The following is a 56,917-nucleotide window of genomic DNA, read 5'->3' on the forward strand; positions in this document are numbered from 1 at the left end:
AGTTTGCGGATCTCGTAAAGCTCTTTCTCCTTGCAGTTCGCGATATCAACACCCTCGATGAAGACATGGCCCTCATTGGGCTTCAGCAACCCGATCAACGTCTTCAAGAACACCGACTTACCCGTGCCCGACGGACCCAACATCACCGAAATCTCACCAGCCGGAAGCGTCAGCGACACGTCCTTCCAGATCAACGAACTACCGAACTTCTTCGTCAACCCCTCAACCCTGACTTCAACACCCACGAGTTCTCCTCATCTCAGACCGGCTCGAGGCCGGCTACGAACCAGCCCGCGTCAGTGCGGTTCATGGTGACTTCGACCCGGCTGCCGGTCAGGACCGGTGTCGCATCCTTGCCGGAGGTTGTCGCCTGGGTCAGGAACATCAGCAGGACGACCGAACGATCAGTCCGACTCACGACCGATGCCGCCGCTACTGACGCCTCGGTGCTGACCTTGTTCTTACGCGCTCTGGGAGCCACGACATCGCGCAGCAGCACCGAGAACTCGCGCCCGAACGCGCCGGTCGTGTTGGCATCGGCCACGATCAGGTCCTGCTCCAACGAGGCGTGGTCGTAGGTCAGCATGGCCGGCACCCTCGCTTCGGCGCTGGCAAGCGCTGCCACGGCGGCCTCATCGTCGCCGCCGGCCCGATGTGCCGTGACGGCCAGCACGATATCGGCGACGAGGAACAAAGCCAGCACGACGGCGCCCGCGATCCAAGGCTTGATCCGCCGGTTCATGCCACGAACTCCAGTCCTGACACGAGCCACTGTCCCTTGCTCTTCGCGAGCTCGATCCGCATGCGGTACTGCCGTGGTTCGGCCTGCTTCATCTTGACGTTCTTGACCTGACTCGTCGCGGCGACCAGTACCTCGGCTCGACTGTCGGTCAGCGACACGACACCGGCCGACGCCACGGTGCCGGTAGAGGAAACCTTCGACTCCTTCAATGCGGAGCGAAAGGCCTGGGCCTGGTCACGCAGCTCGGTGCGGAAACCCGCCGTGGCACGCGCCGCCAGGGCGTCGATCTCCTGCGCCGACGTCTTGGCGCTGACTGTCGTCAGACCCAAGACCTGAGCGCTGGCCACGTCGACGACCTCGCGGCGATCAGCGGCCATACTGCCCGCATCACGCAAGGCGACGACGCGATCGACGGCGAACACCGCGGCCACGACCAGTCCGACTCCGATCAGCACGAGCCTCACCCGCGGTGAAGAGAACTTCATCTGCTGCCTCCTCCAGACGCCGCGACCTGATCGGTCCACAACCGTTTCCAACCGTCCGACTCGCCTTGGGGTACCAGGTCGTTGACCGCTGGGGAACCGCTGCCGGACTTCGCGCCCCGTCCGCCATGCGTGCGTGACACCTCGGCCGCGGCGGCCTGCAGCCCTTCGCCGTCCCGGCCCGGGAACGCCAACCCACAGCCGATCGGCGTCGCAGAACGCCGGCCAGGATCGTTGACGCACGGCAGGTTGCGGAGCCCGCGCACGCCTTCCTTGGCACCTGCCGGCATCTCGCAATGCGCGGCACCGTTGAATTCACGGTCCTCCGTCGCGGCGGGACTCCTGCGTTCCGACGGCGGGATGTAGCCCTTGATGCACGATGGCGGGTCGTTGACCGTGACTTTGAGATCGAGACGGACGTCTCCGGAAGCTTCCCGTCCGAGCAGGGTGCTTTGGAGCCGGGAAACCAGCGCGGGATAGATCACCAGCGTCTGTTCGACATTCGGCAGATAGGTGTTGACGACCTGCGAACTGGTGGTCAGATCGGCCAGCAGCAGCGGAAGCGTCGGACTGACGTCGTCGACGAGTTTCTGGATCGTACCGATCGACCGGCCGCTCGTCTTCAGCAGCGAGCGCAGCTGCGGATCCTTGTCCGACAGCTCGCCGGTCAGACTCTCGAGCGCGTCGGCGTATCCCAAGGTGCTCTGCGCGAGGTCGTTCTGGGTGTCCAGCAACGGATCCAGGGCCCCGACGAGCCCCTCGGTCTCCTTCAGATTCCGGCTGGCCTCGGCCACCAGCAAGGTCGTGTCGTCGATAACGCCCCCGAGATCGTCCGCGGCGCCGCCGAGTCCGGTCTCCACATGTCCCAGCAGATCTGACGTCGCCTCGGTCGGCACGGAGCCGAGCAGTCCGTCCAGGCTCTCGAGCACCGGCCCGATCTGCGGCATCTCCCGTGTCGCGGCGCGTGCGATGACGGCGTCCGCGGCCAATGGAGGTGCCGACCTCGACGTGGGCACGAGATCGACGTACTGCTCACCGATCGCCGATGTGCTGTGCAGCTCGGCGAGCGCATCAGCAGGGATGTCGACGCCCTTCGTGATGCGCAAGTGCACCTTCGCCCCGTCACCGACCAGCTCGATCTTGTCGACCTCACCGACGTCGACGCCTCGATACGTCACGATCGCACCCGGGTACAGGCCGCTGACGTCCTTGAAGTCGGCCGCGATCTCGTAGCCGCCGAAGCCGACCAGACGCGGCACATCGGCATAGCGGATCGACGTGAAGGTCAACGACACGACCGTGATCACGGCGAAGATCGCCAGCTGGATCCTCACGAGGCGCGTCATCGGCACAACCCCAGCAGCCCGAGCAGTCCGCAGGAAGAGCCCGGTTCGACTCCCTCGGACGTTCCCGGCGAGACACTCGCCGCAGGCGGGGCAGGTGTCGCGCCTGCGCCACCGGCCGGTGCACCCGAGCTGGGCTTGGGAGCGCCGGGCTTGGCCGGACCAACTGATGGCCCAGGTGCCAGCAATGAGCCGAGCGGGTCCAGTAGACCCGGTCCTTCCAAGCCGAGTTTGAGGAAGCTGTTCGCGAGGGCCTCCGGTGACAGATCGATCGTCGCGAACAGATTCGCGTAGTCGCCCTTGACCGCATCGCCGGTCGTCATGATCGGGAAGGGAATCGAGAGTCCGAGCTTGAGGGCATCGGGAACCTGGTCGGCGACCCCGTCCAATGCCCCGAGGATCGGTCTCAGCGCACCGAGATTGGCCAGCAGTGCTCGCTGATTGGCAGCCACGAGGGCACTTGCCGTCACACTTGTCTCCCCCAGCGCGGTGGCTGTCGCAACCAATTTGCGTCGTTTGTCGGTGAGCGTGTCGATCCCGGGCGCCAGGGTCTCCAGCGCGGTCGCGACGGTCTTCTTCTGTTCCGCAGCCTTGCCCGAGAGCCGGTTGAGCGCCTCTAGCGTCCCGACGAGTTCTGTCTTGTTGCTGTCGAGGGTTCCGAGCAGGGCATCGAGTCGCTTGATGACGTCACGGGTGTCGGGCACCCGCCCGTCGAGGGTCTCGTTGAGCTCGCCGGTGATGGTCGTGAGCTGCGACAATCCGCCGTTGTTGAGCAGGAGCGACGCCGACGCCAGCACCTGCTCGGTCGCCGGATAGGCACCCGTGTTGGCGACGCCGACCGTCGAGCCGTGCTTGAGCTGTCCCTTGGGCTTGGCCGGTTCATCCACTTGGACGTACTGCGCTCCGAGCAGAGTCTTCTGCCCGATCGAGAACGTGGAGTTCGCGGGCAGCTTGACCGACTTCAGCAGTCGCAAGGTCACCTGCGCCTGCCAATCGACAACCTTGATCTTGGCCACGGTGCCGATCACCACATTCTGCCTCTGGACCGTCGAGTTGGGCACGAGATTCTCGACCCGGTCGAACGTCACGGTCGTGGTGTATCCGTCCGATCCGACGCCCGCCTGGCCCGGCAGGGTGTTGTCATTGGGGTGCAATGAGCAGCCGCCGACCGTCGCCGACACGATCATGAACGCGACCAGCAGTGACCGCTTCATCGATTCGCTCCGGCCTTGGCTGCCTTGGCTGCCTTGGCTGCCTTGGCTGCCTTGTCGGCCGCTGACCCCGGAACCGCGCTCAGACCCAAGAGGTCCAGGAGCGGTCCGATGGCGTCCGCGCACTGACCAGCAGTTCCGCCGGCACCCAGCACCGCGCCGCACACGAGCTCGGAGACGCTGTCGAGGTTGCCCAGCGCGACCCGCCCTGTCAGAGCCTGGTCTTCGATCAGGTTGTACAGACCTGTCAGGGAGTGCGGTGCGATGTGCAGCAGTGAGGCCAAGGTGTTGGATTTGTCGGCCAGGGTTCCGGCCAGTTCGTTGACCGATGTCAGGCTCGTGTCGATCGTGGAGCGATTGTCCTCGGTGAATTCAGATACCTGACGCAGCGCGGAATCCAGGCCGGCGATAGTCGCGGTCAACTGGGTCCGATTCGTATCGAGAACCTCCGAGACGCTCGCCAGCGCTGTCGTGAAACCTCGGACGTCTGAGTCATTTCGCACAAGACTCTTGGTGAACGAGTCCAGGCTCGCGACCGTGCCGAACAGGTCTCCGCGACTCGACGAGAGACTGTCGGCGGCGCGCCGCATCGACGTCAGACTCGAACGCAGGTCCTTGGCCGCCGAACCGTCGAGATTCGCGTCGAGCGTCGTGATGACATCGGCCAGCGCACCCCTGCTCGACGTCGGTCCATTGGGCCCCAATGCGGTCGACAGCTCGGTCAGTTCCTTCTTGACCTGATCGAACGAGACGGGAATCGTCGTGTCCTCGACGTCGATGACGCCGCCGTCGGCGAGCTGTGGCCCCTTGACATAGGCCGGTGCGAGTTGGATGAACCTTCCGCTGACCAGGCTCGGCGAGACGATCGCGGCCCGTACCGATTCGGGCACCGGCTCGCCGTCGATCCGCATCTCCACCTTGACCCGATCGGCCTGCGGTTCGATCGACGTCACGGTGCCGACCTTGACGCCCAGGACTCTGACCTGGTCGCCCACGTACAGCCCCGTGGACGAGGTGAAGTACGCCGTGATGCGGGTTCCGCTCGTGGGCCGGAACAGCAGCAGTGCGGCCACCAGCGTCACCACAACGCCGATCACGATATATCTGCTCAAGGAACCAAGGGTCCGCGTCGCCGTGCTCATTTGAGGATTCCTGACAGGACGGGCACCAGTGAGGCCGGCGCCGTGAGATTTTGGATGTAGGCATCGAAGAAGGGGCCTGAAGAGATGGCTTCACCGAAGCCGATCGCGTAGTTGCGAACGCCCACCATGGCCTTTTCCAGGTTGACCTTGTTGTCGTTGAGGACATCGACCACAGTTGTCAGCTCCTCGAGTGCCGGCTTCAAGTGGGTCTTGTTCTCCGCGACCAGCAGCTTCAACTGCCGGGTGAGTTCGGTCGTGCTCGCCAGCAGACTGACGATGACGTCCTGACGGGAGTCGAGTTCCTCCAGCAGACCTCGACCCGATCCGAGGAGCTTGGTGATCTGCGCATCCCGATCGGCGAGCACCCCCGAGACGTCGGCGGCACTGCCCAGAAGGCTTGCCAGTGCCGCGTCGTTGTCGGCGATCGTGTCGGCGACCTGGTCGACGCCCGCGAGCGCCTTGCGTACGTCCTCGGGCGTGTCGGTGAAGGTCTCGGAGACCGTCGTCAGTGCGCCGGCGAGCTTCGCCCCGTCGATATCGCTGATCTCGGTCGTCAGGTCCGACAGAGCGCTGGTGATGTCGTATGGCGAGGAGGTGCGATCCACCGGGATCCGCGCGCCGTCCTTGAGCTGCCCCCGACCGTTGGGGACCAGCTCGACCGCCGCATGGCCCAGCAGCGTCGTGGTGACGATACGGGCATCGGTGGCCGTGCCGACCCGGACCGAACGATCCTTGACCCGCAGATCGACCATGACCTTGCCGCGATCCAGGTCGACCGCGTCGACAGTTCCCACATTCGCGCCAGAGACGATGACTTCGTCGTTGACCTTCAGCCCACCGACTTCTGCGAACTCGGCCCGGACGACATAGCCCTCCTTGACCAGCGGCAGCCGGTTGAACTGGGTCGCGAGCAGCACGACCAGCACGATCACGGCGGTGCCGACGATCCCTGCCAATTGGGGCGGCATGCCCTTGCCTCGGATTCTCATCGCTTGCACCTCGCCTGATCGCTGTTGATCCAGGGCGTCTGCAACGGGCTGGAGCCGTCGCTGAGCTTGACCCGCACGCCGCACAGGAAGAAATTGAAGAAGTTGCCGTACGAGCTGGTCTGTCCGATGGCCTGATAGTGCTCAGGCAGCTTCTTCAGAACCGTCTCCAGCGTGTCTGCCTGACTGTTGAGACCCTTCGCGGCGGCCGCCAGCGACTTCAGGTTGCCGGTGATGTCCGCTCGTGAACGGCTCAACAGCACCGAGGTGTCGTCAGCGAAGTCGGTGATGCGTCCGGCTGCGTCGAGCAACTCGGTGTCCTGTTTCTCCAAGCCCACGACGAGCGAGCTGAGCCCGTCGATGATGGCGCCGAGGTCGTCCTTGCGACCGTCGACGACTCCGAGCACGGTGTCGAGATTCTTGATGACCTGGGTGACGAGCTCTTCGCGCGCACCGATCGTGCCGGTCAGCGATGCGACGGTCGACAGCAGTGACTTCACGGCTCCGCTCTGGCCTTGCAGGACCTGGACAAGTTGATCCGACAGCTGGTTGACCTGCTCGGCGTTGAGTCCGACGAACAGCGGCTTGAAGCCGTTGAGCAAGGTGTCGAGGTCGAGGGCCGCGTCCGTCTGCGATGACGGAATCGTCGCTCCGACGGAAAGCTTGCGGTCATTCGACTCAGCACGATCGAGTTCGAGGAACCGGTCGCCGATCAGATTCCGGTACCGCACGGTCGCGGTTGTCGACCCACCGATCCGCACATTCTCGTCGACATCGAACGTGACGGTGACCGAGGCGTCCTGTTGGACGTCGATCTTGGACACTTTGCCGACGGCAACGCTGGCCACCCGAACCTGATTGCCCACCTTCAATCCCGAGACGTTGGCGAACTGGGCTTTGTACGTCGTCCGCGTTCCGGCATGGATGTCGCCGGTCAGCACGACCAGATATCCGGCCAGAACTGCTGAGACAGCAGCGAAGATCGCCAATTTGACGAGTTCGGATCGTTCTCGTTTGCGCACCGCACTCATCCGAGGTTCACCACCCCGGCCAGCAGGCCGAACAGCGTCGTGGCGAGATCTTCGGGCGCGGTCTTCGGCCCGCCCGCATAGGGATTCGCGCCGGTCACAAACGTTGGCATGGGCGCTGTGGCATCGGCCTTGGTGATCTGCGGCAGTCCATAGCACGCCGGCCCGCGGGTGTCGCCGACCAGCGGCAGATTCTCCGGGGCCGAATAGGCCCGGTCGCCCGGCTGCACTCGCGTCGTCGTCGTGATTCCCGGATTCGTACCTCCGACCGCAGCTTCGGCCTGCTTGTTGGTCTTGGCCAGGCCTGAGATCAGGCAGGGCAGTTCCGGCGAGTATCTGGCCAGCGTGCGGGTGACCGGATCGAGCAGAGCGATCGTCGAGGTGAGATCGGGAGTTATCTCGGTGAGAAGCTGATCCGACGTGCTCGACAGGGTCTGCGCGCGCTCCAGGAGATTGTCGAGATTCGAACGCTGCTCAGCCAGCGTTCGACTCGACACCGTGGTGTTGCGGGCGATCTCCAAGATCGCGGGCAGCGCCCGATCGTAGGTCGACACGACCGATCGGACCTGCTTGAGATCCTGGTCGAGATCGGGCAGCGAATCGTTGAATTCGGTCAGATAGTCGTCGACCTGTTCGACCGTCTCACCGAGCTTGTCGCCGCGGGTGTCGAGCGCGGTCGCCAATGCCGTGATGGCGTTGTTGACCTCGCTCGGACGGGCCGCCTCGAGCACCTCGACAAGGTGGGAGAAGGCTTCGTTGACCTCCACCGTGACGCGATCGGCGGTGATCACATCGCCCGCGGCCAGATGATGCGAAGTGTCATTGCCGAGTGAGGTCAGTTGGACGTACTTGGCGCCGAATGCCGTCGGCGGAACGATCTGGGCCGTCACGTCGGACGGCACATCCTTGACCTTGCCCTTGGCGATCAGAAGATCGAGCCTGGCTCCCTCCGGCGTGGAGACCACATCGGTGACCTTGCCGACCTCGACACCGCGGAACTTGACGACCGCGCCGCGCTCCATCGTCAGGCCGGCACGTTCGGAATTGACTGTGACCGGAACTGTCGAGGCGAATGAGCCGGTGAACATCAAGAACACCAGAACCCCGACCATGCCCAGTAGGGCGATGAACACCACACCGTAGGAGAACTCTTTGCGGAACATGCCGATCACCCCGTGATGTGGACCGACGGTCCACCCCAGAAAGCAAGCCCGAACGCCAGATCCACGAGCATGATGGCGACCAGGGTCGTTCGCACCGCCACGCCGACGGCCCTACCCACACCGGCGGGTCCGCCCGAAGCCCGGTACCCGTGATAGCAGCACACCGACGTGATGACCATGGCCATGATCAGGGTCTTGAGCATCGCCAAGAAGATGTCGCCGGGAATCAAGAACGTCTGGAAGTAGTGGTCGTACGTCCCCGTAGCCTGCCCGTAGCCCACCGTGACGACGAGCTTGGTGGCCAGGAACGTCATGAACACCGCGACGGCGAACAGCGGGATCACGGCCAGCAGGCCCGCGACGATACGCGTGGAGACCAGGTACGTGACCGACGGAACCGCCATGACCTCCAGCGCGTCGATCTCCTCACCGACTCGCATCGCGCCGAGCTGTGCGGTGAAGCCCGCACCGACGGTCGACGTCAACGCGATACCCGCGATGATCGGGGCGACTTCGCGGGTGTTGAAGTATGCGGAGAAGAATCCCGAGAGCGACGAGACGCCGATCTTGCCGAATGTCGTGTAGGCCTGCAATCCGACTTCGATTCCGGCGGCGGCGGTCAGGAATCCGACCACCAGAACTGTTCCGCCGATCAGCGCCAGCGCGCCAGACCCGAGGCTGACCTCGGCCAGCAGCCGGACGACTTCTTTGCGGTAGTCGACCATCGCCTTGGGGATGCGGCGATAGGCCGAGGCATGGAATGCCAGCTGCTCGCCCATTGTCGCCACCTGCTTGGCAGGTGCTGCCACGAAGCGGAGCACCGAGGTGCCGCTACCCGACTTGTCGCCACTCATCAGTTGGCACCCTTCAGATTGAGGAAGATCGTGGTGATGACGCTGTTGGCGGCGAACAGGAGCATGAAGGAGAACACGACGGTCTGATTGACCGCCTCCCCCACGCCCTTGGGTCCGCCTTTGGCATTGAGGCCCAGGTAGCAGGCCGTCAGACCCGCCAGAAGACCGAACACCGCAGCTTTGATCTCCGCGGAGATGAAGTCGGCAACGCCGACCACCAGCGTCATATCAGAGATGAACAGGCCGGGGGTGGCGCCTTGCAGCACGACCGAGAAGAAGTAGCCGCCGAGCAGCCCGACTGTCGACACGAGTCCGTTGAGGGCGATCGCGATGACCATCGACGCGACGACTCTCGGCACGACCAGACGCTCGATGGGGTTGATCCCCAACGTGACCATCGCGTCGATCTCTTCGCGGATCTTGCGCGATCCGAGATCGGCGCACACCGCGGTCGCTCCGGCACCGGCGACGACCAGGACGCTCACGATCGGCCCGATCTCACGCACCACCGCCACCGCCGCAGCAGCTCCCGACAAGTCGACGGCGCCGATCTGGATCAGCAGCTGGTTGACCTGGAAGATGATCACGACGCAGAACGGGATCGACATCATGACCGCCGGAGCGATCGACACCGTCGCGATGAACCAGGCCTGCGACACGAACTCGCGGAAGCGGAAACGCGTCGTGAGCATCGTGCGCAGCACCGTGAGGCAGAACAGGTAGAACTCACCCACTGCTGCCGTGCCCACCATCAGCGGATTGGCTTTGGCGGCCCGCTTGGCGATCTTGGCGGTCTCGGTGTTGAGCCCAGCCGGAAGCTGCGTCGAGGCGGTCATGACGACGGCCCAGACGTGTTGAAGTCATGTGCGCGCAGCACAACGTCCCCTCGCTCCGAGGCCTAATTGGGAGTGTGGCCTCGGTCACTGATCGCTGTAACTGTAATTACAGTTATAGCGCGAGTCAACCCCGAACCGCAGTCCGTCCTCAGGGACGGCCTGGCAGCTACAGCCCGGCGGTCCGTCGCTCGTCCGCCGTGCGCTGGACGCGCTGCTGGATCTCGCGAAGCACGAACTCCAGCGCGATCTCATTGCGGGAACTGTGGGCCTCGTACCCGATCACGGCATAGATCGCCGCATGCGCGAGCACCTCGGCCTCGGCCACATCGCCGACCAGTTGCGCGAGCGCTTCGGTGACCAGGGCCAGTGCCTCGTCGTCGACCCGCCGCTGGACATCGGCGACGTGCGGGCTGATCCCGGCCCACACCCGGATCGATGCCTCCGCAGAGTGCTGCAGGCTCAGGCCCACCTGCAGGAGATTCTCCACCCGTTCCGAGGGATCATCGGATGACCGTGCCGCGTCGGCCAAGCGCCCGGTGCGCTCCCGGTACCAGTTCTCGAGCAGTTGATCGGTGAATTCACTCCAGCTGGCAAACGAGAAATAGAACGATCCCGTCGACAGGTCGAGGTGCTGGCAGACCGCCTTGAGCTTCAGCGCACCGACGCCGTCTTGGGCCAGGATCTCCATCGCGGCATCGTAGAACCGCTGCTCAGCGTTGCTGGGGCGACGCACAACTGACCTCCGAATCCCGATGGCACTGACGAACCGATGCGCCCGCACTCTACGGCAGATGTCCCAGTTGCGCGCCGATACGTGGGTCAGACGCCGAATCCGTCGATCAGCTTGCGCCTCATGATCTTGCCCGTCGAGGTCAGCGGTAGCGCGTCGCCGGAGCGGCCGACCCCACCGACGTCCCGCAGATCCACGCTATCAGCGCGAACCTGGCCCAGGTGCGCAGCGAGGACGTCTTCGATGCCGCGCTCAACCTGATGCTCGATGCGATCGAGGTGCGAGGCACGATCGCGAACAATTCCTAGGTTCAGCGACCGAGGAGTGTCAGCGCGGCGGCGACGATCGAACCGGTGTCGATACCGTGCAGCGCGTAGGCATCGGCCAGGTCACTGGACTGACCGAAGTCACTGACGCCCAGGCACCGGATCCCGTCTCCGCGGGCGCCGGCCAAGAACGACAACGTGTGGGGATGGCCGTCCATGACCGTCACGAGTGGTGCTGCGGACGCATCTGGGAACAGCACGCTGATGATGTCGTCACCGCGTGCGGCCCCGACCGTCCCGCGCTGATTGAACGAGCGGAACACCAGATCAGGGCTCGTCAAGCAGACCACTCCGGCCGTGACACCCAACTCGTCCAGCGCCTCGGCCGCAGCGATGACCTCGGGCATCATCGCGCCGACGCCCACCAAAGTGACCTGCTCGGTGGCCGGATCGTGCTGTGTCAGGCGGTAACCGCCGGCTATAGCCTGCTGGCGCCGACGTTCCAGCAGCAGCTCGTCGTCGGGCAGTGCGGCAAGTCCCTGATCTATCGGTCGGGTCGAAAGCCGGAAGTACGACGACGTACCCCCCTCGATGCCGACCTTGCTCATCGCGGAGAGCATGCACCACTCCAGATCCTGGGCGAACGCGGGCTCCCAGGCGATGCACTGAGGCTGTTCGAGTCCGATCGACGGAGTCGTGATCGACTGGTGCGCACCACCTTCGGGAGCCAATGTCACACCGGACGGCGTTCCGATGATGATCGACTGACCACCCGAGTAGATCCCGTACGACCACGGCTCCAGCGCTCTGGGGATGAACGGGTCGTACAGCGTGGCGATCGGGATGAGTCGTTCTCCCCACCGCGACCAGGTGGCTCCCAGCTCACCCAGCAGGCAAACGAGGTTGACCTCGGCGATACCGAGCTCGATGTGCTGGCCGTTGGTGACCTCGGACCACTTGAGGACCCGCTCGGCATCGTCGGCGAACCAGTCGAGCCGGTCCTCGACGGACCAGACACCCGTCTTGTTGATCCATCCCCCGAGGTTGGTCGAGGATGCGACATCGGGACTGCAAGTCACGATTCGGCCGGCGATCTCGGGAGCAGCTCGCTTCAGATCCACGAGCAACCGACCGAGCGAAGCCTGGGTCGAAATCGGCGCCTTGTGCGAGCGTGCCAGTCGCACCGGGACGTTTCCGGTCGGCTGGGGCACGATCGGCGGGCGCGCCATGATCTCGCTGCGCGCCTCGCACAGTCCCGCAGCGGCCGATCCGACCGGGAACGTGGCCCACGGATCGTCGGGATCTGTGCCGCAGCCGCGGGCCAGCTCCAGCATCTGGTCGCCCGTCAAGAGCGCCGAATGATTGTTGGGATGCCCCTCCGTCGGCAGCCCCCGACCCTTGACGGTGTACGCGAAGATCACCGTGGGACGCGTCCGGTCGATGGCCCGGTAGGTGTCGAGCAGCAGTCCGATGTCATGCCCACCGAGATCCCGCACGGCATGCGCGAGCTCAGCCACCGTCAGAGACGCCAGCAGCGCGCGCAGCTCGGCGGTCCCGCGATCGCCGACGATACGATCGGCAATCTCCGTAGGATCCACACGCAGCAGCCGCTGGTACTCCTCATTCGGCATGTCCTCGAGGCGCTTGCGGAGCTCATCGCCGCCGGGTCGACCGAAGAGTTCCGCGATCGCGCGACCCCACTTGAGCGTGACGACCTGCCAACCGGCCGCCTCGAACATCCCCATCAAGCGATGTATCTGGACATCGGGCACGACCCGGTCCAGCGACTGCCTGTTGAGGTCGACGATCCACAACAGCTCACCGAGTTTGGCGACCGACGGATCGGCCACGGCCTCCCAGATCGCACCCTCGTCGAGTTCCGCGTCACCCAGCAGGCTCACGAAGCGGCCCGCGGCCGGTGCCGTGGCGAAATGCGAGCTGACGTACCTGTGCGATATCGCGGCCCACAGAGCAGCCGTCGCACCGATGCCTACCGATCCGGTCGAGAAGTCCACGGTGTCGGGATCTTTGAGCCGGCTCGGATACGACTGCAGTCCACCCTTGGAGCGCAACGTCGTCAGATACTTCTCGTCCAGATCGCCCAACAAGTAGTTGACCGCATGGAGAACGGGTGAGGCGTGCGGTTTGACCGAGACCCGGTCGAGCGATGTCAGCTCGGAGAACCACAGCGACACCATGATGTCGACCATCGACGCGCTCGACGCCTGATGACCACCGACCTTGACCCCCGACTCATTGGGCCGCCCCCGGTTGGCGGCATCGACGATCGATGCCGAGATCCACCGCACCCGTTCGGCGATGGTCCGGAGCACGTCGAGATCCTGAGCGGAGCCGGACGCGTGAATGGACGGGAGGGACTGGGTCATGATGATCCTTGAGGGCCGGCGTACACGGGGACGACGCACCACGCGGCCGATTCGGCAGTGGCGTGTGCATCGACACAACGAAGGACGGCCCGGATCAGGGCATTGCCTCTACTGGCGGGGATCACCCGCTCCGCACCCTGTCACGCGGGACTGCCCAGCGATATATCCATGCGGGATACGTGCGTCTTTGGACGGTTACCGGCAACAAAGCCCCCGATTTGCGACATAATCATGCTTAATAGAGCAAAGTTTGTTACATAGCGATGGGGGCGACGTGGATGCGGTAGACAGCAAGATCCTGACGATCCTCGAGACGAATGCACGGACCCCCGTCAGTGACATCGCACGACAGGTCAACTTGTCGGCGGCCCCGGTCGCCCGAAGGATCGACCGACTCGAACGCGACGGGATCATCCAGGGATACGTCGCCGTCGTCGACCGGCGACGAGCGGGCCAGCTCGAAGCATTCACCGAGATCAGATTGACCGGCGCAACCGACACCGCCGAGCTCAGCGATATCGTCCGCGACGTCCCGGAGGTACAGGGCTTCTACACCATCGCCGGCGATCCCGACGCCGTGGTCAGGATCCTGGTCACCGACGTCGACCATCTGCAACGCGTCGTCAACGCAATGCGACGTTCGGGCAAGATCACCGGGACCAAGACCCTGATCGTCATGAACTCCTGGGACCGCCGTGGTCCGGCTCTCAACGCGCAGTGACCGAGTTCAGGCTGGTTGCAGACCCGCGACCAGATTGAACGCCCCGGTCAGGACGTTGAGCGCCACCACGCCGACCACATCGGCGATGGCGCGATCGCTGTAGCCCAATCCCCGCAGTTCGTCGATCTGTTCGGCGCTGATCGCCGTCGGCTCGACGTAGACCTGCAGTCCGTAAGCCACCATGGGGGCGATGACCGGATCGCCCGACGTCCCCCGCCGCGCCAGGTCTATCTCGACATCGTCGAGGCCGAGGGCCCGGGCGGCGGAGACGTGGGAGTCGAGGCACGTCCGGCAGCCTTGTTCGACCTGGACCGCGATCGAGATCCGCTCGCTGATCGCGCGGTCCAGCTTGGCCCGCTTCATGGACTTGCTGAGCGCCAAGTACCCGCCCAGCACTGCCGGGGAGTTGGCCATGGCCCGAACCATGTCCCCCACCTGCCCGTGACGCTCGACCAACTCTCCGAGCAGGTCACGGGCAGCACCGACAGCAGTCTGCGGAGTCAACAGCGCGAACCGATTCATCAGGCGTCGCGATCCGACGTCAGCGGCTTGAAACCGCGCAGCCGCAAGCTGTTGCTGACCACGAAAACCGACGAGAAGGCCATTGCTGCTCCGGCCAACATCGGATTGAGCAGACCTGCGGCCGCAAGCGGCAGGGCGGCAACGTTGTAGGCGAAGGCCCAGAACAGATTGCCCTTGATCGTGCCCAATGTGCGCCGCGACAGCCGGATCGCGTCGGCCGCGACACGCAGGTCGCCACGCACGAGCGTCAGATCGCTGGCTTCGATCGCGACGTCGGTTCCGGTTCCCATCGCCAGGCCGAGATCGGCCTGGGCCAGTGCGGCCGCATCGTTGACGCCGTCGCCGACCATCGCCACGACGCGCCCTTCGGACTGCAGACGCTTGACGACGTCGACCTTGTCGGACGGCAGCACGTCGGCGATCACGTCATCCGGCGCGATGCCCACCTGGGCGGCCACCGTGCGGGCGACGATCGCATTGTCACCGGTCAGCAGGATCGGGCGCAGACCCAGATTGCGGAACTGGGCAATCGCCTCCTCAGAAGTCGGCTTGACCGCATCGGCCACGACGACCACGCCGCGAGCAGCGCCGTCCCAGCCGACCGCCACTGCGGTCCCACCCTTGCCCTGCGCCGAGGTCATCGCCTCTTCCAGCTCAGGAGGCAGGTGCTGGGACCAATCGGCGAGCAACTGCGGCCGTCCGACCAGGACAGCGTGCGTGTCGTCGACGTCGTTGATCATGCCCTGCACGCCGAGACCTTCGACGTTGGCGAAATCCTCGACCGTGGGAAGAGTGCCGACCCGCTCACGCGCACCGTTCGCAATCGCCTGGGCGATGGGGTGCTCGGAAGCGTCCTCCAAGGCGCCTGCCAGCCGGAGCACCTGATCGGCGTCCTCACCGGGAGCGACGAATACGTCTATCAGAGTCATCTGACCCGTCGTGACGGTTCCGGTCTTGTCGAGGACGATCGTGTCGACCTTGCGGGTGGATTCAAGCACCTCGGGGCCCTTGATCAGAATGCCCAACTGGGCGCCGCGGCCGGTGCCGACCATCAAAGCAGTCGGCGTGGCCAGACCCAGCGCGCACGGGCAAGCGATGATCAGCACGGCCACAGCCGCGGTGAAAGCTGTAGCGAGGCTGGCACCGCTGCCGATCCAGAAGCCGAGAGTGCCGATTGCCAGAGCGATCACGATCGGGACGAAGATTCCCGATACTCGATCGGCCAGTCGCTGTACCTGCGCCTTGCCGTTCTGGGCATCCTCGACCAGCCGAGCCATCTGGGCGAGCTGGGTGTCGCCGCCGACCCGAGTGGCGCGGATGACCAGACGTCCGCCGGCGTTGACCGTGGCGCCGACGACCGCATCGCCTGGACTGACTTCGACCGGCACCGACTCACCTGTGAGCATCGAGGCATCTACCGCGGAAGAGCCCTCCTCGATGATTCCGTCGGTCGCGATCTTCTCACCGGGACGGACGATGAACTTCATGTCCACCGTCAGCTGCTCAGTGGGAATGCGCTCCTCGAACGGACCGTCAGGACCGTCGCGAAGAACGGCGACCTCTTTGGCGCCCAGCTCCAGAAGCGCCCGCAAGGCAGCACCGGCGCGGCGCTTGGAGCGCGCTTCGAAGTAGCGACCGGCGAGGATGAAGGTCGTCACGCCCGCAGCGGCTTCGAGGTAGATATTTCCGGCGCCGTCAGTGCGCTCGACGCTCAGCTCGAACGGGTGCGTCATACCCGGCGTGCCCGCCGTGCCCCAGAAGAGCGCGTAGATCGACCAGCCCAGTGCGGCGATCGTTCCGACGGAGATCAGGGTGTCCATCGTGGACGTGCCGTGGCGCAGGTTGACCCACGCCGCCCGGTGGAACGGCCAGGCGCCCCAGACGACAACCGGTGCCGCGAGGGTCAGTGAAAGCCACTGCCAGAACTCGAACTGCAGCGCAGGGATCATCGCCATCGCGATGACCGGCACCGAGAGGAGGGCCGAGACCAGGAGCCGTTGGCGCAGCGATCGCGTGGGATCGTCGCCGTCAGGGTCTTCTTCCGCGACGTCCTCGCCCTTCGGCTGAGGCAACGCCGCACCGTAACCGGCCGACTCCACCGTCGCCACCAGGTCTGCGGGCAGCACTCCTTCCGCGAAGGTCACCTTGGCCTTCTCGGTCGAATAGTTGACCGTCGCGGTGACGCCGTCGAGCTTGTTGAGCTTGCGCTCGATGCGGTTGGCGCACGACGCGCAGGTCATACCGCTGATCTTGAGTTCGATGGCGTCGGTGACGGCGGGAGTGCTGGTGGTGCTCATCTGTTCCTCCTTCGAGGGTGTGACTGGGAGGGTGTTAGTGGGCGGTGTGGCCGTCGTCGGACTCACCGCTGTCCTGCGGCGGCGCCGCAGCAGCGGTTCCGGACGTACTCACCGCGAAGGCCGCGGTCCGCACGACTCCCTGGTGCTTGAAGTCCAGGTAGAGGTGGTACGTCCCGGAGCTCGGAACCGCGGCATAGAACACCACATCGGGTCCCGGCTTCGTCTTGCCGTCGCCGGGCGCGCCGTCTGGATGGACGTGGAGATAGGCCAGGTCTCCTGCGCGGAGGGCGACCAGGTGACCGTAGGCACCGAGGTAGGGCTCGAGATCGGTGATCGGCTTGCCGTCACGTTCGACCGCGAGCGTCAGCTTCGCGTCGGCGCCGGCCGACAGATCGCCGTCGAGCCGGACGGTGTAACCGTCGACTTCGGCAGTTCGGGTCTGAGCAGACGGTTCGGCGGGTTCGTACGATCCCGCGACCGCCAGATCGGCGCCCAAAGTGAGTGCTTCGGCTCCTGTCGTCTTGAAGTCGGCGAACAGACGCCATTGGCCGGCGGTCAGATCCAGCTTGGTGGTCCATGTGCCGTCAGGGGCCAGTTCGGGGTGGACGTGCTGGAAGCCGGAGAAATCGCGCCGCACCGCGATCAGGTGCAGCTTCTTCTCGTGCTCGACGTCGTACGCCGTGACCGCCTTGCCGTCTGGGCCGGCGATCGTGAACTTCACCGTCGCGTCGTCAGCTGGAGCCATCTCGGCCTGCGCGAGGCCCAGGGTGTACCCGCCCTGGGACACCATCAGGCCCCCTGGAACGTCCGCGGCCGGCGCCGCTGTCGGCTTCTCGGCGTCGGTCTTGTTGTCGGCGTGTGCACCGTGACCGGCCGGCTTCGGATCGGCATCGGGCCCGAAGGCACTACCTGCACCGACTGTCAGACCGAACACCGCTGCCAATCCTGCAGCGAAGCCGCCGACCTTGGTTGCGGTATTCATGCGAGTTGATACCCGGCCTCTTCGACCGCCGTCTTTACCGCGGTGTCATCGATCGGGGCCGCACTGGTGATCGTCACGGCACCGGTCTCGAGAACCACGTCGACCGATTCGACTCCAGGAATCTCCTGGACCTCCTCGGTGACCGAGGAGACGCAGTGGCCGCACGTCATACCGGTGACTGTGTAGGTGCTGGTCTGGCTCATGGTTCTCATTCCTTTTCGTATATCTGCTGATGTGCAGGGTCTGTGTCGTCAGGACCGGACGAGACGGGCGATCGCGTCGGAGGCTTCTTTGAGTTTGATCTCGGCTTCGTGCGGGTTCTCGCGAGCGGCGTTGACGACGCAATGGGCCATGTGCTCGTCGAGAAGACCCAATGCGACCGACTGGAGCGCCTTGGTCATCGCCGACACCTGGGTGAGGATGTCGATGCAGTACTGCTCTTCTTCGACCATCCGCTGGAGTCCGCGGGCCTGACCTTCGATGCGACGCAGCCGCTTGAGGTAGTCACCCTTGGTGTTGTTGGCGATATAGCTGTGCTGGTGTTCCGGCTGCTGGTCGACGGGGGGCTGGGTCTCGGTCATCGCGATGCCTTTCAGGCTCTCAATTGGACAATCAACCTTCATGGTACCCCCCGCCGGTATTGAGCTTCTTGTTCTTGTCGATCACCATACTATACCCCCCCATGGTATTCAAACCCGGGGACGGTTGATCTTCGATGATCAAGTAGATACCGTCAGGGGGTATCCGAGGAAGGACTCACATGAACCCCCGCAACAGCATGGCCGCCAACGCCACGTTGCATTGCCTCACGGGCTGTGCGATCGGTGAGATCCTCGGCCTGATGATCGGCACCGCTTTGGGCCTCAGCGCGATCGCGACCATCGCACTCGCGGTCGGGCTGGCGTTCTTGTTCGGCTATGCGCTGTCGACCCTCCCGTTGATCCAGGCTGGGCTGGGCTTCTTCGCCGCCCTCAGCATCGTCTTCGCCGCCGACACTCTCTCCATCGCCGTCATGGAGCTCGTGGACAACCTCGTCATGGCCGTCATTCCCGGCGCCATGGACGCCGGTCTGGTCAATCCGGTCTTCTGGCTCAGCATGATGCTCGCCCTGACCGTCGCGTTCATCGCCGCGTTCCCGGTCAACCGGTACCTCATCGACAAAGGCAAGGGACACGCCCTGACCCACCAGTTCATGCACGGAGACGAGCACACCGGGCATGACGGACACCAGCACCAGAGCCACGGAGGATCCTCGTGAACACCAAGACTCTCGCCGCCGCGCTGATCGGCTTCATGCTCGGCGGCCTCACGGTGTCGATCGCCGCCGAACTCGAAGACGACGACAAGCCGAAGCCCTCCCACAGCTCGATCTCCCGCCATGGCGGCGATCGCTAGGCCATGACGATGGAACGGATCGCACGTCTTGCGGGCAACCCCGCGGTTCGCCGCGCCGTCCGCTGCCTACTCGCATGCGCCGCTACCGCCGTACTGTCGGCGTCGAAGCCCGACGCGTGACTACACAGCCGAGAACGTGAACCTCATGGTGTTCACATACCGATCCCCCGGCCGCAGGACGGACAGACAGGCATCGACGTCACTCGGCAATCCCTGGGTCTCCAGCGCCAGACCCGCGAACGCGGAATAGGCCCGCGCTCCCGATTTCGCGGTGAGACCCTCGAGGATTCGACCCGCGTAGATGCACGCTCCCGCCTGATTCGACTCCAGCTCGAAACGCCGACCGGATCGCGGGTCGGTCAAGCGCGCCACGATTCGCGATCCGGAACCGTCCAAAGCCCACAGATGGTCGTACCCGCCCGTCCCCAGGTCCGACATACGTTCACCGATTCCGCGCGGGGTCAGGAAGTCGAGAGCCGTCCCCCGGACAGGCACGATCTCACCGGTAGGAATCAGTTCGTCGTCCATCGGCAGATACTGGCTGCCCAGCACTTGGAGCTCATGGCCCAGCATGTCGCCCGAATCGTGACCGGCCAGATTCCAGTACGAATGATTGATCATCGACACCGGCGTGGGTCGATCGCATGTCGCAGACATCTCGATCTCGAGAGTCGCATCGACGAGCCGATACGTCACTGCGGCATCGACCTGGCCCGGATATCCCTCCTCGCCGTCCGGAGAGACCCGGCTGAAGGTGACCGCCTCCTCCCCGGAGTGCACCGAGGCCGACCAGATGTGCTTGTCGAATCCCCGCACCCCTCCGTGAATGTGGTTGAGTCCCTCGTTGATCGTGACGTGATGCTCCTGTCCGTCGAGACAGAACCGACCACGCCGGATCCTGCCGGCGAATCGCCCAACCGTGACGCCCATGTATGCCGGGTCTCCCGAATTCCGAGCCACATCCGGCCGTCCGAGCACGACATCGGCGAGATTCCCGCTCCTGTCCGGCACATGCATCTGCAGCAGACTGGCTCCCAAGTCCGAGACGACTGCGGTGTGCCGGCCATTCGACAATGTGAAGAAGCTGACCATGCGCGGTCTACCGTGCCCCGATCACGGTCTGCTCCTGGATCCCGAGCCCGTCAATGCCCAACCGCATCACGTCGCCGGGACGAAGCCACACCTGCGGGTCCTGGCCCATCCCGACCCCGGGCGGCGTGCCGGTGTTGATGAGATCGCCCGGCTCGAGAACCATGAACTGGCTGAGGTGATGGACTATGACGTACGGGTCGAAGATCATCGTCGATGTGCTTCCGTCCTGGCGCCGCTCATCGTTGAGATCCAGCCACATACCCAGGTTGCGCACATCCTCGATCTCGTCGGGCGTCGCGAGCCACGGTCCTGCGGGGTTGAAGGTCTCGGCCGACTTGCCCTTCGACCACTGGCCACCGCGCTCGAGCTGGAACTCGCGCTCACTGACATCGTTGACGACCACGTAGCCGGCGATCGCATCCTTGGCGTCGTCGACCGTATCGAGGTACGACGTCCTGCGCCCGATCACGATGCCGAGCTCGATCTCCCAGTCCGTCTTGGTCGAATTGCGAGGAATGCGGACGTCGTCGAACGGTCCGACCAATGTATTGGGCGATTTGGTGAAGATGATCGGTTCATCGGGCACCGGCTGTCCGGTTTCGGCTGCATGATCGCTGTAGTTGAGACCGATGCAAAGGATCTGGTGCGGCCGGGCGATCGGCGCTCCGATGCGTTCTCCGGCGAACTGCTTGATCTGGCCCGAACGGGTGCGCTCAGCCACCACGGTTCGCAGCAGATCCATGCCGCCGGCGAAGAAGCTCTCGTTGTAGTCGTCGACGACGTCGGAGACATCGATGTAGCTGGATTCGTCCAGCCGGACCACGGGACGCTCAGAGCCGAAATCGCCGATACGCATCAGGAACATCTGATTCTCCTAGTACTGGTTGTCAAAGCGCGACGCCGTGCCGCGCAGAAGGGTCGAGGTCGCAGAGACCTCAGTTCAGGGGCATGTCCCCGCGCAGGCTCGCCTGAATCGACTCGACGATGGCGGCGTGATCATCGACCAACTTCGCCAACGGCGTCCGATAGGCCAGGGCGCTGACGCTGACCGCACCGGTCGGCATATCTGCCGAGGCCAGAAAAGCCGGAACTGCGAAGCAGTTGATACCCGGTTCGTTCTCCTGATCGTCGACCGCATATCCCTGCGTCCGGATACGCGTGAATTCCTCGTCCAATTCGTCCAGGGTCGTCATCGATGCGGGAGTTTGCCGCACCAGACTTCGTCCCTGCATCCAGCCCTCGATGGCCTGACGATCAGGCAATTGGAACGACAAGAGGAGTTTGCCAGCCGCAGTGCAGTGCGCCGGATTCCTTCCGCCCACGACCGAGGTGAGCCGGACGCTGCCGACGAGCGGATCCTCCTTGGCGCGATATACCACCGCGTCGCCGTCGAGCACCGTGTAGTGGATCGTCTCCCCGTACTGCTCACTCAGCGACTTCAGCGCACCGGAGATCCGGACGTGATCGGGACGACCTTCGTGATTCAGGAATGCGAGGCGGAGGAACTCGCTGCCCAACAGGTACCGGCCGTGACCGTCCTGGGCCGCGAAGCCCGCCCGGCGCAGCGCCACCAAAGCCCGGTGGACCGTCGGCTTCGGGCTGGCAACCGCCGAGGCGAGTTCTTCGAGCCGGACACCTTCGGGGTGTAACGCCAACTCCGACAACACCGCAAGGGTCCGGTCGGCTCCGACGAGTTTGCGGTCCTCACCACTTCCCCTGGAGTCATCAGCCGAGGTAGTATCCGTCATATTCCAAATAGTAGATCATCGTTTCAAGAAATGGAAGATGCTGTGTCTGCAGTCGCCTATCGCGGAACAACTCCCGCAACGCTTCGAGCTCTCGAAGGAACCGAAGGGCTCCGCACGGGCGCATCCGACCGGCTCGCCATGGCGCACGATGCATCGCACTATCTTCTGACGCCTGACGCCGTCGTCGATGCGAGCAGCGATCGCCATGTCGCCGCCATCATGCGTGCCTGCGGAAATGCTGGGATCTCGCTGACTTTCAGATCAGGGGGGACGAGCCTCAGCGGCCAGGCATCCACGTCCGGAGTCCTCGTCGACACTCGCTCCCAGTTCCGCAGGATCGAGGTCGCTCCAGACGGCATGAGCGTTCGGGTCCAACCCGGCGTCACCGTGCGACAGGTCAACGCCCGCCTCGCCGCCTACGGTCGCAAGCTCGGCCCCGACCCGGCCAGCGAGGCTGCCTGCACGATCGGCGGAGTCATCGCCAATAATTCCAGCGGCATGGCGTGCGGCACAGCCTTCAACACCTATCGGACCCTGCGATCCATGACATTCGTCCTGCCGAGCGGGACGACGATCGATTCATCGCGAAGCAGCGCCAATTCTGAGTTGCGCGCCCAAGAACCCGAGCTGTTCGAAGGACTGTTGCAGATCCGCGACGAACTGCGGTCCGACGCAGCCGCGGTGGAGACCATCGGCAAGCAGTTCTCGATGAAGAACACCATGGGATACGGGGTCAATTCATTCCTCGACCACGACGATCCGGTCGAGATCCTCACCCATCTCATCATCGGCGGAGAAGGCACCCTGGCATTCGTCGCCGAGGCGGTGTTCGCCACGATCCCGGTCGGCAGTCACGCTTCGACCGGTCTCCTCGTATTCGACACCCTGCAATTCGCGACCGAGGCGCTTCCCGCCCTCGTCTCCACGGATCCCACCGCGATCGAACTACTCGACGCCACCTCACTGATCGTGTCGAAGAAGGATCCTGCGGCCGGTCACTACTTGGCCGGCATCGACGTCGATCGGCACGCCGCTCTGCTCGTCGAGTACCAGGCATCCAGCGCCGAGGAACTGCGCGAGTTGACCGAACCCAGCGCCGGACTTCTGGCGTCCCTCCCCCTGTCGTCCCCCGCCCACATGTCGAGCGAGGCAGCGACCCGATCCGGGTTGTGGCACCTTCGCAAGGGCCTGTACGCCACCGTGGCGGGCAACCGTCCGACCGGCACCACGGCGCTTCTCGAGGATGTCGCCGTGCCGGTTCCGCAACTCGCAGAGACCTGCCGTGATCTCCACGAGCTCTTCCGGCTGCACGACTACACCGACAGTGTGATCTTCGGACACGCGAAGGACGGGAATATCCACTTCCTCCTCAACGAGAGATTCGACGACGCCGAGAGACTTCGCCACTATGTCGACTTCACAGAAGAACTCGTCGACCTGGTGCTTGGAGCGGGTGGGACGCTCAAGGCCGAACACGGCACCGGACGGATCATGGCGCCGTACGTCGAACGGCAGTTCGGACCTGTGATCTACCGCGCCATGGTCCGTGTCAAGCAGCTCTGCGATCCCCGGGCGACTCTCAATCCGGGAATCATCATCACCGACGACCCCATGACTCACGTCAAGAACCTCAAATCGACCCCCTCGATCGAGGCCGAAGCCGATCGCTGTGTCGAGTGCGGATATTGCGAACCTGTCTGCCCGAGCAAAGACCTGACCCTGACCCCTAGACAACGGATCGTCCTGCGGCGCGAATTGGCACGGGCGAAAGCCCAGGGAGACTCCGCACTGGTCGCCGAGCTGGAGCGCAGCTACGAATACGACGGCCTCGAAACATGCGCCGCCGACGGGATGTGCCAGACCGCGTGCCCGGTACTCATCGACACCGGCGCGCTCGTCAAACGACTTCGCGCCGAATCCTCCGGCAAGGTCGTGAACACAGCGTGGTCACAGGCCGCGAAACATTGGTCGGGGACGACCCGGTTGGCCGCCGGCGCGCTGACTGCGGCGGACCGGGTCCACCCGTCGATCCCATCGACGATGTCCCGGGGTGCTCGTTCAGTCCTCGGCGACGATGCCATCCCGCTCTGGGACGTCAGCCTTCCTGCAGGAGGAAGTCCTCGCCGAGCGGTTGATGCCACGTCACCGGAGGCGGTCTTCATGCCGTCCTGCCTGGGGGCCATGTTCGCCCCCGCCGAGGACAACGGCGGAGTTGCCTCCGCATTCCTCGAGCTCTGTCAGAGGGCCGGAGTGTCCGTGCGGACTCCCGAAGGCATCAATGAGTTGTGTTGCGGCACGCCGTGGAAATCCAAAGGGCTCACCGACGGATACCACGCGATGGTCAAGAAGGACGCCGCCGTCCTCTGGGAGGCCACCGACCACGGCCGACTACCTGTCGTGAGCGATTCGGTGTCCTGCACCGAGGGACTGGATCGGTTGTTCGACGACGTCGCGACGACATACGGACAGCAGTTGACGGTCGTCGATGCGATCGCCTTCGTCGACACCCACATTCGTCCGCGCCTCGACGTGAAATCGCGTATCTCCTCACTCGCCCTCCATCCGACGTGCTCGTCCACGCGCCTCGGCCTGAACGACTCCTTGAATCGGATCGCGGAAGCGCTCGCGGACTCGGTGTTCGTGCCATTCGAATGGTCGTGTTGCGCCTTCGCCGGCGACCGGGGCATGCTCCACCCCGAACTCACCAGATCCGCGACGGCGCCCCAGGCCGAAGCCATCAGATCGCGGGAATTCGATGCCTACGCCTCAGCCAATCGGACCTGTGAGATCGGCATGAGCCGGGCCACGGGTCAGACCTACGTCCACCTGCTCGAGCTCTACGAACACGCCACCCGCCCAAAGGACACACCATGAACGACTTCTCCGGATTGACAGCCCTCGTCACGGGAGGCGCAAGCGGCATCGGTGCCGCGACCGCAGATGTACTGCGCGACCGCGGCGCGACTGTCGCAATACTCGACCGTGCCCATTCGGGACGAAGCGGCCATGTCGAGATCGAATGCGATATCTCGGATCGTTCGCGCGTCAATTCGGCTGTCGCCGAAGCTGCCCAGGAACTGGGCGGTCTCGATGTTCTGGTCAACAACGCCGGGATCGGCGCTGCCGGAAACATCGCGGAGAACGACGACGCCGAGTGGCAGCGTGTACTCGACGTCAACGTGATCGGATTGGCCAGAGTCACCTCCGCCGCCCTGGAATATCTGCGGCAGTCGACCAACGCGGCGGTTGTCAACACCGGATCGATCGTGGCTGCGGTAGGCGTTCCACAGCGCGCGCTCTACAGCGCGAGCAAGGGTGCCGTCTCGAGCCTGACATTGGCCATGGCGGCCGATCACGTGCACGAAGGGATCCGGGTCAATGCGGTACTGCCCGGCACAGCCGACACCCCCTGGGTGGCCCGGCTTCTCGACCAGGCCAGCGACCCCGACGCCGCAGCGACGGCTCTGAAAGCCCGCCAGCCCCTCGCCCGGCTCGTGACCCCGCAGGAGGTCGCGGCGGCCATCGTCTATCTGGCCAGTCCGCTCAGCGGCTCGACCACCGGAACGCTCCTCACGGTAGACGGAGGGATGGGCTCTCTCCGTCTACCGCAGTAGTGGGTGGGGTGTCGTCTCGGCTCAGCGGGTGCCGCCTCAACCCGTCATCGGACGGATCCGCGCAGCTGCTCGGCCATCCAGTCGGCGGCGTCCGTGAGCCACAGCCACCTGGCATTGGCGACGTTATGGTCGCCCTGCTCGATCAACCGGCGGGTGGCGTCGGGAATCTGCTCGGCCATCCACGCACCCGTGAAGTCGCCGTTGACCAGTGGGTCCTCGCCGCCGTCGACGATGAAGACCGGAGCCGTGATGCGCTTGACGTCATCCTCGGCGTCAAGACCGTTGGCGAAGTCGCGGGCTGCCTCCTCCCCACCTGCGCGCAGCTCTGCCAGAGATCTGACGTACGGGCCCATGCTGTCCCAGCTCGCCTTCGCGAACCCGCTCACGACGACGCCCGCTCGAAGTCTCGGCTCACGCCCCAAGGTCGCCATCGTGTAGTGCCCACCCAGGCTAGAGCCCCAGATGCCGATCGCCGACGGACGCCAGCTCGGCTCGACGTCCTGCAGTCGGTCGAGCGCTTCGGACACCACACCGGCGAAGTGCTCCGGGAACGGCAGGACCGTGGTGAGCTCGCCCTGCGCCGGTCCGTCGATCGCGAGGGTCGACACCCCCCTGGCGAGCAAGGCGTCGGAGACGGCCAGCTGCTCTTCCTTGGCACCATCCAGACCCGAGACCAGCACCGCGAGGATGTCGGAGGTGACGGGCTCGACCGGGCGCCGGAGCACGCCTCTGAAGTTCTCGCCCCGCAACCTGACGGCGCCTTCGTCGGCAGTCACCAGAGCCCGCCACTGTGCCTCGGCAGCATCGAGATATCCCTGGGCTTCTGCCGTGGGCCACGCTTGCGCGAAGTAGAACCACGTCGCAGCAGCGCGATACCTCTCCGTCGCGGTCTCGCGACGACCGGCCGCCTCGGCCGCTTGCCCTGCTGTCAGGTGTCGCGTGGCGGCCAGGCGGAAGGACGGCGGCCACTCCTCGATCGCGGCGATGGAAGCCACCACCTCGTCGAACTCGTAGCCGTCGATGCCCGCGGCGACTGCCCTGGATCGGGAGCCTGCCGCCAGCTCGGTCACGGTGTCGTCAGTCATGGGTACTCGCTTTCGTGGGAGGGGTGGTTATGCCTGGAAGCCGGCGAGGCGCTGTCGGACCCGATCGAAGTAGACGGCCAGCAGGAGGATGAGACCGGTCACGAGCATCTGCCAGCTGTTGTTGAAGCCACGCAGCGCCAGGGCGTTGGACAGGACCTGCAGGAAAGCGGTTCCGATCAGGGCGCCGTAGACCGATCCTGCTCCACCGGCGATGGACACTCCCGAGAGCAGCGCCGCTGCGATGACGTAGAGGACGATCGACGATCCGCCGGCCGAGGGGTCGGCGATAGTCTGACGGCCCGCCATCATGACCCCGCCGAGAGCAGCGCACATCCCGCTCAGCCCATAGACCGCCGGAACAACCCATTCACTGCGCACGCCGGACATCGCCGCTGCCTCCGGGTTGCCACCGACGGCGTAGACCGCTCGACCGAAGACCGTGTACTTGAGTGCGAGCCCGGCCATGATCACCAGCACCACGGCGATGATCGCGCCGAAAGGGACCCGCCCACCCCACGCATCGTTGCCGAGGAAGGCCGCGAGGTCGCTGCCCGACATGTCGATCTGCCGGTTGTCGGCCCACAGCAGCGCGACTCCCCCGATGGCCGAGGATGACGCCAGGGTGACCACGAAGAACGACATCTTGAATCGACCGATGAGGATGCCGTTGACGCAGAAGCCGACCGCGGCGCCCAGGGCCAGCGTGGCGACGAGCGCAATCGGCTGCGACCAACCTGCTTCGAGAGCCTTGGCGTACGCAATTCCCGAGATGCTGAGGATCGCCCCCATCGACAGGTCCATGCCGCCCGACAGGATCACGATCGTCATGCCGATCGCGAGGATCGCCGGGATCGCGCTTGCGCGCATCAGGTTCGTCACGTTCGGCGCGGAACTGAACGTCGGCTCGGTCAGCACCTCGACGGCGATGACGAGGACGAGCAGTGCCGCGACGGCGATCATCGGTGCCGAGGGCCCGATGAGATGTCGGCGCAGGGAGCCGTGCCGACGCCCCAGCCCGCCGACGGCGTCTGGACCTGTCGACCGTGTCTGGTCGGTCCGTTCGGTGGTGGTGCTCAAGTTCATGTGTCTCAACCCCTATGACGCGAACGCCAGTCGTGTGATGGTCTCTTCGGTGGCCTCGTCGCCTGGTTGCTCGCCGACGACCCGACCCTTGTTCATGACGACCACGCGGTCAGCCAGCCTCAGCACCTCAAGGAGCTCGGACGAGACCACGACCACTGCAATACCGCGGGCGGCGAGCTGCTCGATGATCGCGTAGATCTCGGCCTTCGCACCGACGTCGACGCCGCGCGTCGGCTCGTCCAGGATCAGCACCGAGGGGTCGCGCAGCAGCCACTTGCCGATCACGATCTTCTGCTGGTTGCCTCCGCTCAGGGTTCCGGCGAGGACGTCCAGACCTGCGGCCCGGAGGCCGACCCGGCGGGCGACATCTGTCGCGTGCCTGCCCTCGATACGTGGCGACCGGACACCCCGCTTGCCGAGAAGCATCGCCGCGGCCATGGCCAGGTTCTCCTGCACCGACATCGACAGCACCAGGCCTGATCGCTTGCGGTCCTCCGGTACCAGCGCAACGCCGCATGCAATGGCCTGCGCCGGCGAGGAGAGGCTGACCTCCTGGCCCGCGACCTCGATGATGCCGTCGTACGACCATTTGCCGAACAATGTCTCGACCAGGCTCGTGCGACCGCTGCCGGCCTGACCCGCGATGCCGACGATCTCGCCCGGGCGGACCTCGAGGTCCACGTCGATGACACGATCGGTTGTGAGCCCGCTGATCCGCAGCGCCGCAGGACGGTCGTCGCCCTGAGCCGCCGATGCCCGGTCGGGCCGCGCGAAGAGGTCCGTCAGCTCTCGTCCGACCATGCGGTGCACCAGCTCGACCTCGTCGAGGCTCGCCGTGGGGGCGTCCATCACGTTCCTGCCGTCGCGGAGCACCGCCACACGGTCCGTCAGGTCGAAGTACTCACGGAGCCTGTGGGTGATGTAGACGACCGCGCTCCCGGCCTCCTTGAGCCCTCGGATCATGCGGTAGACGACCTCGGTCTCCTCAGCCGTGAGCGAGCTCGTCGGCTCGTCCAGGAGGACGACCGCGGGCTTGCGCCGGACGACCCGAGCGATCGAGAGCATCTGCTGTTGGTGCAGCGGCAGCGTGCCCGCCGTCGTGCGAGCGGCGATGTCGAGGCCGAGCTCGCGCAGCTCGCCTTCAGCCTGGTCGTGGGCCCGCCTCCAGTCGATCCGTCCCCGACGCCGGGGCAACTGTCGGTCGAACAGATTCTCCGTCACCGAGAGATGCGGCTGGATCTGGATCTCCTGCGCGACCAGTGCGATCCCCCTGTCGAGCGCCTGAGCCGGCGAGGCGCTGTCGAGGGCTAGGCCCGCGACCATCACCTCGCCCGCATCGGGCCGGTATCGACCGGCGACGATCTTGAGCAGAGTCGACTTGCCGGACCCGTTCTCGCCCACGAGGCCGAGAACTTCACCCGGCCAGATCTCCAGCCGGACGTCGTCCAGCGCGCGAACCCCCGGGAACTGCTTGGTCACTCCTCGCACCGACACGACAGGCGTGTCGGTGCGAGGAGCCGAGGACTCGACCATCAGTCGACCGGGCACGCGACTGAAGCACGGAGGTCGGCGTCGGCCTCGAGCAGTGGCTCGTCATCGCTCGTCACGGTAGGAGCGAGGCCGGTCGGCTCCAGGTCACGACCTTGACCGATCCCGAGGGTGCGAACGGCGATCGTCGGCACTGACTTGATGGTCTCCTTGCTGATGCACTTGGGGTAGAGAGTGACGTACTTCGGCGCCTTGTCGCCGCGCGCCAGATCGATCATGTATTTCACCGTCAGAGCGCCCTGTTCGGCCTGCCCCCACAGGAAGGAGTAATCGATGACTCCCTTGCTGAGCGCCTCGTGGCCGACCGCGTCGACGTTGTACCCCACGATGGTCAGTTTGTCGCGTACGCCGAGGTTCGTCGCAGCCCGAGATGCCGCGACGGCATTGGTGTCGCTGTAGGCCACGACTCCCACGGCATCAGGATGCTGCTGCAGCGCCGCCTGTGCGGTGCTGAGGCCGCCCGCGATGTCGTCGGTCTTGTTCTGATAGGTCCCGACGACGGTGATCTTGCCGTCGCTGCACTTCTTCACCTCAGCGGTGAAACGCTTCTGCATCGCCACCAGATCGGCCTGTGGGAAGCCGTAGGCGCCGTAGATGACTCCGCCACCGTCCGGGTACTTGTCGCAGAACAGGCGCGCCGAGTTCGCCGCACCCGTGAGGCGGTCCTGGTGGAACGTGATCGCGGCATCGTCGAAGTTGGACAGCTCGCCGGCGACCACCGGGATGCCGGCTGCGACCGCGCGCTTGCTCGGCGTGGTCATTGCATCGGGCGAGAGCGGGAAGAACGAGGTGACGTCCGCCTTCTTGGAGGTGACCAGGTCCATCGCGCTGATCATCGAGTTGATCGGGTCGTCCGCCTTGGCCTCGACGAGCAACGGCGTCGCCTCGCACGCCTTGGCGGCTGCCTTGAACGCGTCGTTGAAGGCCTTGCCTCCCGCGTTGGAGCTCCAGACCACCGCGCCGCCGATCGTCAGACCCTTTCCCGTGGTGCATTCCTTGGCCGGCCCGGCCTTGGCGGCGTCGAGGATCCGATCGGCGTCGGTCTTCGACACCTTCTCATCCGGGACGTCGCTGCCCTTGTCGCTTTCCCCGCCACACGCGGCGACCACCAACGACAGACACGCCGCACCGAGCGCGACTCCCACCTTCTTGCGTGAACGCATACTTTTCCTCCATGTATGGATGACCATTCCGGCACCACCCCATACCGGAAATATCAGATGCAATCTTCTCCAAACAACATCCCATGTGACGGACGTCGCGTCAACACATCCGGAGGATTCGACGTAAAGATTGGGTTACGGCGACCGCCCTGGACAGCGACAGCCCGCCCTCGCTGCGCGAGGGCGGGCTGCGTTCCAGAATCGGAGTCTTAGTCGCGGATCGGCCACGGGTTGAAGCCGGGCAACGCCAGGTGACCGGCGTCGACCGGCAGCTGGATCCCCGTGACATAGTCGGCGTCATCGGAGCAGAGCCACACCGCAGCGCGAGCAGGGGCGTGGGCAGGAATGACCCCGGTGTTGCGCATCGCCGTCCACTGGTGCACGGCGTCGAGGTAGTCCTCGCGACGACCGTCGGGCTTGCCACTCGTGCGGTTCCACCCCGTCTGGTGGTCGTTGATCTTCGTGTCGGTCGTGCTGGGGAGCAGCGCGTTGACACGTATGCCGTGGGCGGCGAGCTCGAGTGCGGCCGTGCGCATGATCCCGATGACGCCGTGCTTGGCCGCCACGTAGGCAACGCTGAACGGCACGGCCTCCACACCGACGTTGGAAGACGTCAGGACGATCGCCCCTCCTTCGCCCTGCTCGATGAGCTTCGGGGCGACCGCCTTGACCGACCGCCACACACCCTCGAGGCAGACGCCGATCTGGTCGTTCCACGACTCATCGGAGGTCTCCCACAGCGGATCGCTCGACCAGTCGTAGATCCCGGCGTTGGCGACGAGATAGTCGATCCGCCCCAGCGTCGAGATCGTCTCCTCGACCGCGGAGTCGAGGTCGGACTGGCTGCGGACGTCACCCACGACAGTCACGCATCGCCGCCCCAGCTTTTCGACCAGCTCCCGGGTCTCCGCGAGGTCGTCGACCGTCGCGAGCGGATAAGGGAGGCTCGCGATGTCGTGACCGATGTCGAGCACCGCGACATCGGCACCCCGCCGCGCGAACTCCAGGGCGATCTCCCGTCCTTGGCCGCGCCCGCCGCCAGTCACGAACGCGACCTTGCCGTCGAATGAGCTCATGAGGCCCCTCTCCTTCTTCTGTTAGTTGGATGCGATATGGATTGATTGGGTGCGATAAGAGTTGTTCGACATTCAAACACAGACACGCCGCCGCTGGAGCTCGCCGACGACCGCGACCGCGGCCACGACCACCCCGGCCAAGGCGATGCCAGCGGCCACGTGCCAGCGCAGCATCAGCGCACCGAGGAGGGCGCCGAGGATCAGCAGGGCCACAGCGGTAAAGCGCCTCGCCTGCCCACCCCCGCGCCCCGCGCCGAACCACGAGTCAGCGGCGAGCCCGGTGATCGTCGAGGTCACGACCACGGTCGTGACGTCCCTGACCGCGACGACGCGCGCCATCGCCGCTTGGACGCCCATCGCGGCGGCCAGCGTCGAGGAGCACACTACGGAGACTGGCCCCCCGTGATCGACCCGGACGACCGAGGCCAGGACGGCCATCGAGCACATCGTGAGAGCAACACCCCCGGTCAGAGCCGTCGACCGAGCACTCCATCCCGCTGAGGCAGCGCGGAGAACCCGACCAGCCACGACGGCACCCGCCATGAAGCCGACCAGCGCGAGCGCCGGGCCGACGATCGGCAGGTTGTCAGCACCTGCGACGCCCATGCCCAGGATCACTACATTCCCAGTCATATTGCCGGTGAAGACACGGTCCAGACCGAGAAAGCCGACGGCATCGATGACCCCGGTTGCGAAGGTGAGGGCCAGCATCAACCGCACCTGAGCGCGTTCGGCTCGAAGGGACGATGTGAGAGCTTCGATCTTGGTCACCCACTCATGCTAGCATTCGATTTGTCTTATTTAGAATCCAATCTGAAGGAGTGGGTATGCGCGCCATCGTCGTCGACAACACCGGACCCGAGGTTCTCGGCATCGCGGAGGTGCCCGATCCCGTGCCCGCACCGCACGAGGCACTGATTCGTGTGACCGCCGCGTCGCTCAATTACGGTGAGGTCGCTCACGCGCACGGCAGACAGGACAACAAGCTCCCTCCGTTCCCCGACGGGCTCGTGCTCGGCAACGACGCGTCCGGCATCGTCGAGCGTGCCGCAGAAGACGGGAGCGGACCCGCCGTTGGCACGCCGGTGGTGTCGATCGGAGGAGTCGGCGCATGGGCCGAGCTCCGCGCGGTCCCCACTGCGGCACTGGGTCTCGCACCGGCCGACGCCGATCTCGGAGCACTGAGCACCGTCCCCGTCGCGGGCCTGAGCGCGTTGCGCGGGCTCAAGCGCATCGGGAATCTCCTCGGCAAGCGAGTCCTCGTCACCGGTGCCACCGGCGGCGTCGGCCGCTACGCGATCCAGCTCGCCCACATCGCCGGGGCCGAGGTCGTCGCCTCCACGAGCAATGTGGACGCCTTCGGCACCGAGCTGCGCTCCCTTGGCGCCCACGAGGTCGTGTCCGCGCCGTCCCAGGTCGACGGGCCCGTCGACGGAGTGCTCGACCAGGTCGGCGGGCAGCAGCTGGTCGACGCGTTCAGGACGCTGGCGCCACACGGAGTCCTCGTATCGGTCGGCCACTCTGCCGGCGAGCCCGAGACCTTCCCGTTCGGCGACCTGTTCGGCGACGCCGGCCGCGACGACCGCTCGCTCGTGACGTTCTTCCTCGGTGCGCAGCTGGGGCTGCCCGTGGACCTGCAGTCCGATCTGACGTGGCTCGCGACCCAGGTCGCCGAAGGCCGTCTCGATCCCGGCATCACGTGGCGTGATGACTGGCGCAACGCCGCTGAGGCCTACGCGGCCCTGCTCGATCGTCGCCTGGCCGGCAAGGCCGTCATCGAGATCAGCTGATCTGCGTGAGTGACGAGACCAAGTTCTCCGACATGGGATGGCCCCGGTCGGCTGTGACGTCCCGCGTGAGCACCAATGGGATCCACCTGGCTGTCACGACTGCGGGCGACGGACCACCAGTCCTGCTGGTGCACGGATTTCCCGATCTCTCCTCCTCGTGGCGCCGCCAGGTGCCGGCTCTGTTGGAGGCCGGCTACCGGGTGATCGCGCCCGACATGCGCGGCTACGGCCACAGCGACCGTCCGGCTGACGTCGAGAGCTACGACTCGGCGACGATCGGAGCCGATCTCATCGGCCTGCTAGATGCGTTCGAGATCGACCGGGCGGCGCTCGTCGGCCACGACTGGGGCGCGAGCTCGGTATGGCCCTTGGCGTTTAGCCACCCCGACCGAGTGCGCGGCATTGCCGGCATCAGCGTCCCGTTCCTGCCGGCCGCACCTGTGTCACCGCTTGCCATCATGCGAAAGCGCCTCGGCGACGACTTCTACATGGTGCGGTTCCAGGACCGCGGCGAGCCCGAGAAGGCACTGGAGCAGGACGTGGAGAGCACGATCGTGGCTGTGATGTGCGACATCGAACCCTTGAGCGACGGGAGCAGTGCGCGACGTCCCGCATGGCTCCCGCGCGAGGACCTCGACCACTACGTGAGCACGTTCTCCGCCCACGGCTTCTCGGCACCGTTGAACTACTACCGCAACATCGAGCGCAACTGGAGGGCGGTCCGTCAGCTCAGCGGACTCACCAGCTCGCTACCTGCCTTGTTCCTCACCGGCGACCGCGACATGGTCGCCTCGTTCATGCCCGCGGACCGCATGAGCGAGGTCTTCGTCGACCTTCGCACTGTGGTCGTCGAGGGTGCCGGTCACTGGGTCCACCAGCAAATGCCCGATGCCATCAATGCCCCGCTCCTGGAATTTCTCGCAGGGCTGCCTGCCTGACAAGTCGGCCGTCAGCTGTCGACGGCACCGTCGGCGATGCTCTCGGCCCACCGGGCCGTTGCCTCGATCGAGGACGTGATGTGGTTGACCATCTCCCGACGAGCCCGCTCCGCATCCTGCGCGACGATGGCCTCGGCAATCGACTCGTGCTGGGCCAGGTTTCGGGCGATGAGGCGCGAGTTACCCGCGTAAGCTCCAAATGAAAGATTGTGAGGAAGTTTTCGCCGCAGGTCATTGATCGTCTGGCTGAGGTGCGGATTGCCGGCCGCTTCGACAATGACCGAATGGAACACCTCATTGGCTTCCACCCAAGCCGCAGCCTGCTCTGCGGCGGGACGGTCAAGTGTCGTCCGGAATGATTGCCATGAGTCGGTCATGCGGGCCACCTGCTCGTCATTCATCCGGTCCGCGGCGAGCGCTGCGGCGAGTCCTTCCAGGTCCGCACGCACCTCGCCGATCTCCCGAATGTCCTGCCCGGATTGACCGTTGACGCGCGCCCCGCGGTTGGGAACGATCGTCACTGTGCCTTGCGCTGCCAAGATGCGGAGCGCCTCACGTACGGGAGTCCTACTCACGCCGAACTCTTCGGCGATCGCGCCGTGACGCAGCCACGTTCCGATGGCGATCTCACCTGAAAGTATCTGTCGTTGCAGGCGGCTCACGACCTGATCACTCATCGATTCGATCGGGTCGCCGCCGAGCCGCGTCTCACTACGTCCAATTGCCATATCGCTCCCTCGCCCAGCTGTGTCTACGTGACAACCTAGCGCATCCAATCAGTCTTGCTGAGGATGCTCATACTTCCACCGATGATGCAACGCCGTATCACGTACCAGATCGTCGTACGCGTCGAGAAGTGGATCCAACCACGACTCATAGGGTGCGGTCGGTCTGCGGACGTCGGGGTGATCAATGACGCCTTGCCGCCACAAGTTCTGTTTGCGGATGGCCACGCTGGTCCCGGCCTGCACCTCGAAGCCGATGAAAGACCCGATGGAACTGACCAGACGTCGCGCCTCCGCAGGGTGGCCATCTGACAGACGGGAGAGGGCAAGAGCCACGACTTCCGGACGCGTGATGCCACAAGCGGCAGCAGACGCGCCCTGGCTCACGTCGTCGAGCAGGCTCAACCCACCAAGACCTGAAACGAGCCGAACGCTCGGGAGGAGTTGGCGCAGACGCCGGATCCGAGCGAAAGTCGGGGGCGCCTCGCACTTGATCGCGGCGATAAAAGGAAGTCCATCGAGCGCCTGCGCCAAGTCATCGACGGCTATCGCTACACCACTCGACGCGGGATAATCTTGCACCAAGATCGAAAGCTCGCCACACCGCCGGTGGGTTTGCTCGAGTCCCCGCCTCAGTGAAATGGGGTCGGCGGTGTCGACCGGCACCAGCAGACCCGCCAGTCGTTCGCCGAACATGTCGGCGAAGGCCGAGCCGTGCTGTTGTCGTTCGCGTAGATCCAGGGACATCATTGATGCGTAGACCGGTACCTCGACACTATCGAGAATGGTCGCGACGACGTCGACCTGCTCGCTCGCGCTCAGGGTGGCGGGCTCGCCGATCACTCCCAGCGCCACGGCGGCATCGCTCCCCCGGCTAACCATGGTCTGGGCGTAGCGCCGCAGGCTGTCATGATCCACACGGTCACCTCCTGCTTCGAACGGTGTGGCCAGCATCGACCACAGCTCTACACCTTTGGTCATCGTCCGACCGCGTAGCCTTGGGCGCCCCGGGGGTTGGCCGCGGCAATTACTGCGCCAGACTCGTGCAGCCTGCCCACCGACGAGAGTCGGCCAAGCGTCCAGTTGCCGGCCCTGCGGACCCGATGTCCTCGCCGCGCAAGACGGTCGAGAATCTCCGAACCCATACGGTCCTCGACAACTAGCCCCCCGGGCTCCCACGTACGCGGCCAGAAACTGCCCGGAAAGCTTGATGAGTGGAACATCGGCGCCTCAATTGCCGCCTGCGGATTCAGACCGGTCACGATCGTCCGCAGGAGGTAGACCAGCTGCCACTGATCCTGCTGGTCGCCGCCTGGTGTGCCAAGAGCCGTGATCCCTGTGGGAGTAGTTACCATCGTTGGGCTCAGTGTTGTCCGGGGGCGTTTCCCCGGCCGCAGCGCCGCGGGGCTCGATTCGTCGAGGCGCATCATCTGCAGGCGGGTGCCAAGGCCGAATCCCAGCTCGGGGATGGTGGGAGATGACTGGAGCCACCCTCCCGATGGCGTGGCTGACACCGCATTCCCCCACCGATCGATGATGTCGATGTGGCAGGTATCACCGTCGACCGGCTTGGCCAGCTTGACCGTCGGCTCACCGGCCACAGCTGAGACACTCTCATCTGCGACTCGAAGCGGAGGTTGATAGGGCGACTTGAGGATCGCGTGCGCGCCCGGCCTGAACTCTCTGGACGCTTTGTCCGTGATCAGATCCCGACGCTCCTTTGCGTAGTGCGCCGAGATGAGCAACTCCAGCTCGGGCGTCGTGAGCCCGTCGCCGTAGTACGCCTCGCGATCCGCGGCTGCGAGTTTCAGCGTCTCGGCAACCAAGTGCACAGCGCGCTCGCCCCTGAGGTCCAGCTCGGCATCGCCGAACCCGTCGAGGATCGCCAGGCTCTGCAGCAGCATTGGCCCCTGACTCCAAGGTCCCGCCTTGTGGACCACATGGTCGCGGAATTCGAGGGAGACCGTGGGTTCCAGGTGCGCCCGGAAGGCGGCCATGTCGTCGCCCGTAAGGACACCACGGTGGCTGCGTCCGGTGGAGTGGAGGTGGGGTGTGGAACGAACGAATCTGTCCACGGCGTCCGCCACGAATCCGCCGCTCCACGCTCGCCGGGCGGCGTCAATGACCCCCTCACGACCAGAACCCGCGACCTTCGCCCCCTCGTCGACTAGGCGACGCAGTGTTCGTGCGTAGGCGTGGTTGCCGACGATATCGCCCGCGGCTGGTGGTCTGCCGTCACGCAGCCACTGTGCTGCTGAGGTCGGCCATGCCTCCACGAACAGCTCGGCCACCGATTCTATGACCTCGGCGGCGGTCGCCAAGAGTGGTTGACCGCGCTCGGCATAGTGGATCGCGTACGCCAGGGCATCCTCGAGGGTCCACGTGCCAAAATCACGAAGGAGCAACAGCCAAGCGTCGACGGCACCCGGCACTGCTGCTGCCAAAGCTCCGGAACCGGGAATATCGTCCAGTCCCTCGGCCTCAAAGTGCTCGATAGTCGCACCTGACGGGGTGGGGCCCTGGCCGCACAACACCTGAAGCCTCTCCCCGGATGGAGCCACGATAGCCACAAGGTCCCCGCCGGGTCCGTTGAGATGAGGTTCAACGATATGAAGCACGAATCCCGCCGCGACTGCGGCGTCGAAGGCGTTGCCGCCTCGCTCAAGGACCGACTGCCCGACCGCCGAAGCCACCCAGTGGGTCGTGGCACACGCACCGAAGGACCCGACAATGTTCGGACGCGCCACTGACCCGTCGGGCAGCCATTCCATATTATTCCTTTTGCATTGAATTTATATAAGACTGGATGCAATACTACCTCAACCATTGCATTTGTGAAGGAGCATCAACATGACCGCACCCAAGGACGAGCCAACCCGTGAATTTCCCACCGCGCCCGGCGACGAGCTGGTCTTCGAGAACGACCGGGTCCGGGTGTGGGCAATGAACCTTGCCGCCAACGGCGGCATTTATGACTTTCACCAACATCAACACGACCACCTGATCTTGTGGCCGCACGCGGGCCGGGCCGAAGCCATGGAGTACGGGGACGACACGTGGACCATTTCCCAAGTGGCTGAGCCTGGGTTCGTCATGTTCAAGACCGTCGGCACCGGGGGCCCGATGGCTCCACACCGAATTCGTAACCTCGAGGACCATCCCGTCACTCACTACGTCATCGAACTGATCAGCGAGCCCTCCCCTAGCGACAAGACGCTGCCCACGGAGAGCAACGGGCGCGGCTTCACCACCAACCCGCAGATGTCGGTGACCGACTAGCGCTCGCCGCATCCTGTCCCTGACATCACAAGGAGTCACCGTGGCCAATCTCGCCGCTCTGTTGGAGCAGTCGACCGAGAAGTACGCCGCCCGGACGGCGATCGTCTTCGGCGACGCACGCCTGACGTACGCCCAAGTCGACGGCGCCGCGAACCAGGTCGCCAACCTGCTGGTGTCGCGCGGCATCCAGCCCGGCGACAAGGTCGCGCTGTCGTGCCCCAACCTGCCCTACTTCACGATGATCTATTTCGGCATCCTCAAGGCCGGCGCGACCGTCGTGCCCCTCAACGTGCTGCTCAAGCACCGTGAGGTGGCCTATCACCTCGCCGACTCCGACGCCAAGGCGTACTTCGCGTTCGAGGGCACGCCCGACTTGCCGATCGGCGATGCCGCGTGGGAGGGCTTCCAGGCCACCGAGTCGTGCACTGAGTTCTTCCTCATCAAGATCGACTCCGCGCAGGCCGAACCGATGGATCCACCAGAGTTCTACGGCCCGCTCGTCGCGCAGCAACCGCCGACATTCGACACCGTCGAGCGCGATGACGACGACACCGCAGTGATCCTCTACACGTCGGGCACGACGGGACAGCCCAAAGGCGCCGAGCTGCGGCACCGCAACATGTGGAACAACGCGATGGCGAGTGATGCGCTGTTCGGCGCGGACGAGGCGAACCCCGACACGTACCTGTGCGTGCTGCCTTTGTTCCACTCGTTCGGGCAGACCGTGATCCAGAACGGCTCGATGGCGTACGGCGGGACTGTCGTGATGCTCCCCCGCTTCGAGGCGAAGGCTGCCCTCGACCTGATGCTCGCGAACGAGGTGACGTTGTTCGCTGGCGTACCAACGATGTACTGGGGACTGCTCGGCGTGCTCGACGAGAGCATCGACGTCGGAACCCTGGCCAAGAACCTGCGGGTCGCAGTGGCTGGCGGCTCGGCGTTGCCGGTCGACATCCACCGGCAATTCAAGGACCGCTTCGGCGTGACGATCCTGGAGGGCTACGGTCTGTCGGAGACCTCGCCGGTGGCATCGTTCTCGGTGTTCGGTGAGGAGCCGCGCGTCGGCTCGATCGGGGTGCCGATCCCGGGGGTGGAGATGAAGCTGATCAATGACGACTGGTCCGAGGTGCCTGACGGCCCTGACGTGATCGGCGAGATCGCGATCACGGGCCACAACGTCATGAGGGGCTACTACAAGCGACCCGACGCAACTGCCGAGGCGATCCGCGACGATTGGTTCCGCACGGGCGACTTAGCCAAGAAGGACGAGGACGGCTTCTACTACATCGTCGACCGGTCCAAGGACATGATCATCCGCGGCGGGTACAACGTCTATCCGCGCGAGCTCGAGGAACTCCTGATGGAGCACCCCGCAGTGTCACTCGTCGCGGTCATCGGCATGCCGGACGAGTCACACGGCGAGGAGATCCAGGCCGTCGTCGTCAAGAACGAGGGCGACCCGACCACAGAGGACGAGCTCATCGCCTGGGCCAAGGAGCAGTTCGCCGCCTACAAGTACCCCCGAGTGGTGCGGTTCGTCGACGAGCTACCGATGACCAGCACCGGCAAGATCCTCAAGCGCGAGCTCTCCCAGCTTGGATAGTGCGGCGCGGTGTCGCACTTCGCAGGTAAGCGAGTCAGGAACTGGGCGGCCTCGAAGTCTTGGTCAACAACGCCGGAATCGGAGCTGCCAACAAGTAGACGGAGGGATGGGCTCCCTCCGTCTACCGCAATAGTGGGTGGGGTGTCGTCTCGGCTCATTCGCGGACAAGGTTGTCTCGCAGTCGCGTGCGGACGCCGTTGTCGATGAGTGCGCCCTGGCTGAGACCACCGTGTCGCTCAAGGGACTCGGCGTGGTCCACCGCATTATCACCGGTCGCGCAGTCCTCGACGTGACACCCGACGGATTGCTCCTCGTCGACTCCGCACCCGGCAAGACACCCGAGAGCATCCAGGCCATCACAGGTGCGCCCTTGGTGATCCCAAGCTCGACACGAACAGACTGAACATCGCCCAGCCTGACCGGCACTGCGAACTGATCCGGATCGTGACAGGTGTCAGGTCACGTGTCACGAACAACGGAGGTCTCATATTCTGACTAGCCGCACTTGTGCAGGAACTAGAGAAGCGTGATCTGCGCGAGCCCGGCGACAGCAATTGTCATGCCCACTACCCAGAACATGCAAGGACGCCTTGCCCATCTACGAAAGGTGAGTCTTGCGAGACACAAGACCGCTATGACTATGACCACGTTCAGCCACACGTCACCGATATGGCTGTCAAAGCTGGTGAGAGGCTTACCAGTTGGTTCGCCCGGCAACGGGTCCCCAGCCAACCACGCCATCGAGCTCGCCGCGATGGCCACGACCTGACCGGCAATCGAGAGCGTCGCCGAAAGAAGGAGCAAAAGTGGTCCAGCGTCTTTCACATGAGTGCTGGCTGTGCCATTGGCCCCGGGGCGATTCATGACCTTAGCCTGACAGGTATTCACGCTGGCAATGTCCTACTTGGCCAGTCAGGTCACCCAATGAAAAATGTCCGGTATTCAAGGCCTGACCTTCAGCCTCAAATACCGGACATATTTCGTTTGGTAGCGGGGACAGGATTTGAACCTGTGACCTCTGGGTTATGAGCCCAGCGAGCTACCGAGCTGCTCCACCCCGCGTCGGTAGTACTAGTTTACAGAGACGGGGGCTGCGGATCAAATCCGCAGCCCATCAGATCGCCCATCTGGTTGATCCGACGCTGGTAGAGCGCCAGGTCGCCGGCCTTCAAAGCCTTCTGAGCATCGTCGTAGTAGCCCGACGCCCGGTCGAGCAGCTGCGAAGCGGTCTGTTTGGTGCCGGGGTCGACCGGGGTCTCGCCGGGCTCGGGCTCCGTCTCGGGAGTGCCGGCCTCCAGACCCAGCGCGACCCGCAGCGCCTCGTCGAGCGTCTTGCCGAAGCCGACGTCCTTGCCGAACGAGGCGAGCACGTACTGAAGGACCGGATAGGTGCCTTCGGCGGCCTGACGTTTGATGTAGACCGGCTGGACGTACAGCAATCCGTCACCGACCGGCAAGGTCAGCAGATTTCCGTACTGGATATCGGTGCCGGCCTGCTTGAACGGCAGCAGTGCCTGCGTCACGCCGTTGTCGGTCTGCAGCTTGTTGGCTATCTGGCTGGGACCGTCGATCTGCGTATCGCTCGTCAGCTGCAAGATCTGCATCTTGCCGAAGTTCTCGGTATCCGTGGCCTCGGAATTGACCGAGACGAACGCCGCCAGGTTCTGCCGCTTGTTGGGCAGGTACACGCTCGTGACGCTGAACTTGGGCGCATCCTCACCGGGACGTGCCGTCGACAGGTAGTACGGCGGCTGCAGGGCACCCGAGTTGGTCGGGGCCGTCGGGTCCTCGGGGACCTTCCAACGCTCGCCGTCCTGGTAGAACGTCTGCGCATCCGTCACGTGGTACCGCTGCAGGACATCGCGCTGGACCTTGAACAGATCGACGGGGTAACGCAGGTGCTCGAGCAGCGCATCGCTGATCTTGCTCTTGCTCTCAACGGCATCGGGGAAGACCTTCATCCAGGTCTTGAGCACCGGATCCTTGGTGTCCCACTGGTAGAGCTTGACCGATCCGTCGTACGCATCGACGACGGCCTTGACCGAATTGCGCATGTAGTTGACCTGGTCGGTCGGCAATGCGGCTTGCGCCTCTCCGTTCGTCAACGTGTCGGCTGTCGCCTCACGCAGCGAGCGGTGCTCGGAGTAGGGGTAGGAGTTGCTTGTCGTGTAACCGTCGACGATCCACACCACCCGGCCGTCGACGACGGCCGGATACGAATCGCCGTCGACCGTCAACCACGGCGCAACCTTCTCAACGCGCTTGCGGGGCTCGCGATCGTAGAGGATCTTCGACTTGGAGTTGACCCGGTTCGACAACACGATATTGGGCTCGGCGAACTTGAACGCGTACAGCATCTTGTTGAACAGATTGCCGACCGGCACACCGCCCTTGCCGTCGTACGTGTTCTGCGTCGCGTCTTCCTTGGCATTGTCGGTCGCCGCCGATCCCCCGCGTGGGATATCGACCTCGACGGCCGGTTCGCCCTTGGGGCGGCCGACGATCGAGTACGACGGCGACTTCTCGCCGAAGTAGATACGCGGCGGTGTCGTGGTCTTGATGTCACCGGTCTGCGGGATGTCCTGCGCGACGAAGACCGGTTCACCGTTGGCGCCACGCTGATTTCCGCGGGCCGCGATGATGCCATATCCGTGCGTGTAGACCGTGTGGTCATTGGCCCAGTTGCGCTGCGTCGACTGCAAGCCTTCGAGATTCAGCTCACGGGCCGCGATGATGACGTCCTGCGGCTGCTCGTCGTCGCCCAGCTTGTATCGATCGACGTCGAGCGTCGGGGGCACGGTGTAGTAGCCGCGCACCTGCTGCAACTGCTCGAACGCATCCGAGATCAACGTCGGATCGAGCAGACGGGTGCTGACCCGCGACTCGGCGGACGCTGCCAGTTCGCTGTTGGTCAGGGTCGTCTTGGCCGAATACGCCTCGACCTCGGTGTCCGCGACATCGTAGGCATCGCGTGTCGCAGCGATGTTCTTGGCGATGAACGGACCCTCCTTGTCGGGCTCGGACGGCTTGACCTGGAACGTCTGCATGACCGTGGGCCAGATGATGCCGATCAGGATCGACGTCAGGGCCAGCAATCCCAGGCCGATCGCCGGCAGCAGCCACGACCGGATGAACACGACCGCGAAGAACAGCAGCGCGCAGACGATCGCCACGCCGATCAGGATGTTCTTGCCCGGGATACGGGCATTGGCGTCGGTGTAGTTGATGCCGTCGAACAAGGGACCGTTGCCGATCGCCAGTCCGAACCGGTCGAGGTAGTACGAGACGGCCCGCAACAGCACGCCGAGACCGACCAGAACCGACAGATGCACCTGGGCGGCACGGGTCAGCTTGGGGCCACGTCCGGCGATACGGATACCACCGTAGATGTAGTTGATGACCAGCACGGCAAGTACCGCGATGACGATCATCGCGAACGAGAACGAGGTCAGGAACCGCCACCACGGGTAGTCGAAGACGTAGAAGCCGATGTCCTTGCCGAACTGCGGATCGTCCTTGCCGAAGGACGTCCCGTTGCGCCACATCTTGTACGTGTCCCAGTGGCTCGCACCGACCGAGCCGGCGAAAGCCGTCACGACCACGAACAGGCCGATGCCGATCGGCTTGAGGATCGGCGTCAGCGCGAGCCGGTAGCGGTAGGCCGGATCGTCACGGCGCAGCGGGACTGTCGCGGGCCTGGTCCGGTAGGCCAGGTACAGGTTCCCGATCACGAAGATGCCGAACATCAGACCCAATGCCGCAAACAGCGTCACCCGCGAGAACAGCACACTACGGAAGACATCGCTGTAGCCGACGGACTTGAACCACAACCGTTCAGTCCAGACGCTGACGAAGATCGAGCCGAGCAGGAGCAGCACGGCGACCGTGATCAGCGTCGGGACGAGAGCCTTCTGACGCCGGCCGGAGCTCGGTGGTCGGGGTTGTCTCGGGCGGGGTGTTCCGAAGATGTCGCTCACGGGTCTCCTGGGTAACGGGGTGACAAGATTATGTCAGGGTGCGACGAAGGTGCTCGATCAGTCCGGGGACCAGATCGGGACCTTCAAGCAATGTGGCGTCGAGAGGTTCTCTGGCCCGGACGGCGCTGTGCGACTGACCGTCACGCATCACCGCGGCGACGAGTCGCACTTCGCGACGGTCGGGGTGCGCTGCAGCGACCTCGACGAGCGCATCGGGATCATCGGGCAGGGAGTCTTCCGCCTCCGGCGGCAACATGATGCGTTCGATCACGGCTGCGCATCCGTCGACCGAATCGGGCCAGACGATCTCGGTCAGCAGCTCTTCGAGTTCACGTCCACCTGCCAGGTCCTGCTCCACTGCGGTGATGCCGTCCGGCACGATCGTGAGCTGATCCACAAGATCGGGCGCAGCGGCCATCAGGTCGGCGGTCTTCACCAACGCGAACAGTCGAGGGCCCTGGTCCCAGCCCTGGCTGCCCACATGTGATTCGACTTCCAAAGCAGCCTGTCGAAGCGGCGAGTCTGGCATCAGTTGCATGTCGGCACCTTGGCCTTGGGGTCTTTGGCGAGCGCCTCCAGGGAGGAGATCGCATCTTTGAGCGTCGTGATCTTGATCAACTGGAGACCGTCGTCGTCACCGTTGAGTGCCTCGGCGCAGTTGGCGGCGGGCACCAAGAAGATCGTCGCGCCGCCCTGCTCGGCTCCGGCCATCTTCTGCCGGATACCGCCGATCGGACCGACCACGCCGTCGGGACTGATCTCACCGGTACCGGCAATCGTCTGCCCGCCGGTGAGTTCGCCGGGCGTGAGCTTGTCGTAGATCGCCAGCGCGAACATCGTGCCGGCGCTCGGGCCGCCGATCTGGCGTCCCACATTGTTGTCGACCTGGATCGGGAAGCTGAATTTGGTGCCCACCGAGATGCCGATACGCGGGACCTTCGGGTCATCCACGTCGGGACGGGTCACGATCTCGATGTCCTTGGTCGTACCGGCCCGCGTGACCGTCACGGTGACGGTGTCACCCACTGCGACTTTGCCGATGATCGCCACGGCTTCGTCTCTGCCGTCGACGGTCTGCCCGTTGACCTTGTCGATCAGATCGCCGACCTTCAACTTGCCCACCGACGCGCCGCCCTTGACGACTGCTGCGACCTGGGCGCGAGCCGGGACGTCGAATCCCGCGGCACGCAAGGCCGCGACACGCGAATAGTCCTTCGAGCTGTCGAGCTGCGCAGCTGATTCAGCCGTCGACTGCTTGGCAGTCTCGTGATGGGGATACACCAACGATTTGGGCACGACCGCGGTGTCGGAGTCGAAGTAGGCGCTGATCGCGCTGGCGAGTGACATCTTGGCATCAGCCCTGGTGACCGAGACGGTCGTGAAGTTCAACGAACCCGTGGTCTTGTACGTCTTGACGTCCTCACCGAATGTCAGCAATGGCTGATCGTCGAACGGCTTGCCGAGGGTGTCGAAGACGGGCCCGGGCTTTTGCGTCACGTACGGAACCGGCAGGATGAACGCGACGCAGGTCAGAGCGATCACCGAGACCGTCGCCACGACCAAAGTCAGGTAGCGACGGCTCAACGCATTGGGGTCTGACACATGTGCAGCCTAGTGAGTCACCACAACCTAAGCATGGTGGACCCACTCGGACTCACCAGACGTGAACATCTGGTGCTTCCACACCGGGACATCCGACTTCAGTTCGTCGATGAGCCGGCGGCATGCCTCGAAGGCCTGCGCCCGATGCGCCGCCGAGGCGGCCACGACAACCGCCAGATCGCCGATCACGAGATCGCCGACGCGGTGGACGCCTGCCAGCGCGATGACGTCGGTCTCTTGGGCGATGCGTTCGGCCACATCCTGCAACCGTGCGATCGCGGTGGGGTGAGCCGAGTAGCCGAGGCCCTCGACGCCCTGTCCCCCGTCGTGATCGCGCACCGTGCCGACGAACAGGCAGGTCCCTCCTGCGGCCGGGTCGCCGACGGCATTGAACACCTCGTCGAGACTCAATGCGGTCTCGCGGATGTCGATCAAACGAACGTTGTCCATAGTGAATTCATCGTAGGGCGAACAGCTGTCCCGTGGTTTCCACGGTGTGAGTCGGTACTGTTGACCCATGGCCGACGACGACAAAGAAGAGCCCCAGAATCCCTTTGCGGGCACCCCGATGGAGCAGCTCTTCGGCGCCTTCAACGGCGGAGAGATGGATATGGCCCAGATCATGAGCCAGGTACAGCGGATGTTCGCGCCGCATGAAGGCAGCGTCAACTTCGATCTCGCGAAGGAAGTCGCGCGGCACACCGTCGCGGCCGCCGGCCCGGATCTGACCCCGAACGCCGCTCAGCACGGCGCAGTCAACGACGCTGTACGGCTGGCCGAGCTGTGGCTCGACGGTGCCACGTCGATCCCAGCGGGCGCCGTCAAGGCGACGGCGTGGAGCAAGGCCGAATGGATCGAAGCAACTGCCGGTACGTGGCAGCAGTTGGTCGAGCCCATCGCAGAACATGTCGTCAAAGCCATGAGCGCCGCCCTGCCCGAAGAGGCCAAGGCCATGGCAGGCCCGCTGATGGGCATGCTGACCCAGGCAGGCGGAGCCATGTTCGGCCAGCAGGTCGGCCAGGCACTCGGTGGATTGGCCAGCGAGGTTGTCTCGTCGACCGACATCGGTCTTCCGCTCGGCCCCGATCGGCTCGTGGCCGTCCTGCCGTCCGGGATCGAGGCGTTCGGCGAAGGACTCGAACACCCCGCCTCCGACGTCATGCTCTACGTCGTGCTGCGTGAGTGCGCGCACCACCGTCTGTTCCACCACTCCCCGTGGCTGCGTTCGGCCCTCGTCGGTGCGATCGAGGAGTACGGTCGTGGAACCCGCATCGACGTCGCGGCGATCGAAGCGCAGATGCGCGATATCGATCCGTCCCGCCCCGAAGACATCCAAGAAGCGCTGGCCGGCGGCCTGTTCGAACCTGAACGGACCCCTGAACAGCAGCGAGCCCTCGACCGGCTCGAAACGCTCCTGGCCTTCATCGAGGGCTGGGTCGACGAGGTCATCTCCGAGGCCACCAAGGACCGGATGCCCGCCGCGGCCTCGCTGGCCGAAGCTATGCGCCGGCGTCGGGCTACCGGTGGACCCGCCGAGCAGACGTTCGCGGCTCTCGTCGGGCTAGAACTGCGGCCCCGAAAGCTCCGTGAGGCCACGACCGTGTGGGCAGCGCTGCGCGACCGGCAGGGTCCCGACGCCCGCGACGCTGTGTGGAGCCATCCCGATCTCATGCCGACGGCTGCCGATCTCGACGATCCGCTGGCCTTCGCGCAGGGTGACAAGCGTTCTCAGAGTGATGTCGACTTCGACACGGCTCTGGGTGAGCTGCTCGACGGCGACACCACGAACGAGTGACGCTGCTCAGCGCCCCGGCTCTGCATCACGATGCCCACGAGGTACTGACCGGATGGGTCGCTCCCGATGAGGAGCAGGCACGCCTTCGGCGGATCTATCTGGACCACCTGGCGGCCCATCCAGATGCGATGGCTCGCGATTGCCACCCTGATCATCTGACCGCAAGCGTCCTGATCGTCTCGAACGACCGTCGCCGGGTGCTTTTGACCCTGCACCGCCGTATCGGTCGCTGGCTCCAGACCGGAGGGCACTGCGAGGTCGAGGACACCACGCTCGTGCTCGCCGCCCTGCGCGAGGGGCATGAGGAAAGCGGGATCGACGGTCTGGTCATCGATCCCGTACCTGTGCTGCTGTCGCTGCACGAAGTTCCGGGGTGCGGCCCGATCCGCCCGTCGCATCACCTGGACGTGCAGTTCGTCGCCGTCGCTCCGCACGATGATTTCACGATCAGCGAGGAGTCCGCCGACCTGGCATGGTTCGAGGCGAGCAATCCTCCCGCGGAGACCGATCAGTCGGTGCGCGATCTCATTGCTGCTGCCATGACACGCCTTCGAGGAACCCCTTAGCCTTCTCGCTGTGCGGGAAGGCATCGACGAGGGCCCAGAATCTCGCGCTGTGATTGGGCTCGATCAGATGCGCCAGCTCATGCACCAGGACATAGTCGACGACGTAGGGCGGCATGCCCTGGAGCCGGTGCGACAAGCGGATGCTCTGATCGCCCGACGAACATGACCCCCAGCGCTTGTCCATATTGGTGACCCACCGAACCGACGTCGGCACCGCCTTGCCGGCGAACGCCGACCGTGACAGTTCAGTTGCACGAGCCATGAGCTGGTCGTCACTGGGACGGACCCGCCTTTCGCGTCGTTCGAGCCGTTCGAGCAGCGAGCGCACATGTTCCTGCTCCACCGCGCGCGGCAGATTGGCGGGCATCAGCACGATCGTCTTGCCGTCTTCGCGATAGGCACGCACAGTGCGCTTGCGCCGGGCACTGCGACGGATTTCGACCTCGCTCATTTCTCGAACCTATCTGCCTAGGGCGACAAAGTTTTATCCACAGCCCGCGCGGGCTGAAATCGCAGACCAGCACGGCTCTACCGGCCCGTAGTTCGTGGGTTGTGCACCGGTCGTCCACATGTCTGCTCGGCGATCCCCACAGCTTGTCCCCAGTGTTATCCACAAGCGTGGACAACAGTTTGGTGAAGGTGGTTGACGCCACGCTCCCCACCCCCTAGCGTCAACGCCATTCACGGCTCTTGGCGGAGCCCGCACGGGGAAGGCGAACTCCGCCAAGGGCCGGTTTTTTGCGTTCACGAAAACTGCGGAGGACCCGACGATGTCGGGTCCCACTGACGTGGACCTCTCCCGACGTCTCGCGCTTCTCCTTGCACTTGACGCAGTAGAACTCGCCACTCCATGTTTCCGACATTACGGCCTCCTTGCCGATGTGGTGCTGATCACTGCCAGCGTACGCGTGAGAGGGCGGTTTCACGCTCAGTCACGCCTATTTCTTCCCGGCGAGTCGCGGGCGTCAACCCCGGCGTTCCAGCACCGATCCGTCGACCGCAGGTCTGTGGACGACCAGTTGGCCACCTCGGCAGGCTCAGGTGAGGCTGACGGCATGGCATTTCGACCCGCACTTCGTCCCGGTGCCCCCCTGTTGCGACGGGACGCGACACATCTGCAGATCGGCACATCACCTGGCATCGTGATCCCCGATCGGCCCGGGCTCCTGGCTTTACTGCGACTGCTCGACGGCGTGCGTGACATCGGCCGTCTCCAGCAACTCGTGCAAGAACACATCCCCGAACTCCATGGGCCGCTGCCGAGTCTGCTGGCCGAGCTCCTCGCCTCCGGTGCCATCGTCGATGCGACAACGCGAACTCGTCCCCGCCGGTCGACCCACTCGGTCGACTTCGACGCCGATCACAGCTGCCGCCAGATCGTGGATGCGAGCTGCGCGATCCTGTCGGCGTCCGGGCTCGACCGGCACCGGGCCACTGAGCCGGACCTGCTCATCATCTCGTCGTGCGGTGAAGCGGCACGCTCCCGATTCGAACGGGCCGTGCTGTTCGGCACCCCGCACCTCGCCGTCGTGGTGGACGAGGATCGAGTACGGATCGGCCCCCTCGTGCGGCCGGGCCTGAGCCCGTGCGTCAACTGCCACGATCTGCATCGCACGACCTGGGACCGCGCGTGGCCGGCCCTGCTTCATCAACTGGGTCGTCCCGCGGCCGCGGTGACGTGCGCAGGGCTCGAAGCCACAACCGCCCACGCCGCAGCCGTCGAGATCGCGGTCGAGGTCCTTGCCTTCGTCGACGGGCAACGTCCCCGCACGACCGGCCACTGTCTGCTGATAGGTCCGCGGCACGATCAACGTCTCACCCGCGCGGTTCCGTTCCACCCGTCCTGCACGTGTGATCTGCTTACCGCAGCGTGATCTGGGCGACCGGACTATCCTGACGACGTGTCCGACACGCCGAAGAAGGATCCCCCCAACGCGCGGCCGATCTCTGGCAGCACCTTCGCGCGCACGGCGCGCCTTGCTGCCCTGCCCGTCGGATTCGCCGGCCGGACGACGCTCGGCCTCGGCAAACGCATCGTCGGCGCACCGGCCAATCTCGTGCTCGACGAAGTGCAACGCCGCACCGCCGATCAGATCTTCAGCGTCCTGGGCCAGCTCAAGGGCGGGGCCATGAAGTTCGGACAGGCATTGAGCATCTTCGAGGCCGCGCTGCCTGAAGAGTTCATCGGCCCGTACCGAGACACTTTGGTCAAGCTTCAAGATTCTGCCCCGCCGATGCCGCCGGGCACAGTGCACCGGGTCATGGCCGAAGAGTTCGGACCCGACTGGCGCGACACCTTCCCCTCCTTCGAGGACAAGCCCGCCGCCTCGGCGTCGATCGGTCAGGTGCACCGGGCCACGTGGTCCGACGGGACCGAGGTCGCGGTCAAGCTGCAGTACCCGGGTGCGGCCAAGGCGCTGATCGCCGATCTGCGCCAGATCAGCCGGCTCGCACGTCTGTTCGGCGTCATCGCGCCCGGACTCGACGTCAAGCCTTTGGTCAAGGAACTCCAAGACCGAGTCGCCGAGGAACTCGACTACGGACTCGAATCCGAAGCGCAGTCGGCATTCGCGGCGGCATTCGCCGGCGATCCCGAGATCGTCGTGCCGGCTCCGCATGCCCATACCGAACGTGCCTTGGTCACGACCTGGCTGGACAGCGACTCCTCGCTCGCACACATCATCGCCAACGGCACCCAGGCCGAGCGGGACCGGTACGGCGAGGCCTACGTGCGGTTCCTGTTCGCTGGCCCGCGAAGGGCTGGCATGCTGCACGCGGATCCGCACCCCGGGAACTTCCGGATCATGCCGGACGGACGGCTGGGCGTCGTCGACTTCGGTGCCGTCGCCCGACTTCCCGACGGACTGCCGCTGCAGATGGGGCAACTGCTGCGTCTTGCGGTCGACGGCGACTACGAAGGTGTCGTCGAAGGACTGCGTGACGAGGGATTCCTCAAGTCGAAGACCGATCTCGACGCCGACACGATCGCGCGCTACGTCGGTCCGTTCGTCGAGCCGGCTCAGGTCGAACGGTTCACGTTCAGTCGCGAATGGATGCGAGCTCAGACGCTTCGGGTCAGCGCCCCCACAGCTGAGGGCATGGGCACCGCGATGAAGATCAACCTGCCGCCGCAGTATCTGCTGATCCATCGGGTGTGGATCGGCGGCATCGGCGTTCTGAGCCAGCTCGGTGCGACCGCGCCCTTCCGTGCGATCCTCGAAGAGTCCCTACCGGGATTCTCCGAAGGCTGAGGCCGCTTGCGGCCTCACGGCTGAAGGAGGTCGAGCGAACCACGCCGACGGCGTCAGCTTGTCGAGGCTCCGACCAGCGCTAGCACCGCTTCGGCGTACTGCTCGATCTTGGCCGGGCCGATGCCCGGCACCCGTTCGAGCGCGCCCCGATCCGCCGGTTTGGCCTCCGCGATGGCCTGAAGCGTGGCATCGGTGAAGATCACATAGGCCGGTTTGCCCTGTTCACTCGCCTGTTCCTTGCGCCATCCACGGAGGGTCTCGAATAGATCCTCGTCATAAGTCGCAGGACACGTCGAGCAGCGTCCGAGCTTGCGATCGGCCACCGCGAGTATCTCGTTGCAGACCCGGCATTTGGCGACTTTGCGCTGTCGCACCTGCGAAGAGACCTGCCGGGCCTGGTGCCCCGCGGGGAGCAGGGTGTCGAGGAATCTGGTCGGCTGGCGACTGGCTCGTCCGCCCTGTTTGCGCGCGGCCGCCCAGGAGATCATCAGATCGTGGCGTGCCCGGGTGACGCCGACGTAGAACAGCCGGCGCTCCTCTTCGACCAGCACCGGGGTGTCGGCGTGGACGCTCGGCATCATTCCCTCGTGCATGCCGACGCAGAACACAGCGTCCCATTCCAGACCCTTGGCCGAATGCAGTGTCGCCAAGGTGACGCCATCTGCCGCGGGGGCATGCGCCTGCTCGATCCGACGGTCGAGATCGCGCACCAGTGCCGTCATGTCGGCGGCCGGATCGGACTCGACCAGGTCGGTTGCCATCGACACGATCGCATGGAGTGACTCCCAGCGATCTCGCACCGCGCCGGCGCCGGTCGGCGGTTGATCGGTGTGGCCCATGGCCCCGAAGATCGCGCGCACATCATCGACCAACTGGCCTGCGGCTTCCCCGCTGCGGGCCGATCCGCGCAGCAGGGTCACGGCCTGACGCACCTCTGGACGGTTGAAGAAGCCCGTTGCGCCGCGCATCGTATAGGGGATGCTGTGCTCCCCCAAAGCTTCCTCGAAGGCCTCGGACTGCGCATTGATGCGGTACAGGATGGCCATCTCGCGGTACGGCACACCCCGGCGGTGAAGAAGGGCGATCTCGCTGGCGACCGCATTGGCCTCGGCAAGCTCATCGGGATAGCCCATGTAGCTGACCGGATCACCCGGGTCGCGCTGCGACAGCAACTTCACACCGTCGACGGCTGTGGAGCGGGCGAACACGGCATTGGCCGCGGCCACGATCTGCGGGGTCGAACGGTAGTTGCGGACGAGCTCGATCCGCTGGGCGCCTTCGTGCTTGCGGCCGAAAGAGGCGAGGATCTGTGGCGAGGCCCCCGCGAACGAGTAGATCGTCTGGCGCGGATCCCCGACGACACAGATGTCGTCACGGCCACCCAGCCACAGGTCGAGCAGCGTCGACTGCAGCGGGTTGACGTCTTGGAACTCATCGACCACGAACCAGCGGTACTGCTGCCGGACCCGCGCCGCGATGCGCTCGTCGTCGGCAAGAATCGCGGCGGTCACCAGGAGGATGTCCTCCATGTCGATGCGGCCACGCTCGCGCTTGACCTCCTCGTAGGTCGCCAACACATTGGCCACCGCCCCCGGCGCCATGTCGGCGACCTCACGCCGGTTGGGCCCGGCCGCGGCGGCATACGCCGTCGGCGCGATATTGGAGACTTTCGCCCACTCGATCTCGGCCGACAGATCACGCATCAGCGCGGTGTCGACACGCAGGTTCAGTCGCCGCGCCGCCTCACCGACCAGCGGGAACTTCGACTGGGTTATTTCGGGGAACTCTCCGCCGTAGACCTGCGGCCAGAAGAAGCGTGCCTGCCGCAGGGCCGCGGAGTGGAATGTACGTGCCTGAACACCGTCGGCACCGAGCTCGCGCAGCCTGACGCGCATCTCATTTGCGGCCTTGGTCGTGAACGTGACGGCCAGGACTTCAGTCGGCTTATAGACGCCGGCGGCGACACCGTAAGCCATGCGATGGGTTATCGCGCGGGTCTTGCCAGTACCGGCGCCGGCGATGACACTCACGGGTCCGCGCAGTGCCAGCGCGACCTCTCGCTGCTCGGGGTCGAGCCCGGTCAACAGGTCGTCAGCTTCAGGCACTCAATCTCCTCGATGAATCAGGTCGAACCGGGACGTGTCCAGCGTAGTCCGCCCGCCCGACAATCGAAGCCGCGCGCCCACCGGCTTCGACCCGGTCCTACTTGGCCTTGCAGGCTCCCCACAAACCTCGCTTGGCTGCCGCCGCCTCGTCTTCGGCGGCCGCAAGCACATCGCGGTACTTGACCGTCAGGTCTCCACCGAATGCCTTGCCGTCCCCGTCACGGAGGAGCTGCTCCTGCACAAGCGTGCCCGAACGATTCCACGCGAACACCGTGTAAGTTCCGGACCCCTGTTTCATGAGGTTGGTGGGATCGACCCAGATGCGGGCCCCGATGAGGTCCTCGATGGCGTCTTGTCCCTCCTCGATCCAGCACGGGTCGCGGACCGGCTGCGGCGGCTCGACGTCGGCGAGGCGAAGGGTCACACGATCGAATGTGCCGATCTGCTGCAATCCCTTTTGCGAGTTCTTTCCCGACTCTTCGACTTTGCCGCTGAAGGTGCCGTCAGACCGCACCGACGAGACGGTCATCTCGAAAGCGTTCCAGGGCTTCTTGACCTTCGTGTCGTCGTCCTTCGGGCTGCCAGGACCGCCGGTGATGAAATACCAGACGAATCCGGCGACCACGATCACCGCGATGAACAAGATCGGATTCTTTCCCCTGAGTTGATCCATGGTCGGCATGATGGCACAAATGTCGCCCGCGGAATGGCCTCGCCCCCGCCTGTGTTCTGATAGTCGAGATCCTCTCTCGAAGGAGACAAATCCATGTCCGGCACGTTCACGATGTACTCCACCCCGTGGTGTGGCTACTGCCACCGCCTCAAGGGTCAGCTCAAGCGCGAGGGCATCTCCTTCGACGAGGTCGATATCGAGCAGCAGCCCGAGGCCGCCGAGCTGGTCGAGCAGGCAAATGGCGGCAATCAGACCGTCCCCACCCTGATCTTCACCGACGGCACGGCCCTGACCAATCCCTCTCTGGCCCAGATCAAAGCCCAACTGGCCTCGTAGGCCCCCGTCACGCTCCCGAGTCACTCCGTTACGGTCCGCGAGTCACTGAGTTACCTGCCGGGCAGTAAGTGAGTGACTCTTCGGCGGTCATTGAGTGACTCCGGAGCGGTGATTAGGTGACTCATGAGCGTTAGGCCCAGGTGCCGTGGATTTTTCCGCCGTGCCACTTTTGTAGCAGCCATCGTGAGATGGAGACATTGGGTGGGAGTAGCAGGTCACTTTTGGCGGTCATTTCGGTGACTTCTTCCCTCGTGAACCAGCGTGCTTCGGCGATCTCGTCTTGGTCGACGTTGATCTCGGTGCTCAGCGCCCGGCCGAAGAAGCCCAGCATCAGGCTCGACGGGAACGGCCACGGCTGGCTGGCCGCATAGGTCACGTCACCGACCTCGATGCCGACTTCCTCCATGACCTCGCGGCGTACCGCATCGCCCAGCGTCTCACCCGGTTCGACAAATCCGGCCAGCGTCGAGAACCGTCCTTCGGGCCAGATCGGCTGGCGTCCCAACAGGGCTCGGTCCTGCTCGTCGGTGATCAGCATGATGACCGCCGGGTCGGTCCGCGGGAAGTGATGGGTGCCGCAGGCGGGACAGACCCTCGTGTGTCCGCCTTCTGCGATGTCGCTCGGCGCTCCGCACTTCGCGCAGAACTTGTGGCTCTGGTGCCAGCGCGCGATGCCGACCGCGTGCACGGCCAGAGAAGCTTCTTCCGGTGCGACCGTCGGCCCGATCAGCCGCAAACTCGCCGGCTCGAAGGCAGCCGGCACCCGATCGACCATGACTGCGGCATAACGGGTGTCGCCGCGCGTGCCGAGGAAGATCCACTCCCCGTCGGGTGCCTCGTCCATCGTGATCCAGCGCAGACCGGATCCACCGACCGTCGGGACGTGTTCACCGCCGATCACCAAAACCTTGACGTCAGGCCCGCGCCAGGCATCGTCTTTGCGCAGGTGCGCGGCTCGATCGTGTTGGGCATGTTCGAAAGCGAAGTCCACGTCTGTCAGGTTAGACCGAGCCGCTTCTCCAGATCGGCGCGGCCGGGCAGATCGTCGTAGCGCCGGACCTCTCCCAGGCGCACGTAGTAGAAGACACCCTCGACTGTCGCAGGATCGATGCCTTGAAGTTCGGCCCACGCGAGCCGGTAGATCGCGAGTTGGAGAGGATCGGCGTTGGCCGATCGATTGGTCTTCCAGTCGACGACGTCGAAGCCCTTCGGCGTCTCGTACACCGCATCGATCCGGCCCATCACCTGTTGCCCGCCGAGCAGGATCGAGAACGGTACCTCGACCCACTGGGGAGCACGGTCACCGTAGGGACCGTCCGCGAACAGTTCGGTCAGGGTCCGCAACTCCTCGTCGGTGTCGATATCGGGATCGGCCTGCCCGGGCAGATCGGTCGGGTCGAACAATGCCTGCTGTCCGAACCTGGCCTCGACCCAGGCGTGGAACCGGGTGCCGAAGCGCGCGGCCGGAGAGGGACGCCTCGGCATGGGCCGCGCGAGGTGGCGGGCGAATGCCTCCGGGTCCGAGTCCATTTCGAGCGCCGCGGTGGCCGAGATCGTGTCGGGCAAGGCGATGACCCGCAGCGGATCGGAGGCCCGATCGGCCTCGGCGATCAACAGCTCCAGCTCTGCCTCGATCGTGTCGAGCTCGGCGAGCGCCGGATAGTCCTCGGGGAAGGGCTGTGGACGATCCTCGACGATGCCGTCGAGATGGATCTCCACGAGATCGGCCAGGCGCCGGCGGCCCTCGAGCCGCGGCACGGCAGCCGGCCACGCCATATGCTCCTGCAGCTCGGTCATGGGGTTGACCGCATCGACCTCGGGTTCTGGTGCCCAGTGCCTGATCTCGCCGCCCGCGGTCTCGAGCCAGTCGCGCGTGCCGAGCAGGAATGACGACGGGCCGCGCGCCGCGATCTGCGTACGTCCCCACCAGTGGCCGGAGAGGTGCAGATCGTGCTTCGCGCGGGTGTATGCGACGTAGCCGAGCCGCCGCTCTTCCATCAGCGCATCTTGCTTGTTGGCCTCACCGAACTCCTTCTCGGCCGCCGCGGTGTACTCGTCGAGATCGGGGACGTTGTCGACATCGCCCCGCAGCGGGACCGGCAGGACCGACGGACTGGAGAACCAGCGGTTGCGCCCCTTGCCGCCGGGGAAGACCTTGGACGACAGGAACGGCACGAAGACCGTGTGCCACTCCAGGCCCTTGGCCCGGTGCACCGTCAGAAGCTTGACCGAGTCGGCGGTCGACGGTGTGGAAACCTCCATACCGTCATTGAACTGCTCCTCGGCCGCGAGATAGGCCAACAGACCCGAGAGTGAGGCGAACCGATCGTCCTCGGCGTACGCCGCGATCGCATCGTGCAGCAGCGCCAGATTGTCGAGTCCGCTGGAGTGGCCGACCGCTTCGAGTTCGACGTCGAGGTCGAGCGCGTACGTCGCCCGGCGGGCCAGCTCCGGCAGAGGTTCTCCGACGTGGCGGCGAAGCCCGGCGATCAGGCGGCTGAGCGAGCTGAACCTGACCCGCGCCTCGGTCGAATAGGGCAGATCGCCCGGATCCTCGACAGCATCGGCCAATGACACGATCTCGGTCGGATCGGCACCTTCGACCGCCGCGGCGAGCTGCTGCATCAGATCGGCGTCGGACAACCGGGCACCGACCCGTCCGCTCAGAACCTGCGCCCTACGACCCAGCAGCCGCAAGTCGCGCTGACCGATACGCCAACGTGGCCCGGTCAGGAGGCGCAGCATCGCGGGATTGTCGGTGACATCGTTGAGCACACCCAG

The 56,917-nt window shown here is 65.0% G+C and carries 54 protein-coding genes, 1 tRNA gene and 1 pseudogene (1 of these 56 cut by a window edge); 15 read left to right on the forward strand and 41 right to left on the reverse strand.

Annotated features, from left to right (window positions below; all coding sequences use genetic code 11):
* From ACXJKC_RS20650 to ACXJKC_RS20710, 13 genes are all read right to left on the reverse strand, one after another.
* Positions 1-245 (reverse strand): ATP-binding cassette domain-containing protein (locus tag ACXJKC_RS20650; protein ID WP_456698638.1); only part of this gene is annotated, 245 nt, incomplete at its 3' end.
* A gap of 14 nt (positions 246-259) precedes the next feature.
* Positions 260-742 carry a hypothetical protein gene (locus ACXJKC_RS20655; RefSeq protein WP_456698639.1) on the reverse strand — a complete coding sequence of 161 codons (483 nt, stop codon included), beginning with the start codon at positions 740-742 and terminating at the stop codon, positions 260-262.
* A complete protein-coding gene (locus ACXJKC_RS20660; protein WP_456698640.1) occupies positions 739-1,227 on the reverse strand; it encodes a hypothetical protein in 489 nt (162 codons plus the stop codon). Before ACXJKC_RS20660 ends, ACXJKC_RS20655 begins: the two co-directional genes overlap by 4 nt.
* Positions 1,224-2,570, reverse strand: coding sequence for an MCE family protein (locus ACXJKC_RS20665; RefSeq protein WP_456698641.1), 1,347 nt, complete (start codon positions 2,568-2,570; stop codon positions 1,224-1,226). Before ACXJKC_RS20665 ends, ACXJKC_RS20660 begins: the two co-directional genes overlap by 4 nt.
* A complete protein-coding gene (locus ACXJKC_RS20670; protein WP_456698642.1) occupies positions 2,567-3,781 on the reverse strand; it encodes an MCE family protein in 1,215 nt (404 codons plus the stop codon). The genes ACXJKC_RS20665 and ACXJKC_RS20670 overlap by 4 nt, the downstream gene beginning before the upstream one ends.
* A complete protein-coding gene (locus ACXJKC_RS20675) occupies positions 3,778-4,920 on the reverse strand; it encodes an MCE family protein (protein ID WP_456698643.1) in 1,143 nt (380 codons plus the stop codon). The genes ACXJKC_RS20670 and ACXJKC_RS20675 overlap by 4 nt, the downstream gene beginning before the upstream one ends.
* The gene (locus ACXJKC_RS20680; protein WP_456698644.1) at positions 4,917-5,909 is read right to left on the reverse strand and encodes an MCE family protein; all 993 of its coding nucleotides are present in this window, start codon (positions 5,907-5,909) and stop codon (positions 4,917-4,919) included. Before ACXJKC_RS20680 ends, ACXJKC_RS20675 begins: the two co-directional genes overlap by 4 nt.
* Positions 5,906-6,928 carry an MCE family protein gene (locus tag ACXJKC_RS20685; RefSeq protein WP_456698645.1) on the reverse strand — a complete coding sequence of 341 codons (1,023 nt, stop codon included), beginning with the start codon at positions 6,926-6,928 and terminating at the stop codon, positions 5,906-5,908. Before ACXJKC_RS20685 ends, ACXJKC_RS20680 begins: the two co-directional genes overlap by 4 nt.
* Before the next feature lie 5 nt (positions 6,929-6,933).
* Positions 6,934-8,097, reverse strand: coding sequence for an MCE family protein (locus ACXJKC_RS20690; protein ID WP_456698646.1), 1,164 nt, complete (start codon positions 8,095-8,097; stop codon positions 6,934-6,936).
* A 5-nt stretch (positions 8,098-8,102) separates the two neighbouring features.
* Complete coding sequence (locus tag ACXJKC_RS20695; RefSeq protein ID WP_456698647.1) at positions 8,103-8,951, reverse strand: MlaE family ABC transporter permease; 849 nt, start codon at positions 8,949-8,951, stop codon at positions 8,103-8,105.
* Positions 8,951-9,787, reverse strand: a complete 837-nt coding sequence (locus ACXJKC_RS20700; RefSeq protein WP_456698648.1) for an MlaE family ABC transporter permease — start codon at positions 9,785-9,787, stop codon at positions 8,951-8,953. Before ACXJKC_RS20700 ends, ACXJKC_RS20695 begins: the two co-directional genes overlap by 1 nt.
* A gap of 166 nt (positions 9,788-9,953) precedes the next feature.
* Positions 9,954-10,520: a TetR/AcrR family transcriptional regulator gene (locus tag ACXJKC_RS20705; protein ID WP_456698649.1), complete on the reverse strand. Its 567-nt coding sequence runs from the start codon at positions 10,518-10,520 to the stop codon at positions 9,954-9,956.
* A 307-nt stretch (positions 10,521-10,827) separates the two neighbouring features.
* Positions 10,828-13,170 carry a transketolase-like TK C-terminal-containing protein gene (locus ACXJKC_RS20710; protein ID WP_456698650.1) on the reverse strand — a complete coding sequence of 781 codons (2,343 nt, stop codon included), beginning with the start codon at positions 13,168-13,170 and terminating at the stop codon, positions 10,828-10,830.
* Positions 13,171-13,444: 274 nt separating this feature from the next.
* On the opposite strand from ACXJKC_RS20710, the gene ACXJKC_RS20715 reads away from it, so the two are divergent.
* Positions 13,445-13,891: an Lrp/AsnC family transcriptional regulator gene (locus ACXJKC_RS20715; RefSeq protein ID WP_456698651.1), complete on the forward strand. Its 447-nt coding sequence runs from the start codon at positions 13,445-13,447 to the stop codon at positions 13,889-13,891.
* Between the two features lie 6 nt (positions 13,892-13,897).
* Here the strand turns inward: ACXJKC_RS20715 and ACXJKC_RS20720 are convergent, their stop codons facing one another.
* The 5 genes from ACXJKC_RS20720 to ACXJKC_RS20740 are packed head-to-tail and all read right to left on the reverse strand — an operon-like array spanning position 13,898 to position 18,273.
* Positions 13,898-14,413, reverse strand: a complete 516-nt coding sequence (locus ACXJKC_RS20720; RefSeq protein WP_456698652.1) for a carboxymuconolactone decarboxylase family protein — start codon at positions 14,411-14,413, stop codon at positions 13,898-13,900.
* Entirely contained in the window at positions 14,413-16,710 is a 2,298-nt protein-coding gene (locus ACXJKC_RS20725) for a heavy metal translocating P-type ATPase (RefSeq protein WP_456698653.1), read from the reverse strand. The genes ACXJKC_RS20720 and ACXJKC_RS20725 overlap by 1 nt, the downstream gene beginning before the upstream one ends.
* Positions 16,711-16,744: 34 nt before the next feature.
* Positions 16,745-17,692: a hypothetical protein gene (locus ACXJKC_RS20730; protein WP_456698654.1), complete on the reverse strand. Its 948-nt coding sequence runs from the start codon at positions 17,690-17,692 to the stop codon at positions 16,745-16,747.
* Positions 17,689-17,895, reverse strand: coding sequence for a heavy-metal-associated domain-containing protein (locus tag ACXJKC_RS20735; protein ID WP_456698655.1), 207 nt, complete (start codon positions 17,893-17,895; stop codon positions 17,689-17,691). Before ACXJKC_RS20735 ends, ACXJKC_RS20730 begins: the two co-directional genes overlap by 4 nt.
* A 48-nt stretch (positions 17,896-17,943) precedes the next feature.
* Positions 17,944-18,273 (reverse strand): metal-sensitive transcriptional regulator, encoded by a 330-nt coding sequence (locus tag ACXJKC_RS20740; RefSeq protein WP_456698656.1) that lies wholly within the window; start codon positions 18,271-18,273, stop codon positions 17,944-17,946.
* A gap of 179 nt (positions 18,274-18,452) precedes the next feature.
* Between ACXJKC_RS20740 and ACXJKC_RS20745 the strand changes: the two genes are divergently transcribed.
* A complete protein-coding gene (locus ACXJKC_RS20745) occupies positions 18,453-18,950 on the forward strand; it encodes a DUF4396 domain-containing protein (protein WP_456698657.1) in 498 nt (165 codons plus the stop codon).
* Complete coding sequence (locus tag ACXJKC_RS20750; protein WP_456698658.1) at positions 18,947-19,087, forward strand: hypothetical protein; 141 nt, start codon at positions 18,947-18,949, stop codon at positions 19,085-19,087. Before ACXJKC_RS20745 ends, ACXJKC_RS20750 begins: the two co-directional genes overlap by 4 nt.
* 120 nt (positions 19,088-19,207) lie before the next feature.
* Here ACXJKC_RS20750 and ACXJKC_RS20755 read toward each other — a convergent pair whose 3' ends face one another.
* The 3 genes from ACXJKC_RS20755 to ACXJKC_RS20765 form a co-directional block, all read right to left on the reverse strand.
* Positions 19,208-20,179, reverse strand: coding sequence for an aldose epimerase family protein (locus tag ACXJKC_RS20755; protein WP_456698659.1), 972 nt, complete (start codon positions 20,177-20,179; stop codon positions 19,208-19,210).
* A gap of 7 nt (positions 20,180-20,186) precedes the next feature.
* Entirely contained in the window at positions 20,187-21,044 is an 858-nt protein-coding gene (locus ACXJKC_RS20760; RefSeq protein WP_456698660.1) for a fumarylacetoacetate hydrolase family protein, read from the reverse strand.
* Positions 21,045-21,114: 70 nt separating this feature from the next.
* Positions 21,115-21,927 carry an IclR family transcriptional regulator gene (locus ACXJKC_RS20765; protein WP_456698661.1) on the reverse strand — a complete coding sequence of 271 codons (813 nt, stop codon included), beginning with the start codon at positions 21,925-21,927 and terminating at the stop codon, positions 21,115-21,117.
* Between the two features lie 42 nt (positions 21,928-21,969).
* Here ACXJKC_RS20765 and ACXJKC_RS20770 point away from each other — a divergent pair, with 42 nt between their 5' ends.
* Both ACXJKC_RS20770 and ACXJKC_RS20775 read left to right on the forward strand, forming a co-directional pair.
* Positions 21,970-24,801, forward strand: coding sequence for an FAD-binding and (Fe-S)-binding domain-containing protein (locus ACXJKC_RS20770; protein ID WP_456698662.1), 2,832 nt, complete (start codon positions 21,970-21,972; stop codon positions 24,799-24,801).
* The gene (locus ACXJKC_RS20775; protein ID WP_456698663.1) at positions 24,798-25,541 is read left to right on the forward strand and encodes an SDR family NAD(P)-dependent oxidoreductase; all 744 of its coding nucleotides are present in this window, start codon (positions 24,798-24,800) and stop codon (positions 25,539-25,541) included. Before ACXJKC_RS20770 ends, ACXJKC_RS20775 begins: the two co-directional genes overlap by 4 nt.
* A 44-nt stretch (positions 25,542-25,585) precedes the next feature.
* Here ACXJKC_RS20775 and ACXJKC_RS20780 read toward each other — a convergent pair whose 3' ends face one another.
* The 6 genes from ACXJKC_RS20780 to ACXJKC_RS20805 all read right to left on the reverse strand — a co-directional run bounded on the left by ACXJKC_RS20780 (position 25,586) and on the right by ACXJKC_RS20805 (position 32,267).
* The gene (locus ACXJKC_RS20780) at positions 25,586-26,626 is read right to left on the reverse strand and encodes an alpha/beta hydrolase family protein (RefSeq protein ID WP_456698664.1); all 1,041 of its coding nucleotides are present in this window, start codon (positions 26,624-26,626) and stop codon (positions 25,586-25,588) included.
* 27 nt (positions 26,627-26,653) lie between these two features.
* A complete protein-coding gene (locus ACXJKC_RS20785) occupies positions 26,654-27,709 on the reverse strand; it encodes an ABC transporter permease (protein WP_456698665.1) in 1,056 nt (351 codons plus the stop codon).
* 12 nt (positions 27,710-27,721) lie between these two features.
* Positions 27,722-29,257: a sugar ABC transporter ATP-binding protein gene (locus ACXJKC_RS20790; protein WP_456698666.1), complete on the reverse strand. Its 1,536-nt coding sequence runs from the start codon at positions 29,255-29,257 to the stop codon at positions 27,722-27,724.
* The gene (locus tag ACXJKC_RS20795; RefSeq protein ID WP_456698667.1) at positions 29,242-30,420 is read right to left on the reverse strand and encodes a sugar ABC transporter substrate-binding protein; all 1,179 of its coding nucleotides are present in this window, start codon (positions 30,418-30,420) and stop codon (positions 29,242-29,244) included. The genes ACXJKC_RS20790 and ACXJKC_RS20795 overlap by 16 nt, the downstream gene beginning before the upstream one ends.
* Positions 30,421-30,629: 209 nt before the next feature.
* Entirely contained in the window at positions 30,630-31,496 is an 867-nt protein-coding gene (locus ACXJKC_RS20800) for a mycofactocin-coupled SDR family oxidoreductase (protein WP_456698668.1), read from the reverse strand.
* 72 nt (positions 31,497-31,568) lie between these two features.
* Positions 31,569-32,267, reverse strand: coding sequence for a YoaK family protein (locus tag ACXJKC_RS20805; protein ID WP_456698669.1), 699 nt, complete (start codon positions 32,265-32,267; stop codon positions 31,569-31,571).
* A gap of 56 nt (positions 32,268-32,323) precedes the next feature.
* Here ACXJKC_RS20805 and ACXJKC_RS20810 point away from each other — a divergent pair, with 56 nt between their 5' ends.
* Complete coding sequence (locus ACXJKC_RS20810; protein ID WP_456698670.1) at positions 32,324-33,286, forward strand: zinc-binding dehydrogenase; 963 nt, start codon at positions 32,324-32,326, stop codon at positions 33,284-33,286.
* Positions 33,287-33,291: 5 nt separating this feature from the next.
* Entirely contained in the window at positions 33,292-34,224 is a 933-nt protein-coding gene (locus ACXJKC_RS20815) for an alpha/beta fold hydrolase (RefSeq protein ID WP_456698671.1), read from the forward strand.
* Between the two features lie 11 nt (positions 34,225-34,235).
* Here ACXJKC_RS20815 and ACXJKC_RS20820 read toward each other — a convergent pair whose 3' ends face one another.
* The 3 genes from ACXJKC_RS20820 to ACXJKC_RS20830 are packed head-to-tail and all read right to left on the reverse strand — an operon-like array spanning position 34,236 to position 37,720.
* Positions 34,236-34,952, reverse strand: a complete 717-nt coding sequence (locus tag ACXJKC_RS20820; RefSeq protein ID WP_456698672.1) for a GntR family transcriptional regulator — start codon at positions 34,950-34,952, stop codon at positions 34,236-34,238.
* Between the two features lie 48 nt (positions 34,953-35,000).
* Positions 35,001-35,903, reverse strand: coding sequence for a dihydrodipicolinate synthase family protein (locus ACXJKC_RS20825; protein ID WP_456698673.1), 903 nt, complete (start codon positions 35,901-35,903; stop codon positions 35,001-35,003).
* Between the two features lie 23 nt (positions 35,904-35,926).
* Entirely contained in the window at positions 35,927-37,720 is a 1,794-nt protein-coding gene (locus ACXJKC_RS20830) for a gamma-glutamyltransferase family protein (RefSeq protein ID WP_456698674.1), read from the reverse strand.
* 79 nt (positions 37,721-37,799) lie between these two features.
* Between ACXJKC_RS20830 and ACXJKC_RS20835 the strand changes: the two genes are divergently transcribed.
* The 3 genes from ACXJKC_RS20835 (at position 37,800) to ACXJKC_RS20845 (ending at position 40,234) form a co-directional block, all read left to right on the forward strand.
* The gene (locus tag ACXJKC_RS20835; protein WP_456698675.1) at positions 37,800-38,228 is read left to right on the forward strand and encodes a hypothetical protein; all 429 of its coding nucleotides are present in this window, start codon (positions 37,800-37,802) and stop codon (positions 38,226-38,228) included.
* A gap of 40 nt (positions 38,229-38,268) precedes the next feature.
* The gene (locus tag ACXJKC_RS20840) at positions 38,269-39,831 is read left to right on the forward strand and encodes a long-chain-fatty-acid--CoA ligase (RefSeq protein WP_456698676.1); all 1,563 of its coding nucleotides are present in this window, start codon (positions 38,269-38,271) and stop codon (positions 39,829-39,831) included.
* A 250-nt stretch (positions 39,832-40,081) separates the two neighbouring features.
* Complete coding sequence (locus ACXJKC_RS20845; RefSeq protein ID WP_456698677.1) at positions 40,082-40,234, forward strand: hypothetical protein; 153 nt, start codon at positions 40,082-40,084, stop codon at positions 40,232-40,234.
* A 582-nt stretch (positions 40,235-40,816) separates the two neighbouring features.
* Here ACXJKC_RS20845 and ACXJKC_RS20850 read toward each other — a convergent pair.
* The 5 genes from ACXJKC_RS20850 to ACXJKC_RS20870 all read right to left on the reverse strand — a co-directional run bounded on the left by ACXJKC_RS20850 (position 40,817) and on the right by ACXJKC_RS20870 (position 45,860).
* Positions 40,817-40,893: transfer RNA gene (locus ACXJKC_RS20850), tRNA-Met, on the reverse strand.
* 14 nt (positions 40,894-40,907) lie between these two features.
* Positions 40,908-43,808, reverse strand: a complete 2,901-nt coding sequence (locus ACXJKC_RS20855; protein WP_456698678.1) for a UPF0182 family membrane protein — start codon at positions 43,806-43,808, stop codon at positions 40,908-40,910.
* A gap of 28 nt (positions 43,809-43,836) precedes the next feature.
* Positions 43,837-44,346, reverse strand: a complete 510-nt coding sequence (locus tag ACXJKC_RS20860) for a PPA1309 family protein (RefSeq protein ID WP_456698679.1) — start codon at positions 44,344-44,346, stop codon at positions 43,837-43,839.
* The gene (locus tag ACXJKC_RS20865) at positions 44,337-45,410 is read right to left on the reverse strand and encodes a YlbL family protein (RefSeq protein ID WP_456698680.1); all 1,074 of its coding nucleotides are present in this window, start codon (positions 45,408-45,410) and stop codon (positions 44,337-44,339) included. Before ACXJKC_RS20865 ends, ACXJKC_RS20860 begins: the two co-directional genes overlap by 10 nt.
* Before the next feature lie 27 nt (positions 45,411-45,437).
* Positions 45,438-45,860 carry a molybdenum cofactor biosynthesis protein MoaE gene (locus ACXJKC_RS20870; RefSeq protein WP_456698681.1) on the reverse strand — a complete coding sequence of 141 codons (423 nt, stop codon included), beginning with the start codon at positions 45,858-45,860 and terminating at the stop codon, positions 45,438-45,440.
* Positions 45,861-45,927: 67 nt separating this feature from the next.
* On the opposite strand from ACXJKC_RS20870, the gene ACXJKC_RS20875 reads away from it, so the two are divergent.
* A complete protein-coding gene (locus ACXJKC_RS20875; RefSeq protein WP_456698682.1) occupies positions 45,928-47,205 on the forward strand; it encodes a zinc-dependent metalloprotease in 1,278 nt (425 codons plus the stop codon).
* The gene (locus tag ACXJKC_RS20880; RefSeq protein ID WP_456698683.1) at positions 47,202-47,771 is read left to right on the forward strand and encodes an NUDIX hydrolase; all 570 of its coding nucleotides are present in this window, start codon (positions 47,202-47,204) and stop codon (positions 47,769-47,771) included. Before ACXJKC_RS20875 ends, ACXJKC_RS20880 begins: the two co-directional genes overlap by 4 nt.
* Here the strand turns inward: ACXJKC_RS20880 and ACXJKC_RS20885 are convergent.
* Both ACXJKC_RS20885 and ACXJKC_RS20890 read right to left on the reverse strand, forming a co-directional pair.
* On the reverse strand, positions 47,731-48,222 hold the full coding sequence (locus ACXJKC_RS20885) for a M48 metallopeptidase family protein (protein ID WP_456698684.1): 492 nt from the start codon (positions 48,220-48,222) through the stop codon (positions 47,731-47,733). The genes ACXJKC_RS20880 and ACXJKC_RS20885 overlap by 41 nt on opposite strands.
* Before the next feature lie 322 nt (positions 48,223-48,544).
* Positions 48,545-48,634 (reverse strand): annotated as a pseudogene (locus ACXJKC_RS20890) (DUF5679 domain-containing protein); the annotation flags it as partial.
* A gap of 192 nt (positions 48,635-48,826) precedes the next feature.
* Here ACXJKC_RS20890 and ACXJKC_RS20895 point away from each other — a divergent pair.
* A complete protein-coding gene (locus ACXJKC_RS20895) occupies positions 48,827-49,645 on the forward strand; it encodes a hypothetical protein (RefSeq protein WP_456698685.1) in 819 nt (272 codons plus the stop codon).
* Between the two features lie 27 nt (positions 49,646-49,672).
* Positions 49,673-51,022: an ABC1 kinase family protein gene (locus ACXJKC_RS20900; RefSeq protein ID WP_456698686.1), complete on the forward strand. Its 1,350-nt coding sequence runs from the start codon at positions 49,673-49,675 to the stop codon at positions 51,020-51,022.
* A gap of 53 nt (positions 51,023-51,075) precedes the next feature.
* Here ACXJKC_RS20900 and ACXJKC_RS20905 read toward each other — a convergent pair whose 3' ends face one another.
* Together ACXJKC_RS20905 and ACXJKC_RS20910 are read right to left on the reverse strand one after the other, a co-directional pair.
* On the reverse strand, positions 51,076-53,127 hold the full coding sequence (locus tag ACXJKC_RS20905; RefSeq protein ID WP_456698687.1) for an ATP-dependent DNA helicase UvrD2: 2,052 nt from the start codon (positions 53,125-53,127) through the stop codon (positions 51,076-51,078).
* A gap of 97 nt (positions 53,128-53,224) precedes the next feature.
* A complete protein-coding gene (locus ACXJKC_RS20910; RefSeq protein ID WP_456698688.1) occupies positions 53,225-53,800 on the reverse strand; it encodes a hypothetical protein in 576 nt (191 codons plus the stop codon).
* Between the two features lie 93 nt (positions 53,801-53,893).
* On the opposite strand from ACXJKC_RS20910, the gene ACXJKC_RS20915 reads away from it, so the two are divergent.
* Positions 53,894-54,136, forward strand: a complete 243-nt coding sequence (locus ACXJKC_RS20915; RefSeq protein ID WP_456698689.1) for a mycoredoxin — start codon at positions 53,894-53,896, stop codon at positions 54,134-54,136.
* A gap of 130 nt (positions 54,137-54,266) precedes the next feature.
* Here ACXJKC_RS20915 and nudC read toward each other — a convergent pair whose 3' ends face one another.
* Entirely contained in the window at positions 54,267-55,127 is an 861-nt protein-coding gene (gene nudC / locus ACXJKC_RS20920; RefSeq protein WP_456698690.1) for an NAD(+) diphosphatase, read from the reverse strand.
* Between the two features lie 5 nt (positions 55,128-55,132).
* Positions 55,133-56,917, reverse strand: the 3' portion of a protein-coding gene (locus ACXJKC_RS20925; protein WP_456698691.1) for a UvrD-helicase domain-containing protein. 1,374 nt of this gene lie beyond the right edge of the window; 1,785 of the gene's 3,159 nt are visible here — the last part of the coding sequence; its start codon lies off the right edge, out of view; it ends in the stop codon at positions 55,133-55,135.

Source organism: Aeromicrobium sp. P5_D10 (assembly GCF_054049535.1).

What these genes read in the sequence shown, in the direction of transcription:
- ACXJKC_RS20785 (WP_456698665.1), bottom strand. Translation starts at nt 27,709, where the DNA reads ATGAACTTGAGCACCACCACCGAACGGACCGACCAGACACGGTCGACA.
- ACXJKC_RS20745 (WP_456698657.1), top strand. Translation starts at nt 18,453, where the DNA reads ATGAACCCCCGCAACAGCATGGCCGCCAACGCCACGTTGCATTGCCTC.
- ACXJKC_RS20915 (WP_456698689.1), top strand. Translation starts at nt 53,894, where the DNA reads ATGTCCGGCACGTTCACGATGTACTCCACCCCGTGGTGTGGCTACTGC.
- ACXJKC_RS20660 (WP_456698640.1), bottom strand. Translation starts at nt 1,227, where the DNA reads ATGAAGTTCTCTTCACCGCGGGTGAGGCTCGTGCTGATCGGAGTCGGA.
- ACXJKC_RS20765 (WP_456698661.1), bottom strand. Translation starts at nt 21,927, where the DNA reads ATGACGGATACTACCTCGGCTGATGACTCCAGGGGAAGTGGTGAGGAC.
- ACXJKC_RS20860 (WP_456698679.1), bottom strand. Translation starts at nt 44,346, where the DNA reads ATGCAACTGATGCCAGACTCGCCGCTTCGACAGGCTGCTTTGGAAGTC.
- ACXJKC_RS20670 (WP_456698642.1), bottom strand. Translation starts at nt 3,781, where the DNA reads ATGAAGCGGTCACTGCTGGTCGCGTTCATGATCGTGTCGGCGACGGTC.
- ACXJKC_RS20835 (WP_456698675.1), top strand. Translation starts at nt 37,800, where the DNA reads ATGACCGCACCCAAGGACGAGCCAACCCGTGAATTTCCCACCGCGCCC.
- ACXJKC_RS20885 (WP_456698684.1), bottom strand. Translation starts at nt 48,222, where the DNA reads ATGAGCGAGGTCGAAATCCGTCGCAGTGCCCGGCGCAAGCGCACTGTG.
- ACXJKC_RS20795 (WP_456698667.1), bottom strand. Translation starts at nt 30,420, where the DNA reads ATGCGTTCACGCAAGAAGGTGGGAGTCGCGCTCGGTGCGGCGTGTCTG.
- ACXJKC_RS20740 (WP_456698656.1), bottom strand. Translation starts at nt 18,273, where the DNA reads ATGACCGAGACCCAGCCCCCCGTCGACCAGCAGCCGGAACACCAGCAC.
- ACXJKC_RS20680 (WP_456698644.1), bottom strand. Translation starts at nt 5,909, where the DNA reads ATGAGAATCCGAGGCAAGGGCATGCCGCCCCAATTGGCAGGGATCGTC.
- ACXJKC_RS20820 (WP_456698672.1), bottom strand. Translation starts at nt 34,952, where the DNA reads ATGGCAATTGGACGTAGTGAGACGCGGCTCGGCGGCGACCCGATCGAA.
- ACXJKC_RS20810 (WP_456698670.1), top strand. Translation starts at nt 32,324, where the DNA reads ATGCGCGCCATCGTCGTCGACAACACCGGACCCGAGGTTCTCGGCATC.
- ACXJKC_RS20720 (WP_456698652.1), bottom strand. Translation starts at nt 14,413, where the DNA reads ATGAATCGGTTCGCGCTGTTGACTCCGCAGACTGCTGTCGGTGCTGCC.
- ACXJKC_RS20825 (WP_456698673.1), bottom strand. Translation starts at nt 35,903, where the DNA reads ATGCTGGCCACACCGTTCGAAGCAGGAGGTGACCGTGTGGATCATGAC.
- ACXJKC_RS20755 (WP_456698659.1), bottom strand. Translation starts at nt 20,179, where the DNA reads ATGGTCAGCTTCTTCACATTGTCGAATGGCCGGCACACCGCAGTCGTC.
- ACXJKC_RS20775 (WP_456698663.1), top strand. Translation starts at nt 24,798, where the DNA reads ATGAACGACTTCTCCGGATTGACAGCCCTCGTCACGGGAGGCGCAAGC.
- ACXJKC_RS20665 (WP_456698641.1), bottom strand. Translation starts at nt 2,570, where the DNA reads ATGACGCGCCTCGTGAGGATCCAGCTGGCGATCTTCGCCGTGATCACG.
- ACXJKC_RS20895 (WP_456698685.1), top strand. Translation starts at nt 48,827, where the DNA reads ATGGCATTTCGACCCGCACTTCGTCCCGGTGCCCCCCTGTTGCGACGG.
- ACXJKC_RS20830 (WP_456698674.1), bottom strand. Translation starts at nt 37,720, where the DNA reads ATGGAATGGCTGCCCGACGGGTCAGTGGCGCGTCCGAACATTGTCGGG.
- ACXJKC_RS20655 (WP_456698639.1), bottom strand. Translation starts at nt 742, where the DNA reads ATGAACCGGCGGATCAAGCCTTGGATCGCGGGCGCCGTCGTGCTGGCT.
- ACXJKC_RS20735 (WP_456698655.1), bottom strand. Translation starts at nt 17,895, where the DNA reads ATGAGCCAGACCAGCACCTACACAGTCACCGGTATGACGTGCGGCCAC.
- ACXJKC_RS20710 (WP_456698650.1), bottom strand. Translation starts at nt 13,170, where the DNA reads ATGACCCAGTCCCTCCCGTCCATTCACGCGTCCGGCTCCGCTCAGGAT.
- ACXJKC_RS20760 (WP_456698660.1), bottom strand. Translation starts at nt 21,044, where the DNA reads ATGTTCCTGATGCGTATCGGCGATTTCGGCTCTGAGCGTCCCGTGGTC.
- ACXJKC_RS20870 (WP_456698681.1), bottom strand. Translation starts at nt 45,860, where the DNA reads ATGGACAACGTTCGTTTGATCGACATCCGCGAGACCGCATTGAGTCTC.
- ACXJKC_RS20875 (WP_456698682.1), top strand. Translation starts at nt 45,928, where the DNA reads ATGGCCGACGACGACAAAGAAGAGCCCCAGAATCCCTTTGCGGGCACC.
- ACXJKC_RS20695 (WP_456698647.1), bottom strand. Translation starts at nt 8,951, where the DNA reads ATGAGTGGCGACAAGTCGGGTAGCGGCACCTCGGTGCTCCGCTTCGTG.
- ACXJKC_RS20780 (WP_456698664.1), bottom strand. Translation starts at nt 26,626, where the DNA reads ATGACTGACGACACCGTGACCGAGCTGGCGGCAGGCTCCCGATCCAGG.
- ACXJKC_RS20690 (WP_456698646.1), bottom strand. Translation starts at nt 8,097, where the DNA reads ATGTTCCGCAAAGAGTTCTCCTACGGTGTGGTGTTCATCGCCCTACTG.
- ACXJKC_RS20675 (WP_456698643.1), bottom strand. Translation starts at nt 4,920, where the DNA reads ATGAGCACGGCGACGCGGACCCTTGGTTCCTTGAGCAGATATATCGTG.
- ACXJKC_RS20725 (WP_456698653.1), bottom strand. Translation starts at nt 16,710, where the DNA reads ATGAGCACCACCAGCACTCCCGCCGTCACCGACGCCATCGAACTCAAG.
- ACXJKC_RS20800 (WP_456698668.1), bottom strand. Translation starts at nt 31,496, where the DNA reads ATGAGCTCATTCGACGGCAAGGTCGCGTTCGTGACTGGCGGCGGGCGC.
- ACXJKC_RS20910 (WP_456698688.1), bottom strand. Translation starts at nt 53,800, where the DNA reads ATGGATCAACTCAGGGGAAAGAATCCGATCTTGTTCATCGCGGTGATC.
- ACXJKC_RS20700 (WP_456698648.1), bottom strand. Translation starts at nt 9,787, where the DNA reads ATGACCGCCTCGACGCAGCTTCCGGCTGGGCTCAACACCGAGACCGCC.
- ACXJKC_RS20730 (WP_456698654.1), bottom strand. Translation starts at nt 17,692, where the DNA reads ATGAATACCGCAACCAAGGTCGGCGGCTTCGCTGCAGGATTGGCAGCG.